At 72.9% G+C, this 57,671-nt stretch carries 51 protein-coding genes and 1 other RNA gene (2 of these 52 cut by a window edge); 36 read left to right on the plus strand and 16 right to left on the minus strand.

Annotated elements, in window-relative coordinates; genetic code table 11:
- From O7546_RS03320 to O7546_RS03335, 4 genes are all read left to right on the plus strand, one after another.
- Nucleotides 1–654: the 3' portion of a pyridoxal-phosphate dependent enzyme gene (locus O7546_RS03320; RefSeq protein WP_281600434.1), read on the plus strand. 1,446 nt of this gene lie to the left of the window's left edge; only the last 654 of its 2,100 coding nucleotides appear in the window; its start codon lies off the left edge, out of view; its stop codon occupies nucleotides 652–654.
- Nucleotides 651–1,784 (plus strand): D-alanine--D-alanine ligase family protein, encoded by a 1,134-nt coding sequence (locus O7546_RS03325; RefSeq protein ID WP_194798486.1) that lies wholly within the window; start codon nucleotides 651–653, stop codon nucleotides 1,782–1,784. The genes O7546_RS03320 and O7546_RS03325 overlap by 4 nt, the downstream gene beginning before the upstream one ends.
- Nucleotides 1,781–2,416 (plus strand): M15 family metallopeptidase, encoded by a 636-nt coding sequence (locus O7546_RS03330; RefSeq protein WP_194798485.1) that lies wholly within the window; start codon nucleotides 1,781–1,783, stop codon nucleotides 2,414–2,416. Before O7546_RS03325 ends, O7546_RS03330 begins: the two co-directional genes overlap by 4 nt.
- Before the next feature lie 75 nt (nucleotides 2,417–2,491).
- The gene (locus O7546_RS03335) at nucleotides 2,492–3,151 is read left to right on the plus strand and encodes a hypothetical protein (protein WP_269696165.1); all 660 of its coding nucleotides are present in this window, start codon (nucleotides 2,492–2,494) and stop codon (nucleotides 3,149–3,151) included.
- 67 nt (nucleotides 3,152–3,218) lie between these two features.
- On the opposite strand, the gene gabT is transcribed toward O7546_RS03335, so the two are convergent.
- Complete coding sequence (gene gabT, locus O7546_RS03340) at nucleotides 3,219–4,490, minus strand: 4-aminobutyrate--2-oxoglutarate transaminase (protein ID WP_281600435.1); 1,272 nt, start codon at nucleotides 4,488–4,490, stop codon at nucleotides 3,219–3,221.
- Nucleotides 4,491–4,495: 5 nt separating this feature from the next.
- Nucleotides 4,496–5,932 (minus strand): gamma-aminobutyraldehyde dehydrogenase, encoded by a 1,437-nt coding sequence (locus tag O7546_RS03345; protein WP_194798482.1) that lies wholly within the window; start codon nucleotides 5,930–5,932, stop codon nucleotides 4,496–4,498.
- Nucleotides 5,933–6,074: 142 nt separating this feature from the next.
- On the opposite strand from O7546_RS03345, the gene O7546_RS03350 reads away from it, so the two are divergent.
- A complete protein-coding gene (locus tag O7546_RS03350; protein ID WP_194798481.1) occupies nucleotides 6,075–7,514 on the plus strand; it encodes an aldehyde dehydrogenase family protein in 1,440 nt (479 codons plus the stop codon).
- A 12-nt stretch (nucleotides 7,515–7,526) separates the two neighbouring features.
- Here the strand turns inward: O7546_RS03350 and O7546_RS03355 are convergent, their stop codons facing one another.
- Complete coding sequence (locus O7546_RS03355; RefSeq protein ID WP_281600436.1) at nucleotides 7,527–8,759, minus strand: YwqJ-related putative deaminase; 1,233 nt, start codon at nucleotides 8,757–8,759, stop codon at nucleotides 7,527–7,529.
- A gap of 159 nt (nucleotides 8,760–8,918) precedes the next feature.
- Between O7546_RS03355 and O7546_RS03360 the strand changes: the two genes are divergently transcribed.
- The 14 genes from O7546_RS03360 (at nucleotide 8,919) to efeB (ending at nucleotide 25,295) form a co-directional block, all read left to right on the plus strand.
- Entirely contained in the window at nucleotides 8,919–9,254 is a 336-nt protein-coding gene (locus O7546_RS03360) for a YbaB/EbfC family nucleoid-associated protein (RefSeq protein ID WP_269696168.1), read from the plus strand.
- Nucleotides 9,255–9,257: 3 nt separating this feature from the next.
- A complete protein-coding gene (locus O7546_RS03365; RefSeq protein ID WP_135243437.1) occupies nucleotides 9,258–9,614 on the plus strand; it encodes a hypothetical protein in 357 nt (118 codons plus the stop codon).
- A 24-nt stretch (nucleotides 9,615–9,638) separates the two neighbouring features.
- Entirely contained in the window at nucleotides 9,639–13,868 is a 4,230-nt protein-coding gene (locus O7546_RS03370) for a toxin glutamine deamidase domain-containing protein (RefSeq protein ID WP_281601136.1), read from the plus strand.
- The gene (locus O7546_RS03375; protein ID WP_281600437.1) at nucleotides 13,865–14,308 is read left to right on the plus strand and encodes a hypothetical protein; all 444 of its coding nucleotides are present in this window, start codon (nucleotides 13,865–13,867) and stop codon (nucleotides 14,306–14,308) included. The genes O7546_RS03370 and O7546_RS03375 overlap by 4 nt, the downstream gene beginning before the upstream one ends.
- 17 nt (nucleotides 14,309–14,325) lie before the next feature.
- A complete protein-coding gene (nfi, locus tag O7546_RS03380; RefSeq protein ID WP_194798475.1) occupies nucleotides 14,326–15,045 on the plus strand; it encodes a deoxyribonuclease V in 720 nt (239 codons plus the stop codon).
- Between the two features lie 105 nt (nucleotides 15,046–15,150).
- A complete protein-coding gene (locus O7546_RS03385) occupies nucleotides 15,151–16,098 on the plus strand; it encodes a hypothetical protein (RefSeq protein WP_194798474.1) in 948 nt (315 codons plus the stop codon).
- Between the two features lie 199 nt (nucleotides 16,099–16,297).
- The gene (locus O7546_RS03390; protein WP_013284195.1) at nucleotides 16,298–16,504 is read left to right on the plus strand and encodes a Trm112 family protein; all 207 of its coding nucleotides are present in this window, start codon (nucleotides 16,298–16,300) and stop codon (nucleotides 16,502–16,504) included.
- The gene (locus tag O7546_RS03395; protein WP_194798473.1) at nucleotides 16,501–17,697 is read left to right on the plus strand and encodes an SIS domain-containing protein; all 1,197 of its coding nucleotides are present in this window, start codon (nucleotides 16,501–16,503) and stop codon (nucleotides 17,695–17,697) included. Before O7546_RS03390 ends, O7546_RS03395 begins: the two co-directional genes overlap by 4 nt.
- 28 nt (nucleotides 17,698–17,725) lie before the next feature.
- The gene (locus O7546_RS03400) at nucleotides 17,726–18,748 is read left to right on the plus strand and encodes a cation diffusion facilitator family transporter (protein WP_194798472.1); all 1,023 of its coding nucleotides are present in this window, start codon (nucleotides 17,726–17,728) and stop codon (nucleotides 18,746–18,748) included.
- 3 nt (nucleotides 18,749–18,751) lie between these two features.
- On the plus strand, nucleotides 18,752–19,912 hold the full coding sequence (gene manA / locus O7546_RS03405) for a mannose-6-phosphate isomerase, class I (protein ID WP_194798471.1): 1,161 nt from the start codon (nucleotides 18,752–18,754) through the stop codon (nucleotides 19,910–19,912).
- Nucleotides 19,913–20,202: 290 nt separating this feature from the next.
- The gene (gene ahcY, locus O7546_RS03410; RefSeq protein ID WP_194798470.1) at nucleotides 20,203–21,702 is read left to right on the plus strand and encodes an adenosylhomocysteinase; all 1,500 of its coding nucleotides are present in this window, start codon (nucleotides 20,203–20,205) and stop codon (nucleotides 21,700–21,702) included.
- 175 nt (nucleotides 21,703–21,877) lie between these two features.
- Nucleotides 21,878–22,816, plus strand: coding sequence for an iron uptake transporter permease EfeU (gene efeU / locus O7546_RS03415; protein WP_281600438.1), 939 nt, complete (start codon nucleotides 21,878–21,880; stop codon nucleotides 22,814–22,816).
- 29 nt (nucleotides 22,817–22,845) lie between these two features.
- A complete protein-coding gene (gene efeO / locus O7546_RS03420) occupies nucleotides 22,846–23,976 on the plus strand; it encodes an iron uptake system protein EfeO (RefSeq protein WP_194798468.1) in 1,131 nt (376 codons plus the stop codon).
- On the plus strand, nucleotides 23,973–25,295 hold the full coding sequence (gene efeB, locus O7546_RS03425; RefSeq protein ID WP_194798467.1) for an iron uptake transporter deferrochelatase/peroxidase subunit: 1,323 nt from the start codon (nucleotides 23,973–23,975) through the stop codon (nucleotides 25,293–25,295). The genes efeO and efeB overlap by 4 nt, the downstream gene beginning before the upstream one ends.
- 7 nt (nucleotides 25,296–25,302) lie before the next feature.
- Here efeB and O7546_RS03430 read toward each other — a convergent pair whose 3' ends face one another.
- A complete protein-coding gene (locus O7546_RS03430) occupies nucleotides 25,303–26,271 on the minus strand; it encodes an RDD family protein (protein WP_269696170.1) in 969 nt (322 codons plus the stop codon).
- Between the two features lie 41 nt (nucleotides 26,272–26,312).
- Between O7546_RS03430 and O7546_RS03435 the strand changes: the two genes are divergently transcribed.
- Nucleotides 26,313–27,266, plus strand: coding sequence for a stage II sporulation protein M (locus O7546_RS03435; protein ID WP_194798465.1), 954 nt, complete (start codon nucleotides 26,313–26,315; stop codon nucleotides 27,264–27,266).
- Here the strand turns inward: O7546_RS03435 and O7546_RS03440 are convergent.
- Genes O7546_RS03440 through O7546_RS03460 form a run of 5 tightly spaced genes read right to left on the minus strand, consistent with a single transcriptional unit; the run spans nucleotide 27,244 to nucleotide 32,261 of the window.
- Nucleotides 27,244–28,554, minus strand: a complete 1,311-nt coding sequence (locus O7546_RS03440; protein ID WP_194798464.1) for a DUF58 domain-containing protein — start codon at nucleotides 28,552–28,554, stop codon at nucleotides 27,244–27,246. The two genes, O7546_RS03435 and O7546_RS03440, sit on opposite strands and share 23 nt — an antisense overlap.
- Nucleotides 28,551–29,528, minus strand: coding sequence for a MoxR family ATPase (locus tag O7546_RS03445; RefSeq protein WP_194798463.1), 978 nt, complete (start codon nucleotides 29,526–29,528; stop codon nucleotides 28,551–28,553). Before O7546_RS03445 ends, O7546_RS03440 begins: the two co-directional genes overlap by 4 nt.
- A complete protein-coding gene (locus O7546_RS03450) occupies nucleotides 29,525–30,823 on the minus strand; it encodes a DUF4350 domain-containing protein (RefSeq protein ID WP_194798462.1) in 1,299 nt (432 codons plus the stop codon). The genes O7546_RS03445 and O7546_RS03450 overlap by 4 nt, the downstream gene beginning before the upstream one ends.
- Nucleotides 30,820–31,419, minus strand: coding sequence for a DUF4129 domain-containing protein (locus O7546_RS03455; protein ID WP_194798461.1), 600 nt, complete (start codon nucleotides 31,417–31,419; stop codon nucleotides 30,820–30,822). Before O7546_RS03455 ends, O7546_RS03450 begins: the two co-directional genes overlap by 4 nt.
- Nucleotides 31,416–32,261: a hypothetical protein gene (locus tag O7546_RS03460; protein WP_194798460.1), complete on the minus strand. Its 846-nt coding sequence runs from the start codon at nucleotides 32,259–32,261 to the stop codon at nucleotides 31,416–31,418. The genes O7546_RS03455 and O7546_RS03460 overlap by 4 nt, the downstream gene beginning before the upstream one ends.
- Before the next feature lie 216 nt (nucleotides 32,262–32,477).
- Here O7546_RS03460 and mtrA point away from each other — a divergent pair, with 216 nt between their 5' ends.
- The 5 genes from mtrA (at nucleotide 32,478) to raiA (ending at nucleotide 38,335) form a co-directional block, all read left to right on the plus strand.
- Nucleotides 32,478–33,167: an MtrAB system response regulator MtrA gene (mtrA, locus tag O7546_RS03465; protein ID WP_088969953.1), complete on the plus strand. Its 690-nt coding sequence runs from the start codon at nucleotides 32,478–32,480 to the stop codon at nucleotides 33,165–33,167.
- A gap of 13 nt (nucleotides 33,168–33,180) precedes the next feature.
- Nucleotides 33,181–34,932, plus strand: a complete 1,752-nt coding sequence (mtrB, locus tag O7546_RS03470) for an MtrAB system histidine kinase MtrB (protein ID WP_194798459.1) — start codon at nucleotides 33,181–33,183, stop codon at nucleotides 34,930–34,932.
- Nucleotides 34,929–36,728 carry an LpqB family beta-propeller domain-containing protein gene (locus tag O7546_RS03475; RefSeq protein WP_194798458.1) on the plus strand — a complete coding sequence of 600 codons (1,800 nt, stop codon included), beginning with the start codon at nucleotides 34,929–34,931 and terminating at the stop codon, nucleotides 36,726–36,728. Before mtrB ends, O7546_RS03475 begins: the two co-directional genes overlap by 4 nt.
- A 7-nt stretch (nucleotides 36,729–36,735) precedes the next feature.
- Complete coding sequence (locus O7546_RS03480) at nucleotides 36,736–37,440, plus strand: phosphoribosyltransferase family protein (RefSeq protein WP_194798457.1); 705 nt, start codon at nucleotides 36,736–36,738, stop codon at nucleotides 37,438–37,440.
- A gap of 250 nt (nucleotides 37,441–37,690) precedes the next feature.
- Entirely contained in the window at nucleotides 37,691–38,335 is a 645-nt protein-coding gene (gene raiA / locus O7546_RS03485) for a ribosome-associated translation inhibitor RaiA (protein WP_091418726.1), read from the plus strand.
- A gap of 41 nt (nucleotides 38,336–38,376) precedes the next feature.
- On the opposite strand, the gene O7546_RS03490 is transcribed toward raiA, so the two are convergent.
- Nucleotides 38,377–39,483 (minus strand): GNAT family N-acetyltransferase, encoded by a 1,107-nt coding sequence (locus O7546_RS03490; RefSeq protein ID WP_194798455.1) that lies wholly within the window; start codon nucleotides 39,481–39,483, stop codon nucleotides 38,377–38,379.
- The gene (locus tag O7546_RS03495; RefSeq protein WP_194798454.1) at nucleotides 39,480–40,637 is read right to left on the minus strand and encodes a GNAT family N-acetyltransferase; all 1,158 of its coding nucleotides are present in this window, start codon (nucleotides 40,635–40,637) and stop codon (nucleotides 39,480–39,482) included. The genes O7546_RS03490 and O7546_RS03495 overlap by 4 nt, the downstream gene beginning before the upstream one ends.
- Nucleotides 40,638–40,806: 169 nt before the next feature.
- On the opposite strand from O7546_RS03495, the gene secA reads away from it, so the two are divergent.
- Nucleotides 40,807–43,707 carry a preprotein translocase subunit SecA gene (gene secA, locus O7546_RS03500; protein ID WP_194798453.1) on the plus strand — a complete coding sequence of 967 codons (2,901 nt, stop codon included), beginning with the start codon at nucleotides 40,807–40,809 and terminating at the stop codon, nucleotides 43,705–43,707.
- A gap of 467 nt (nucleotides 43,708–44,174) precedes the next feature.
- Here the strand turns inward: secA and O7546_RS03505 are convergent, their stop codons facing one another.
- The gene (locus O7546_RS03505; RefSeq protein ID WP_281600439.1) at nucleotides 44,175–44,753 is read right to left on the minus strand and encodes an Rv3235 family protein; all 579 of its coding nucleotides are present in this window, start codon (nucleotides 44,751–44,753) and stop codon (nucleotides 44,175–44,177) included.
- Between the two features lie 95 nt (nucleotides 44,754–44,848).
- Nucleotides 44,849–45,076 carry a helix-turn-helix domain-containing protein gene (locus O7546_RS03510; RefSeq protein ID WP_013474124.1) on the minus strand — a complete coding sequence of 76 codons (228 nt, stop codon included), beginning with the start codon at nucleotides 45,074–45,076 and terminating at the stop codon, nucleotides 44,849–44,851.
- Between the two features lie 197 nt (nucleotides 45,077–45,273).
- Here O7546_RS03510 and O7546_RS03515 point away from each other — a divergent pair, with 197 nt between their 5' ends.
- On the plus strand, nucleotides 45,274–45,783 hold the full coding sequence (locus tag O7546_RS03515) for a hypothetical protein (RefSeq protein WP_281600440.1): 510 nt from the start codon (nucleotides 45,274–45,276) through the stop codon (nucleotides 45,781–45,783).
- Nucleotides 45,784–45,793: 10 nt separating this feature from the next.
- Here O7546_RS03515 and O7546_RS03520 read toward each other — a convergent pair whose 3' ends face one another.
- On the minus strand, nucleotides 45,794–46,939 hold the full coding sequence (locus tag O7546_RS03520; RefSeq protein WP_269698042.1) for a hypothetical protein: 1,146 nt from the start codon (nucleotides 46,937–46,939) through the stop codon (nucleotides 45,794–45,796).
- A gap of 926 nt (nucleotides 46,940–47,865) precedes the next feature.
- Between O7546_RS03520 and pruA the strand changes: the two genes are divergently transcribed.
- The 9 genes from pruA (at nucleotide 47,866) to O7546_RS03565 (ending at nucleotide 55,738) form a co-directional block, all read left to right on the plus strand.
- Entirely contained in the window at nucleotides 47,866–49,494 is a 1,629-nt protein-coding gene (pruA, locus tag O7546_RS03525) for an L-glutamate gamma-semialdehyde dehydrogenase (protein ID WP_281600441.1), read from the plus strand.
- 135 nt (nucleotides 49,495–49,629) lie between these two features.
- Nucleotides 49,630–50,145: a PadR family transcriptional regulator gene (locus tag O7546_RS03530; protein ID WP_013284223.1), complete on the plus strand. Its 516-nt coding sequence runs from the start codon at nucleotides 49,630–49,632 to the stop codon at nucleotides 50,143–50,145.
- 45 nt (nucleotides 50,146–50,190) lie between these two features.
- Nucleotides 50,191–51,312, plus strand: a complete 1,122-nt coding sequence (gene prfB, locus O7546_RS03535; protein ID WP_194798449.1) for a peptide chain release factor 2 — start codon at nucleotides 50,191–50,193, stop codon at nucleotides 51,310–51,312.
- Between the two features lie 118 nt (nucleotides 51,313–51,430).
- Nucleotides 51,431–52,111, plus strand: coding sequence for a cell division ATP-binding protein FtsE (ftsE, locus tag O7546_RS03540; RefSeq protein ID WP_013284225.1), 681 nt, complete (start codon nucleotides 51,431–51,433; stop codon nucleotides 52,109–52,111).
- A 65-nt stretch (nucleotides 52,112–52,176) separates the two neighbouring features.
- Nucleotides 52,177–53,052 (plus strand): permease-like cell division protein FtsX, encoded by an 876-nt coding sequence (gene ftsX / locus O7546_RS03545; protein ID WP_194798448.1) that lies wholly within the window; start codon nucleotides 52,177–52,179, stop codon nucleotides 53,050–53,052.
- 133 nt (nucleotides 53,053–53,185) lie between these two features.
- A complete protein-coding gene (gene smpB, locus O7546_RS03550; RefSeq protein WP_116511188.1) occupies nucleotides 53,186–53,665 on the plus strand; it encodes an SsrA-binding protein SmpB in 480 nt (159 codons plus the stop codon).
- A 103-nt stretch (nucleotides 53,666–53,768) separates the two neighbouring features.
- Nucleotides 53,769–54,144, plus strand: a transfer-messenger RNA (tmRNA) gene (ssrA, locus tag O7546_RS03555).
- A 179-nt stretch (nucleotides 54,145–54,323) separates the two neighbouring features.
- A complete protein-coding gene (locus O7546_RS03560) occupies nucleotides 54,324–54,752 on the plus strand; it encodes a hypothetical protein (RefSeq protein WP_194798447.1) in 429 nt (142 codons plus the stop codon).
- Between the two features lie 41 nt (nucleotides 54,753–54,793).
- The gene (locus tag O7546_RS03565) at nucleotides 54,794–55,738 is read left to right on the plus strand and encodes a hypothetical protein (protein WP_194798446.1); all 945 of its coding nucleotides are present in this window, start codon (nucleotides 54,794–54,796) and stop codon (nucleotides 55,736–55,738) included.
- Between the two features lie 3 nt (nucleotides 55,739–55,741).
- Here O7546_RS03565 and mdlC read toward each other — a convergent pair whose 3' ends face one another.
- Both mdlC and O7546_RS03575 read right to left on the minus strand, forming a co-directional pair.
- The gene (gene mdlC, locus O7546_RS03570; protein ID WP_269696176.1) at nucleotides 55,742–57,334 is read right to left on the minus strand and encodes a benzoylformate decarboxylase; all 1,593 of its coding nucleotides are present in this window, start codon (nucleotides 57,332–57,334) and stop codon (nucleotides 55,742–55,744) included.
- A 109-nt stretch (nucleotides 57,335–57,443) separates the two neighbouring features.
- Nucleotides 57,444–57,671 carry the 3' end of an S-methyl-5'-thioadenosine phosphorylase gene (locus O7546_RS03575; RefSeq protein WP_194798444.1) on the minus strand. The gene runs 573 nt beyond the window's last position, so 228 of the gene's 801 nt are visible here — the last part of the coding sequence; its start codon lies beyond the right edge, outside the window; the stop codon is at nucleotides 57,444–57,446.

The following is a 57,671-nucleotide window of genomic DNA, read 5'->3' on the forward strand; positions in this document are numbered from 1 at the left end:
GTGCGGGCCGGCACCACTGTGGAGGAGCGTCTGGCCGTCGCCCGGCGGATCGCCGAGGTGGACGGCCATCCGCTCGTCGACGCGTACGACCACCCGGACGTGGTGGCCGGGCAGGGCAGCGCGAGCCTGGAACTGATCGAGGAGGCGGCGCGGCGCGGCACTCCGCTGGACGCGCTCGTGGTGCCGGTGGGCGGGGGTGGCGGCATCGCCGGGGCCTGCCTGGCCGCGGCCGGAACGCCGATCCAGGTGTACGGCGTGGAGCCGGTCGGGTGCGACTCGCTCGCGCGCAGCCTGGCCGCCGGACGGCCCACACCCGTCGCCCCGGCGCCGAGCCTGGCCGACGGACTCCGTCCCGGCTGCGTCGGTGACCTGCCGTTCGCGGTGGCCCGCAACCGCGTACGCGGGGTGGTCCGGGTCGACGACGACGCGATCGCCGAGGCGTTCCGGCTGCTCCTGCTGGACCTGAAGGTGCTCGTCGAGCCGTCCGGCGCGGCCGCGCTGGCCGGCGCGTTGCGGCTGGGCGAGATGGCGCCCCGGCCGTCGGACGGCGGGCGGCGACCGACGGTCGGCGTGGTGCTGACCGGCGGAAACGTGGAAGCGGAAGTGGTGGCCCGGCTGGCGGGCGCCCGGATGACTGTGGGAGTTGCGGCATGAGGTCGACAGTGCGGATCGGTGTCCTGTTCGGAGGCCCGTCGGCGGAACACGAGGTCTCCTGCGCCTCGGCGCTCGGCGTGGCCCGCGCCCTGGCGCAGCAGGGGCACCGGGTGGTGGCGCTCGGTATCACCCGTACCGGCGGGATCCGGCTGCTGCCCGAGCCGGTGCTCGCGCAGCACCTCGGCACCGTGGCGGCCGGCCGGGCGATCGACGACCGGCTGCCGGTCACCGGCGAGGCGGTGGAGCTGCGGCGCGGGGCAGCCGCCGGCACCGTCGCGGTCGGCGCGGCCGACGCCCCGGCCACTGTGCACGCCGAGCTGGACGTGGTGTTCCCGGTGCTGCACGGCCCGTACGGCGAGGACGGCGTCGTGCAGGGGCTGCTGGAGTCGCTGGGCGTGCCGTACGTCGGGTGCGGCATCCTCGCCTCCGCAGTCGGCATGGACAAGGTGGCGATGAAGCGGGCGCTGCGGGCCGAGGACGTGCCGACCACGCCGTACGTCTGGTTCGACGAGCCGACCTGGCGGGCTGCGGCGGACCCGGAGAAGCTGGTGGTCGGGCTGCGCGGGCCGCTGTTCGTCAAGCCGGCCCGGATGGGCTCCTCGATCGGCATCTCCCGGGTCGCCGACGGCGACGACCTGGTCGCGGCCGTGGAGGAGGCGTTCCGGCACGACCACGTGGTGCTCGTCGAGCAGGGCGTGACCGGCCGGGAACTGGAGTGCGGCGTGCTCGGCGGCTGGCAGCCGGAGGCGTCGGCGGTCGGCGAGGTCCGGGTCGCGGGTGGCTGGTTCGACTACCGGCAGAAGTACTTCGGCGACGCCGACCCGATGATCGTCCCGGCGCTGCTACCCGGCGAGGTCACCGAGCGGATCCGCGAGCTGTCGGTGCGGGCGTTCACCGCGATCGGCGGCTGGGGCCTGGCCCGGGTCGACTTCCTCTACGACGAGGCCACCGGCGACCTGCTCGTCAACGAGCTGAACACGCTGCCCGGCTTCACCGCGCACTCGATGTACCCGAAGGTGTGGGCCGAGTCCGGTGTCGCGTACCCCGAGGTGGTGGACCGGCTCGTCGCGCTCGCCTTCACCCGGCACGCGGCCCGGCCGTCGCGCGAACACCCCGGGGGTACGCCGTGATCCTGCTCTCCGACCCCCGGGTCGCCGCGGTGTCCAGCCGGGACGACGGCGAGCCCCTGGTGGACCTGCGCGACGTGCCCGGGCTGCGGGTGGACGGGCGGGCCGCCGACCCCGCCGGGGCGTACGCCCGGGTGCGGCGCGGGGTCGCGGACCGGTTGCTGGCCGCGCAGCGCGCGCTGCCGGCCGGGCTGTGCCTGCTCGTGGTCGAGGGGTACCGGCCGTACCGGGCGCAGCTGGACATCTTCACCGGCTACCGGGACGAACTGCGCCGGCGTCACCCGGACTGGCCGGCGGACCGGCTGCACCGGGAGACCACCAAGTTCGTCTCGCCGGTCGCTGTGGCCCCGCACAGCACCGGCGGAGCAGTCGACCTCACCCTGTGTGACGCCGACGGGGTGGAGCTGGACATGGGCACCGCGCTCGACGCCACCCCGGAGGAGAGCGCCGACGCCTGCTTCACCGCCGCACGGCACATCCCGGTCAGCGCGTGGCGCAACCGGAACCTGCTGGTGGCGGCGCTGAGTGGCGCGGGACTGGTGAACTACCCGACGGAGTGGTGGCACTGGTCCTACGGCGACAGGTACTGGGCATTGATGACCGGAGCGCCACATACCCGTTACGGTCCGTTGTAGTCAACGTATTCGGGTGAACGGTCCGGCCCTCCCGTCCGTACCACGCGTCGAACGACAGCGACGACGGGAGAGAACGTGAGGGTGCAGCGCAAGCACGTGCTGGCGGCGACTGTGGCGGTGACCGCCACGGTGGCGGTCTCGGTGGGCACCGGACTCGGTTTCGCGGACACCGCGCCGGCCGCGCGATCGGTCTGCGCCGGGTCGGTGACCTTCTCGGCCGAGGGCGGGCCGCCGGCCGCGACCAGCGACAGGTTCCCGGTGGGCACCCGGCTGCGGGTGACGAACTTGGACAACCGCAAGGTGGCCACGGTGACGGTGACCGGGCCGTCCGGGAGCTGCGTGCTGCTGAACGCCGCTGCTATGGACCTGGTACGCGAGCCGGGCAAGAACGTCATCCGCCGCAACGTGGTGGAACGCCTCGACGGCGGCGGCGCCCCGGCACCGGGTGCGCAACCGGGTGAGACCCGCCCGGGCGCGGCGCAGCCGATCGGCGGCAGCGTCTGCTCCGGCGCGCTCACGTTCTTCGCCGAGGGCGGGGCACCCGCCGCCACCAGCGGCCAGTTCCCGCTCGGCACCCGGCTGCGGGTGACGAACCTGGACAACAACAAGGCGGTGACAGTGACCGTCACCGGGCCGTCGGGCAGTTGCGTGCTGCTGAACACGGCGGCCATGGACGCCATCCGGGAACCCGGCAAGAACCTGGTCCGGCGCAACACCGTCGAGCTGATCCGCTGAGTTCCCGGATGGAACACCATGAGCCGGTCCTGGGGGAGATCGGGCTCATGGTGTTCCACGTCCGGGGTCAGCCGAAGGCGGCCGCCAGAATGTCCAGTCCCCGGCTCAGCTCGTCGTCGGAGATGACCAGCGGAGGCAGGAACCGCAGCACGTTGCCGTAGGTGCCGCAGGTCAGCGTGAGCAGCCCGGCCGCGTGGCAGGCGGCCGAGATCGCCGCCGTGGCGGCCGGATCAGGGGTCAGCGTGCCCGGCTGGACGATCTCCACGGCGAGCATCGCGCCGCGGCCGCGTACCTCTGCCACGCGCGGGTCACCGGCGGCGATCGCGCGCAGCCGCTCACCCATCACGGCGCCGATCCGGCGCGCGGCGGCGGCCAGGTCCAGCTCCCGCATCGTCTCGATCGACGCGAGCGCGGCGGCGCAGGCGATCGGGTTGCCGCCGTACGTGCCGCCGAGACCGCCGACGTGCACCGCGTCCATCAGCTCCGCCCGGCCGGTCACCGCCGCCAGCGGCAGGCCGCCCGCGATGCCCTTGGCCAGCGTGACCAGGTCCGGCTCGACGCCCTCGTGCTCGCAGGCGAACCAGTCGCCGGTGCGGCAGAAACCGGTCTGGATCTCGTCGGCGACGAACACCACCCCGGCCGCCGTCGCCCACTCGCGCAACGCCGGCAGGAAACCCTCAGCGGGTACGACGAAGCCGCCCTCGCCCTGGATCGGCTCGATCAGCAGCGCGGCCACGTTCTCCGCGCCCACCTGCTTCTCGATCATCTCGATCGACCGGGCCGCAGCGGTGGCGCCGTCGAGCCCGCCGTCGCGCAGCGGGTACGACATCGGCACCCGGTAGACCTCACCGGCGAACGGCCCGAACCGGTGCTTGTACGGCATGTTCTTCGCGGTCAGCGCCATGGTCAGGTTGGTCCGGCCGTGGTACGCGTGGTCGAACACCACCACCGCCGGTCGCCCGGTGGCGTGCCGGGCGATCTTCACCGCGTTCTCCACCGCCTCGGCGCCGGAGTTGAACAACGCCGAGCGCTTCTCGAAGCCGCCCGGGGTGAGCGCGTTGAGCTGCTCGCAGACCGCCACGTACGACTCGTACGGCGCGACCATGAAGCAGGTGTGGGTGAACCGCTCGACCTGCGCGCGCACCGCCTCGACCACCCGCGGGGCGGAGTTGCCCACGTTGGTGACGGCGATGCCGGCGGCGAAGTCGATCCACTCCCGCCCGTCCACGTCGGTGATCGTGCCGCCGCCCGCCCGGTCCACGTACGCGGGAATGGTGCTGCCCACGCCCCGCGCCACCGCCTCGACCCGGCGCTTGTGCAGCTCATCGCTGGTTGCCATCGCGATCAGCCCTCGATGTTGTGCATGACGTGCTTGACCCGGGTGTAGTCCTCCAGGCTGTAGACCGACAGGTCCTTGCCGTGGCCGGAGTGCTTGAAGCCGCCGTGCGGCATTTCCGAGACGAACGGGATGTGCGTGTTCACCCAGACGCAGCCGAAGTCCAGCCGCCGCGTCATCCGCATGGCCCGGCCGTGGTCGCGCGTCCACACCGAGGCGGACAGGCCGTAGTCCACGCCGTTCGCCCAGCGCACCGCCTCGTCCTCGTCGGAGAAGCGCTGCACGGTGATGACCGGCCCGAACACCTCGTCCTGGATGATCTCGTCGGTCTGGCGTACGCCGGAGACCACTGTCGGGGCGTAGAAGAAGCCGCGCTCACCGACCCGTGACCCGCCGGTGGTGACGTTCGCGTGGTCCGGCAGCCGGTCCACGAAGCCGCTCACCCGGGCGAGCTGGTTGGCGTTGTTCAGCGGACCGTAGAGCACGTCGGCGTCGTCGGGCGCCCCGGTGCGGGTGTTGCGGGCCTGCTCGGTCAGCGCGGCCACGAAGTCCTCGTGGATGCCCGGCCCGGTGAGCACGCGGGTCGCCGCCGTGCAGTCCTGACCGGCGTTGAAGTAGCCGCCCATCGCGATCGCCTCGGCCGCCGCCGCCACGTCCGCGTCGTCGAAGATCACCACCGGGGCCTTGCCGCCCAGCTCCAGGTGCGTCCGCTTCAGGTCCGGCGCCGCCGCGGCGGCGACCTCCATGCCCGCGCGGGTCGAGCCGGTGATCGACACGAGCTGCGGGGTCGGGTGGGACACCAGGGTACGGCCGGTGTCGCGGTCGCCGCAGACCACGTTGAACACGCCCGGGGGCAGGTGCTCGGCGGCGATCTCGGCCAGCAGCAGCGTCGACACCGGCGTGGTGTCCGACGGCTTCAGCACCACCGCGTTACCGGCCGCCAGCGCCGGGGCGATCTTCCAGACCGCCATCATCAGCGGGTAGTTCCAGGGCGTCACCTGGGCGCAGACGCCGATCGGCTCGCGCCGCACGTACGAGGTGTGCCCGGCCATGTACTCACCGGCCGAGCGCCCCTCCAGCAGGCGGGCCGCCCCGGCGAAGAAGCGCAGCTCGTCCACCGCGGGCGGCAGCTCCTCGTCGGCGGTGAGCTGCCGGGGCTTGCCGGTGTTGCGGACCTCCGCGTCGACCAGCTCCGCGGCCCGCGACTCCACCGCGTCGGCGAACTTCAGCAGCGCCCGCTGCCGCTCGGCCGGCGTGGCGTCCCGCCAGGTCTCGAACGCGGCGGAGGCGGCCTTCATCGCCGCGTCCACGTCCGCCGCGCCGGAGACCGGGGCCTGGGCGAAGACCTCGCCGGTGCACGGGTCGATCAGGTCGGCGTAGCCGCCGTCCACCGGGTCGACGTACTCGCCGTTGACGAAGTTGCGCAGCTGCTGCTGGTCGCTCATCAGAAGTCTCCGAGAAGGTGGCCGGGAGGAGGGTCAGCGGAGGTTATCGCAATCTGACTGCCATCTTGGCTACTAAATCCGAGGCAGACAAGGGTTTGAGCAACTGTTTCCGCGTGGGCACCTGTGGTCTAGGCTGCCGGTCGTGGAGCCGAGAGCCTTCTACGTCGCCGGTCGCCCCGTCCACGGCGAGGACGAGCTGACAGTCACCCACCCGTACGACGGACAGCCGGTGGGGCGTACCACGCTCGCCACGGCCGACCAGGTCGAAGCCGCAGTCGCGGGCGCCGCCCGAGTGGCCGCGGAGGCCGCGGCCCTGCCCGCGCACGCCCGCGCGGCCGCCCTGGACCACGTCTCCCGCCGGCTCGCCGAGCGGTCCGACGAGGTCGCCGCGCTGATCACCGCCGAGAACGGCAAGCCGGTCAAATGGGCGAAGGCCGAGGTCGGGCGTGCGGTCTCCACGTTCCGCTGGGCCGCCGAGGAGGCCCGCCGCTTCTCCGGGGAGCTGCAACGACTCGACACCGACCCGGCCGCCACCGGGCGGATCGCCCTGGTCCGGCGCGTGCCGCGCGGCCCGGTGCTCGGCATCACCCCGTTCAACTTCCCGCTCAACCTGGTCGCCCACAAGGTCGCCCCGGCGCTCGCCGTCGGCACCCCGATCGTGGTCAAGCCCGCCCCGGCGACACCGCTCACCGCGCTGCTGCTCGGCGAGATCCTGGCCGAGACCGACCTGCCCGAGGGCATGTTCTCGGTGCTGCCGCTGCCGAACGAGCGCGCCGCCGAACTGGTCACCGACCCGCGGCTGCCGGTGGTGTCGTTCACCGGTTCCGGCCCGGTCGGCGCGGCCATCCGGCGGGCCGCGCCGGACAAGCACGTCACGCTGGAACTCGGTGGCAACGCCGCGGCGGTCATCTGCGAAGACTGGGCGGCGGACGAGGACCTGACCTTCGCCGCGCACCGCATCGCCACGTTCTCCAACTACCAGGCCGGGCAGTCGTGCATCGCGGTGCAGCGGGTCTACGTGCACGAATGGCTCTACGACGGCTTCCTGCCCCGGCTCGTCGCGGCGGTGCAGGCGCTGCGCACCGGCGACCCGCGATCCGAGCTGACCGACGTCGGCCCGCTCGTGTCGGTCGAGGCGGCGCAGCGCGTCGAGACCTGGGTGGACGAGGCGGTCGCCGCCGGTGCGGTCATCGAGACCGGTGGTCGGCGCGAGGGCGCCACCTACCCGCCCACAGTGCTCAGCGGCGTGCCGGCCGACGCGAAGGTGTGCGCCGAAGAGGTGTTCGGACCGGTGCTGGTGGTCGCCCCGGTCGCGAACGACCGGGCCGCGTTCGCCGCCGTCAACGACTCCGCGTACGGGCTCCAGGCCGGCGTCTTCACCCACCGGCTCGACGTGGCGTTCGACGCGGCCCGCACGCTCGAGGTCGGCGGCGTGATCGTCGGGGACGTGCCGTCGTACCGGGCCGACCAGATGCCGTACGGCGGGATGAAGGGCTCCGGCGTCGGGCGGGAGGGGCTGCGCAGCGCGATGGACGACTACACCGAGCCGCGCGTCACGGTGCTGACCGGCGTGGCCCTCTGATCGCCCGCCCGCTCACCAGGTGCCGTCGTCGCGGACCCGGGCGGGGGCGCGGCCGAGCAGCAGGGTGGTGAGAGCGGCGTCGATGTCGGCGCCGAGGAACCACTCGCCGGCCTGGTCGAGGGCGAAGACGCGGCCGTGCTCGTCGACCGCGAGGATGCTCTCCTGGCGTTCGCTGCCGAGCGGGAAGAGACGGGCGTCGATGAGCGCGCCGAAGTCGGCGAGAGAGTCGGCGGTGTGCGCGGCGCGCAGTGGGTTGGTGGTGAACCGGCTGATCCAGACCTCTGCCCCCGGGCCACGGCGTCGGCTCAAGACGGCCGGGAACGCGGTGAGTGCCGCCTCGGCGGCAGGAAAGGGCTCGTGCCGGTGATGCTGGCCCGCGATCTCCTTCGTCTCGGTCATCGCGCCCATCGCAAGTGCCTCGTTGAACATGCTGATCTGCCAGCCGCCGTCGATGAGGGCGTGGGCGACCTCGTCGGGGAACCGCCCGGGCTCGATGACCTCGCGCGGCTCCGGCCGCCACTCCTCCACGAAGGCGAGGTCGGGCCACGGCAGCACCGCGAACCGCACCAGGAACCTGACGCACGAGTCGCAGGGAAGATCCGCCTGTCCGCCCAACGGGTCGCCCGCCTCGCGGATGCGGAAGCTCTCGATCCGGCTGGTGCCGAGCAGGTCGCGGGCATCCTCGATGGACAAAGGGGGTAGGCCCTCGGTGGCGCGGCGGTGGTCGTGCTCGTACAGCGCGTCGGAGACGACGATCATCTCGGCGTGCCGCTCCCCACCGCGCACCAGATGCCCTGCGGGTAGGTCGTCCAGGTAGGACTGGACGAGCGGATGGTGGCGTACCTCGACGTCGCCCTTCGCGCCCTGCGCGACGTGTTGCCGGCCGTCGAGCGTGAGGTGCGCCGCCGCGCCGGGCGTGGGCAGGCGGGTCAGCTCACGCAGCAGTTGGGCGGCCGGATCGACGGTACGCGGCGGGCGCGGTTCGGCCGGACGTCGCTGCCGGTACATCCGCTCGACCGCCGTGGCCGGCACCCGCGGCCACGTGGACACCTCGCCGGTCTCCTTGTCGATCACGGTGGTCGGCAGGTCGCCGGGGAGCGCCCGCGCCTCGGTGGACACGACGGAGCTCACCACGTAGCCCAGGTCGAACTCCTCGACCTCCGGCGTGCAGGGAAAACCGAGGCGGTCGGAGTCCCGCCGGGCCCACACCGAGGCGATCTGCTCGGCCTGCTGTCGCTCGATCACCACCTGAAATTACCGGACCCCACGGATTTCGTGGCACCCGGTATGGTCGGCCCTACCCACGGTGACGGAAGGGGAGCGACGGTGGCCGAGAGTGCGGACCGGGATGCGAACCGTGCACTACGAGCGCGATTCGACGAGGTGTACGGCCAATACCAGCGCTTGCGGTCCGGTCTGGACGAACTCCAGACCAAGCTGGCCGGCCTGCGGGTCACCGAACGTTCTGACGACGGTCAGGTGACCGCGATCGTCGGCGCGCGAGGCGAGCTGATCAGCGTCGAGGTGAGCCCGGCGGCGTTCCACGACCGGGACGCCCGGGCGCTGAGCCGGAAGATCACCGAAACCGTGCTGCGCGCCTCCACCGCGGCGACCACCGCCACCCGTGAACTTGTGGCCGGCTACCTGCCGCCGGGCTCGCCGTCGGTCGAGTTCCTGCGTACCCATGACTTCGGCGCGCTGCTCGGCCGGGCCGACTCCGTGCTGGCCCGCGGCGAGTGAGAGGTGGCCGGGGGAGAGATCTGGCTGGACCCGGACCGGGCCCGCCGCGGCGGCGCCGACCTGGCGCTGTCGGGGCGGGCGGTGAGCGCGGCCCGGCGGGAGACCGGCGAGCCGATCGCCGCCGCGAGCGCCCAGCGGCCCTGGGGCCGCGACGACATCGGCGCCGCGTTCGACAAGCACTACCAGGGCTACGCCGAGACGCTGCTGCGCGCGTGGGAGCTTCTCGGCCGGTCACTGGAGGTGCTCGGGTCGGACGTCGTCCGCTCGGTCACGGCCACCGTGGAGACGGACCTGAGCAACGCCCGTGACCTCGGGACGATCCCGCAGCAAGGGCACAACCCCCATCGGCCCCGGCGCTGACCACCGGAGGACCCGCGCGTGAGCATGCTGCCCAGCCCGATCCCGCACCCGCTCGACTTCTCTCCGTGGGACCTGCCCGGCTGGATCTACGAGGCGCTCGACTGGGTGGTCGGCGTCGAATGGCCGGAGGGCGACGAGCGCGCCGTCTGGGACCTGGCCGACCAGTGGTACGGCGTGGCAGGCGTCCTGACCCGTCCGCGCGACGACGCGATCACCGCCGCCGGCGAGGTCAGGAGCGGGTACGGGGGAGTCGGCCTGGTCGCCGGCGCGTTCGACACGGCGTGGCACAAGCTCGCCGAAGGTGAGGACGCGCCGCTGCACGTCCTGGTCGCGGCGACCGACGAACTGGCGCGTCTGGTCGACTCCTGCGGCTGCGACATCGAGGGCGCGAAGCTGGAAGCCTGGATCGAGCTGGGCATCCTGGTCATCGAGTTGCTGTCCCTGGCCGTCGCCACAGTGCTCACCCTCGGCGCCGCCTCACCGGCGGCGGCCGCCGCGATCACCGCCACGCGGGTCGTGGTGCAGCAGATCTTCAAGCGGCTGGTGGCTCAGCTCGCCCGCAAGGCGGTCAAGCAGGGCCTCAAGGAGGCGGGCGAACGGGCCGCGAAGGAGGCAGCCAGGTCCGGTGCCCGCAAGCTGGCCCGGCGGGCCGCGATCGGCGGCGTGCTGGAGGCCGGTCAGGAAGCGGCCACCAGCCTCGGCACGCAGGCGTACCAGAACTCCACCGGCCGGCGGGACGGCCTCGACCTGACCGATGTGAGCACGTCGGCTCTCGGCGGATTCGCCGGCGGTGCGGTCGCGCCGCTGGCCGGGCTGGGCCGGCACGCCAACGGGCCGTTCGCGGAGATCGCCGAGCGGTTCGGGCGGGAGATGGGCGGGGAGACGCTCGCCGAGACCGCTGCGGGCCTGGCGACCGGCCAGGGGCCGTCGCTCGAGGATCTGGCGCGCGCCGCTGCCTCCGGCGCCAGCGGGTCCGCCACGAACCAGGCGGACTCGGCACTGCAACGACGCCTCGACGGGCAGCTGAGCGGGTTGACGGTGTCCCCGGTCGGCCTGGACGTGCCGGTCACCGCCGACCCCGTCGGGCTGATCCCGGCCCAGCGGGCCGCCGAGCCGATCGTCCACAGCGGCGGCGACACGATGGCGGGGGCCGTTCCCGCGACACCCTCACACGTCACGCCCCAAGCCGCCGGTCCGCACCCGCTCGCCGTGGACCTGCCCCGCCCGGCGCCGGATCCCACGACGACGCCGCCGCTCGACGATGTCGTCCCGCACGACGTGGCACGTCCGACCGCCACCACGAGCCCCACGTTGTCCTCGGTGATCACGGACGCGCCCGTCGCCACGCCCCCGTCGACCGCCCCTGGAGTTCACAACGGTGTCGGTCCGGTGACGTCGCCGATCGACCACCCCACGCCGTCCTCGACCAACCCGATCCAGGCGGCAGCCTCACCGACGACACTCCCTACACCACCTGCCGACCACGCGCGGGTCGCGGCGCCACCAACGGCGGACCGCGCCGCTCCCTTCAGCAACGGAGTTCAGGCAGGACCGCCTCCGGTCTCGCCGGTCCATCCGCAGGCGGGGCCGCATCCGGGAGCGCCGGCCGTCGGGCCCGAGCCCCGACCGGGGCCGAACACCCGTTTTCCGCTGCTGGAATCCTTGGCTCCGCATCGCCCTCCTACCGACTCCCCGGGGCCCCACCCGGGCCCGCCCCATGTCCAGGCGTGGCCCCGTGAGACCGCCGAGCAGCGCGCCGCGCGGCTGAAGGCCGATCGGGAAGGTCTGGACCGGCGGCGCTACCAGGGCTATCTGCAGTCCCAGCGTGCCTTGCACGAGGAGAACAGACGAGAGGCGCAGATCAAGGAGCTGCGTGATCTCGCCGAACAGCATTACGAGGCGGCGCGTTGGCTCCTCATGCAGGCCCACGAACTGCGCCAAGCCGGGCGGCACGAGCTCGCCGACAGGCACGTGTGGGAGGGCCGGCGGCGAGAACGCCTGCATTACCGAGCCGTCGATGAGGTGGAGGCCGTCCGTGCCGGCCAGCGTCTGCCGCAGGAGGTGATGATCGAGGACGACCTCGACTTCTACCGCATCAACGACGACGTGGCGGACCTGGCCGTCGGCGCGGTGGAGACGGCCGACCACTCCGCGCTCACCGGTCACGGGCACCCCGAGCCGATCGACAGGTCCCGGCCCTACGGCCGCCGGGGAGGGCTCCGGCCTCCGCTGGCGCTGCACCAGACCGACCTCGAACGGCAGATGCCCCGCAACCCCGACGGCAGCGTGACCCGTACCGCCGATCCCCGGCGCGGCAGATGGTTCCGCCTCGCGAACGACGGCGGACCGGCGGCCGACGCGACCCGGGGGATCAACTGCCTCGACTGCACGCTGTCGCTGTTCGAGACCTGGGTTCACGGACGGCCGCGCGTCGCGGCGCCGCGTACGTTCGACGGCTACCTGAACGGCGACGTGAACCGGCCGGTGGGCGGGGAGGCGGACGGGCCGCTGCGCGTCGAGCAGACGACCGGCGGCCGGTTCCAGAACCTCTGTCCGCCGGACCGGCCCGGTGTCACCGGCCGGGAGCGCCAGCTGTTGGTGGACGGCGGTTACCGGGACCTGTACGCGCAGCTCGCGTCGGGCGGCCACGGCAGTTACGCGTTCCTCATCACCCGCTTCGAGGGCGGCGGATCGCACGCGTGGGTGGCGTTGAACCAGAACGGCACGATCCTCTTCCTCGACCCGCAGACGGGCGAGGTGGCGGACCGGCCGATCTACCACCACAGCGGCCGTCCGGCCCGCGGCAACGTGGTCGGCGTCGACGCTCTGGTGCTCGGCCCCGGCGGCCGGCCGATGCCGCTCGCCGACCGCCCACCCGGCACCTACAACGTCCTGCCCGAGCCGCTGCCCCGCCCGGCGCCGCCACGGCCGCCGGCCCCGCCGCCGATCGCCGACGGTCCCGTCCCGGACTTCAACCACGTCCACCTGCTCGGCGAGTCCACGACCATCCACCGCCGCGCCGACGGACCGATGCCGGGCGGTGCGCCGCCCGTCGAGCCGGAACCCGACCGGGTACGCGAGGACCACCGGCAGGCACACGCCAACCGGATCGCGGCCGGGCTCTACGTGCGCGACGCGCTGGCGGAGAGCGGGAACCTCGACGCCGCCTTCGCCGCCGGCGTGACGCCCGTCGAGTTGGCGCAACACGTCGACGTGCCGACGTTGCGGCGGCTCGTACCGGGGCTGAACGAGAGCGGTGCGGCCGACCTCACCCGGTTGTTCGCCGACCCGCGCGTGCAGCGGATGCTCGACCAGAGCTGGGAGGCGCCGCCGCGACGCGAGGAGTTGCTGGCCGAGAGGTTGGTGCGGCAGCTCGCGGAGCGGCCCGAGCTGGTCCGGATGATCCTGTCGACCCCGGAACTCGCCAACTCGCTCACCGCCCGGCCGCTGACCCTGCACCACCTGGCCGGCCACCAGCAGGCCATCGACGTACTCGGCGAAGTCATCGACGACATCGCGGTCCGCGGGGTCGATGCGGTCATGTCGCATGAACCATTGACGCCTCAACCGACGCCCATCACTCACGAGCAGCGTCGACTTGTCGATTCGGTCGCATCCCGCCGTCAGTCGAGACTGCAACCTGGGTTTGATGAAAGTCGACGTCATGATGAGGTCTACCGCCTTGCATACGTGGACCGGCTGTATGCGGATGCGGTGGTCGCCCAGCAGGAGCTGAACAGGCTTGCCATCAAACTGGCTGCACACGGCGGCACACCCGGCTGGCGGACCGAGCCCAAGAGCCGAGAGCGTGTCCTCGACAAGCTGGAAGGCGAGTACGAAAATGACGCGTCCCAGCTCAAGGACTTGGCCGGCGCCAAAGTGCAGTTCGGCAGCATCGATGCGGTTTACCAGGCGCTCGGCCGTCTGGCAGCCGACCCGGAGGTCGTGATTCTGCACATCAAGGATCGTTTCCTCAATCCGCAGGGGAGTGGTTATCGGGACCTACTGCTGAACCTCCGGACGTCCAACGGCCACGTGGGAGAGCTTCGGCTGCACCTGGTGTCGCTCGATGACATCGCAGAGTGGGAGCATTCGTTGTACGAGGTTCGGCGCGACCTCAGCGCGGCGGCAGAGATCGAGGGCAGGTCGTTGACACCGGGCGAACGTGCGATTCGGGACGGACTCCTCCGGCGAGTGCAGAACGCTTACTGGGGCAAGGTGCAAGAGAGTCTTGGAGAGGAGCCACCGCGGTGAGTCAGGTAGAGGGCTTGCGGCTGCCGAAGTTCTTTGATTACTTCGGGTCCCCTCTGAAGCTCGTAGCCACCGCCGACGGCGGCATGGCGGGCTGGCGGCTCTCCAAGGACACGGGGGGCTGGCGGGAGGCCAACAATCTCGTCGACAAGGTGCTTTTCGTCGGCGGCGACGAGATCAATCAGATCTCACCGGATGAGTTCGTACAACTCACTGAGCACGAGCGAGGTCGCTATCTGAGTGGCGACGGGCCGATCTTCGCGCTCTACGAAACCGTCCGGGCGATAGAGGACACGCTCCAGCAGGAACGCCGGTACCCGACGCCGCAGGAGCAGGCACTGATCCGGGGCGTCCGGCGGCGGACCTTTGTGATGTTCGAGGAGCAGCTCCAGCAGGCCGGTGACCCCGCCGCCGACCCCACCATCGCCTCCGCCGCCTCCTGAAAGCGGCCCGGAACGCCATGCCCTCCACCGACGGCACACCCGTGCCCTACGTGCCGCCCGCCGACGTGGCGGAGGCGCGACGCGTACAGGAGGAGTTGCGGTCCCGGGTGGACCTGGTCGGGCCCGGTCCTGCCGCGCCCACGACGGTGGCCGGCTTGGACGTGGCGTACGCGCAGGACGGTGATCTGCTCGCGGCGGCCGTCACGGTCCTCGACGCGGCCACCCTCGATGTGGTGGACGAGGCGGTGTGTGTGGGGCGGCCCGCCTTCCCGTACGTGCCGGGGCTGTTCGCGTTCCGCGAGATGCCGGCGTTGCTCGCCGCGCTGGACCGGCTCACGGTCCGTCCCGAGCTGCTGGTCTGTGACGGGCACGGGCTGGCGCACCCGCGCCGGTTCGGGCTGGCCTGCCATCTGGGCCTGGTGACCGGGCTGCCGACGATCGGGGTGGGCAAGACGCCGCTCGTCGGCTCGTGGACGGGGCCCGGTCCCGCGCGTGGTGACAGTGCCGACCTGTGCGACGGCGGCGAGGTGGTCGGGCGGGTACTGCGGACTCAGGACGGTGTCCGGCCGGTCTTCGTGAGCGTCGGGCACCGGATGGGGTTGGACGACGCGGTGGAGCGGGTACTGGCTCTGACGCCCCGGTACCGGCTGCCGGAGACCACCCGTACGGCCGACCGGCTGTGCCGGCGGGCGCTCGCCGATGCAGGCGCGTCGGGCGGTGACCTGGGCGGGCGGTGATCGCGTGGCGCTGCACACATGTGGCGTGCTCGATGCGCGGGCGCCCGGAGGGGCCGGTAGTAACCTGACCGGCGGATCCGGTCCGGACGCAACGGTGAGGTGGAGATGTCGGCAGGGCGGCACGCGGCGCGGTGGGCCATTGTCGGCGCGCTGCTGGGTGGCCTGATCGCCGTCCCGGCGTCACCGGCGTCGGCCCGGGACGACCGGGTGGGACTGCGCGCGGCGAAGAGCTTCACCGCCGGTGGGCCGCCCGGGACGGTGGCGGTCGAGGTGCGCAAGCGGACGGACGGCTGCGTGCAGTTGCGTACCGCGGTCGGGCTCCGGCTGGAGGGCCTGCGGGCCGACCAGGTCCGGGTGCAGGTGGCGTCCGGCGGCCGATGGGTGCCGGTGCAGGTCTCCGGGGACGGCGGCGCCGTCGCCACCGCCGCGGTGGCGCCTGTCGACCGGCCGTTGTGCAAGGGCAAGGGCGTCACCGTGCGTTACCGGGTGTCCTTCCTTGCCGGGGCCGTCGGCGGCCGGCTGGAGCTGGCCGCCGAGGCGAGCGCCGCGAACGGCGACGTGCTCGGCCGGGCCGGCGGGTCGGCCCGGCTGGTGGGCGCGGCGACGCCGAGCCCCACCCCGTCCCGTAAGCCCTCGCCGACGCCCAGCGCGAGCGAGACCACGGCGGCCGAGGCGACCGACACGTCGCCGGTCGCCGCCGCCGTCGCCCCGGCCACCGCCGCGGCCGACGACTCGTCGTTCGGAGGTTCCATGATCATGTGGTTCGGTATCGGGCTGGTGCTGGTCGGCGCCGCCCTCATCGTCCTGCTGCTGCGCCGCAACCGCGCCGACCGCAGCGGTGGTGGCGCGGACACCGGCCTCCCGCCGGTCCCGCTGCCGCGCAGCACCACCACCTACCGCTCCGGCACGCCCGGGCCGGCCCCCACGGTGTACGGGGGCACGACGCCGCCCCGCCCGGCCGGCAACGTGTACGGCGCGCCCGCGTCCGCCCCGGCGCCACCGGCCCCGCCCGCCGGGGACGCGACGAGCGTCTTGCCCCGCTTGCCGGACTGAGCCGGAACCCGACCCGCTCCCGGGGTTACGGTGACGGTGGGTGGTCATGCCGTGACCCGGCAGCCGCCACCTGCCCGACCGGAGGACGGAACACCGGGGCCGAACGGGGCCCGGTGCCGGGGCCGCTCGGCCGATAAGATCGCGTGCGCCGATCGGCACCGCCGACCGGTGAGACCGCATACGTGGAAGGAGCCGCGCCGTGGCCCTGGACCCGCAGTTGCTCGACATCCTCGCCTGCCCGGACACGCACCACGCCCCGCTCGACTACGACGCGCAGGCGCAGACGCTCACCTGCACCGAGTGCGGTCGCATCTTCGAGGTCCGGGACGACGTCCCGGTGCTCCTGCTGGACGAGGCGCGTGGTGGACCCGCCGCCGACGACGCGCGGGGCGGGTCGTCGCGGTGATGGAGGGTACGGCCGGGGTCAGCGGCCACCGGCACGCGGACGAGACCCTGCTGGACGACGCGGCGCAGCTCTCCGAGCGGGATCCGGGCGGGATGCTCCGGTTCACCGCGTCCGCCGGCGCGCAGGTGCGCGAGTCGGCGGCGCTGGCCGCCGAGGCGAATTTGACGGTGCTCGCCGACGACGGACGACCCCGCGCGGTGGTCATCGCGGGCATCGGCACCGCCGGGCGTACCGGTGACGTGCTGGCCACCGTCGCCGGGCCGCGCTGCCCGGTGCCGGTCATCCCGCACCGCAGCGCCGGCGTGCCGGGCTGGGTGGGCGCGGCGGACGTGGTCATCGCGGTGAGCGCGTCCGGTCGCAGCCCGGAGGCGCTGGGCGCGGCCGAGGCGGCGCACCGGCGCGGCGCCCGGCTGGTCGCCGTCGGCGCGCCCGACTCGCAGCTCCAGTCCGTGGCGGAGCGGGCCCGGGCGCCGTTCATCCCGGTGCCCCGGCGCGCGCCGGCCCGGGCGAGCCTCTGGGCGCTCACCGTGCCGGTTCTGCTGGCCGCCCGTACCCTCGGGCTCGTGAAGGTCAACGAGGCGGATCTGGCCGAGACAGCGGCCCGGTTGGACGCCGACGCCGATCGATGCCGGCCGACCGCCGAGTCCTTCGTCAACCCGGCGAAGTCGCTGGCGCTGGGCCTGTCCGGTTCGATCCCGATCGTGTGGGGTTCGTCCCCGCTGGCCACCGTGGCCGCCCGGCGGTTCGGTGACACGTTGTCCGCGAACGCCCGCTACCCGGTGGTCGCCGGTGCGCTGGGCGAGGCGGGCCGGGGCCGCGTCGGCCTGCTCGACGGGGTGTTCGGCGGCCTGGCCGAGGGCGAGCGGGACATCTTCGCCGACCCGGGCGACGACGAGCCCGACGGCACGCGGCTGCGGCTGGTGCTGCTGCGCGACGGCGGGCTCAACGCCGACGACGACACCGACGAGCCGCTGGCGGTCGAGGAGCGCCGCGCGGACGCGGTGCAGACGCTCGCCGAGCGGCGCGGGGTGCGCTGCGACGTGGTGACCGCCGAGGGCGGCTCCGCGCTGGAGCGGCTCGCGTCGCTGGTGGCGGTGCCCGACTTCGCCTCGATCTACCTCGCCTTGGCACATGGGCTGGACCCGATGGCGGTACCGGCCATCACGGAGATGAAGGAGCTGGCTAACCAGTGACCACACGGGGCATCGGGCGAGGCGGGGAATGAGCGCAAACGGGGGCACCAAGGCGATCGTCGCCGCCCTGGCGGCGAACCTCGGCATCGCCGTCACCAAGTTCATCGCGTTCGCCCTCACCGGCTCGTCGTCGATGCTGGCCGAGTCGATCCACTCGGTGGCCGACTCGGGTAACCAGGGCCTGCTGCTGATCGGCGGCCGGCGGGCCAAGCGGCAGGCCACGCCGCAGCACCCGTTCGGGTACGGCCGGGAGCGCTACATCTACGCCTTCATCGTGGCGATCGTGCTGTTCAGCATCGGTGGCCTGTTCGCGCTCTACGAGGCGTACCACAAGGCGTCCGACCCGCACCCGATCGAGAACTGGCAGTGGGTGCCGGTGGCGGTGCTCGTGGCGGCGATCGTGATGGAGAGCTTCTCCTTCCGTACCGCCATCAAGGAGTCGAACCTGGTCCGGGGCAACCAGACCTGGGTCCGGTTCATCCGTCGCGCCAAGGCGCCGGAGCTGCCTGTGGTCCTGCTGGAGGACTTCGGCGCCCTGGTCGGTCTGGTGTTCGCGCTGTTCGGTGTCGGCATGACGCTGATCACCGGCAACGGCATGTGGGACGCCGCGGGCACCGCGATGATCGGCGTGCTGCTGGTGATCATCGCGATCACGCTGGCGATCGAGACCAAGAGCCTGCTGCTCGGCGAGGGCGCCGAGCAGAGCGAGCTGGACAAGATCGAGCAGGCCGTGACGAACGGTCCCGAGGTCGAGCGGATCATCCACATGAAGACGCTCTACCTCGGCCCGGAGGAGCTGATGGTGGCCGCGAAGATCGCGGTGCCGGCCTGGGAGACCGCCCACGACCTGGCCCGCGACATCAACGCCGTCGAGGCGCGGATCCGGCGTGAGGTGCCGACCGCGCGGGTGATCTACCTGGAGCCGGACATCTACTCGCCCGCCGCCGAGCAGGCCGGCACCGGGCAGGCGGCGGACACCGCCGTCCCGGAGGCCGTGACCACCGGTGGGACGCACGCGGCCGACGAGGTCGCCGGGCGGCCCGGGAGCTGACCGATGGAGTTGTTGCAGGGCCGGATCCGTGACTACGCCTGGGGCTCGCGCACCGCGATCGCCGAGTTGCAGGGGCGGCCGGTGCCGAGCAACGGGCCGGAGGCGGAGCTGTGGCTGGGCGCCCACCCGGGCGCCCCGGCCACTGTGCAGCGCGACGGCCGGCCGGTCAGCCTCACCGATCTGCTGGTGGCCGAGCCGGGCCACTGGCTGGGTGAGCGGCTGGTCGGCCGGTTCGGCACCCGGCTGCCGTTCCTGCTGAAGGTGCTCGCCGCCGACTCGCCGCTGAGTCTCCAGGCGCATCCGGACGCCGAGCAGGCCCGAGCCGGGCACGCCGCCGACGTGGGGCGGGTCAACTACGTGGACCCGTACCACAAGCCGGAGCTGCTGGTGGCGCTCTCCGAGTTCGATGCGCTGTGCGGCTTCCGCGACCCCGGGGAGTCGGCGGAGGCGATCGCCGCGTTCGGCGTACCCGCGCTGGAACCTGTGGTGGCGGCGTTGCGGGACGGGCCGGCGGGGCTGCGGGAGGCGGTCCGCCTGCTGTTGAGCTGGCCGCAGGCGGAGCGCGCCGGGCTGGTGGCGGCCGTGCTGGCGGCGGCGCAGGCCGGGCCGGCCTCGGCGGACGCCGAACTGGTCCGCACGCTGGCGGCCGGCTATCCGGCCGACCCGGGCGTGGTGGTGGCGTTGCTGCTGCACCATGTCCGGCTGGCGCCCGGCGAGGGCATCTGGATGCCGGCCGGGAACCTGCACGCCTACCTGCGCGGCACCGGCGTGGAGATCATGGCGGCCAGCGACAACGTGCTGCGCGGCGGGTTCACCGCGAAGCGGGTCGACGTGGACGAGTTGCTGCGGGTGCTCCGGTTCGAGGTGCTGACCCGGCCGGTACTGCGGCCGGAGCAGGTGGAGCCGGGCGTGCTGACCTGGCCGGTGCCGGTGGAGGACTTCGCGCTGCACCGGGTCGAAGTGGCCGCCGGGGCGGCTGGTGTGCGGCTGACGCTGCCCGGGCCGCGGGTGGTGCTCTGCCGGGCCGGGAAGCTGACCGTCGACGACGGCGTGGGGTCGGTGACGCTGGACGCGGGTCAGGCCGCTGTGGGTACGGCGGCCGGTGGCCCGCTGGCGCTGAGCGGGGCGGGCGAGGCGTTCGTCGCCACTTGCGGCATGCACTGACCCCGGACAAGTCCGACTTTCCCGAAATGGCTTGACGGCCACCTTGCGTGGTGTGACTCTATGGGTACGCAGCGTTGTCGCGACGAAGGTCCGGTGACGTGCGGGGGAACCAAACCGGGGGGATGCGCGGGGCGGCCGGACCGTGAGTGGGAGAGTCCGCTCACGACCGACCGCCCCGTGCGCTGTCCGCCGACCGGCCGATTGCGCGGTCGGCCAACCGGGCACGGGTCGAGTGGCCCGCGAGCGTAAGGTGGAAGGCTGCGCACCACCATCGTTCGACAGGAGCTTCCATGACCAGCACCCTCCCGGCGGCCTCCAGCGGCGCGTCGTCGCAGGCCCGGCCGAGCACCCTCGCCGAGGGCGACTACAAGGTGGCGGATCTGTCGCTCGCCGCGTTCGGGCGCAAGGAGATCCGGCTCGCCGAGCACGAGATGCCCGGCCTGATGGCGATCCGGCGCGAGTTCGCCGAGGCCCAGCCGCTGGCCGGCGCCCGCATCACCGGTTCGCTGCACATGACCGTCCAGACCGCCGTCCTGATCGAGACCCTGGTCGCGCTCGGCGCGCAGGTCCGCTGGGCGTCCTGCAACATCTTCTCCACCCAGGACCACGCCGCCGCGGCGATCGTGGTCGGCCCCGAGGGCACCCCGGAGGCCCCTGCGGGCGTGCCGGTCTACGCCTGGAAGGGCGAGACGCTGCCGGAATACTGGTGGTGCACCGAGCAGGTGCTGGCGTGGCCGGACGGGCAGGGCCCGAACATGATCCTCGACGACGGCGGCGACGCCACCCTGCTCGTCCACAAGGGCGCCGAGTTCGAGAAGGCCGGCGTCGTGCCGCCGGTCGAGTCCGCCGACTCCGAGGAGTACGCGGTCATCCTCGAACTGCTGCACCGCTCGCTGGCCGAGGACGGCCGGCGCTGGACCCGGATCGCCGCCGGCATCAAGGGCGTCACCGAGGAGACCACCACCGGCGTGCACCGGCTCTACGAGATGCACCGCGCCGGCACGCTGCTCTTCCCGGCCATCAACGTCAACGACTCGGTGACCAAGAGCAAGTTCGACAACAAGTACGGCTGCCGCCACTCGCTCATCGACGGCATCAACCGCGCCACCGACGTGCTGATCGGCGGCAAGATGGCCGTCGTCATGGGCTACGGCGACGTGGGCAAGGGCTGCGCCGAGTCGCTGCGCGGTCAGGGCGCCCGGGTCGTGGTGACCGAGGTCGACCCGATCTGCGCGCTGCAGGCGGCGATGGACGGCTACCAGGTCGCCACGCTCGACGACGTGGTGGAGCAGGCCGATATCTTCATCACCGCGACCGGCTGCTTCGACGTCATCACCAACGAGCACATGGCCCGGATGAAGCACCAGGCCATCGTGGGCAACATCGGCCACTTCGACAACGAGATCGACATGGCCGGCCTGGCCAAGCGCAGCGACGTGACCCGGGAGAACATCAAGCCGCAGGTCGACGTGTGGCGCTTCGACGACGGCCACGCCATCATCGTGCTGTCCGAGGGCCGCCTGCTGAACCTGGGCAACGCCACCGGCCACCCGAGCTTCGTGATGTCGAACTCGTTCGCCAACCAGACGATCGCCCAGATCGAGCTGTTCACCAAGACCGACGAATACCCGATCGGCGTCTACGTGCTGCCCAAGCACCTGGACGAGAAGGTCGCCCGGCTGCACCTGGACGCGCTCGGCGCGAAGCTGACCACGCTCACCAAGGAGCAGGCCGCCTACCTGGGCGTCTCCCCGGAGGGCCCGTTCAAGCCGGACCACTACCGCTACTGAGTTCCACGCTCCCTGAGGGACCGGGGTCTGCCGCGCGGCCGACCCCGGTCCCTTTTCGCGTACGGGGGAAGGCCGTCAGGTGACGAACCGGGTGACGTTACCCGGATCAGCTTGACGTTTGCTGTGAACAGGAGCAAGGTATGCCTGCCCTAACTCAGCGACGACGGAGTGCCTGATGTTCGCCACGTACCTGATCGGCCTGCGCGAGGGCCTGGAAGCGACGCTCGTGGTCAGCATCCTCGTCGCCTTCCTGGTCAAGTCGCAGCGCCGGGACCGGCTGCCGCAGGTGTGGGCCGGCGTCGGCCTGGCCGTGGCGCTCTCCGTCGGCTTCGGCTCGCTGATCCAGTACACCTCCACCTCGCTGCTGCGCACCTCCGAGTCGCGCGAGCTGTTCGAGGCGGTCACGTCGGTCGCCGCCGTGGTGTTCGTGACCTGGATGATCTTCTGGATGCGCCGGGCCGCCCGCACCATCGCCGGTGAACTGCGCGGCAAGCTCACCGACGCGCTCGCCGTCGGCTCCCTGGCCGTGGCCGGCATGGCGTTCCTCGCCGTGATCCGCGAGGGCCTGGAGACGGCGCTCATCTTCTACGCCGCCGCCGAGAGCGCGGCCGGCGGCACCGGGCCCGGCTCGCTGCTCGCCCTGGCCGGCGGCATCGCCACCGCCGTCGTGATCGGCTTCCTGCTCTACCGCAGTGCGGTACGGATCAACCTCAGCCGGTTCTTCACCTGGACCGGCGCGCTGCTCATCCTGGTCGCCGCCGGCATCCTCAAGTACGGCGTGCACGACTTCCAGGAGGCGGGCGTGCTGCCCGGCCTGAACGACCTGGCCTTCGACATCTCGAACACGCTCGACCCGGGCTCCTGGTACGGCGCGCTGCTCGCCGGCATGTTCAACGTCACCGCCGCGCCGACGGTGCTGGAACTGGTCGCCTGGGTCGCGTACGCGGTGCCGGTGCTCGTGCTCTTCCTGCGCAAGCCGGCCAAGCCCGCTCAGCCCGCTCAGCCCGCTCAGCCGTCCCGGTCCGCCGAGCCGGTCCCCCCGGCCGCCGCGCCCGCAGCCGACACGTCCGACGCGCCGGCCGACGTCGCCGCCGTTCCGTCCCCCCGCGCCTGAACCACCCGCTCCCGAGGAGACCCCGCACGATGCGTACCACTCGACTCGTCGCGCCCGCCGCCGCCGGGCTGCTCGCCGTCGCCGGACTGACCGGCTGCGGGGGCGGTGACGACGCCGACGCCACGAACGGCGGGCCGATCGCCGTCAAGGCCACCGACACCGTCTGCGAGGTCGGCGACACCGAGATCGACGCCGGTCAGGTCACGTTCAAGGTGACGAACAACGGCTCCAAGGTCAACGAGTTCTACGTCTACGCGGCAGGTGACCGGGTGATGGGCGAGGTGGAGAACATCGCCCCCGGGCTCAGCCGCGAGCTGCGGGTCGAGCTGACCGCCGGCACGTACGAGACGGCCTGCAAGCCGGGGATGAGCGGCCGGGGCATCCGGGGCGCGCTGAAGGTCTCCGGCACCGCCGCGACCGTCGCCCCCGACGCCGCGCTGACCCAGGCCACCGAGAGCTACCAGCGGTACGTGCGCAGCCAGACCGCCGCGCTGCTGACCAAGACCGAGGAGTTCGTGGCCGCGGTCAAGGCGAACGACGTGGCGAAGGCCAAGGCGCTGTACCCGGTGGCCCGCACCTACTGGGAGCGGATCGAGCCGGTCGCGGAGAGCTTCGGCGACCTCGACCCGAAGATCGACGGCCGCGAGGAGGTGGTCGAGGAGGGCATGGAGTTCACCGGCTTCCACCGGATCGAAAAGGACCTCTGGACCACCGGGGACGTGAGCAAGGACGGCGCGATCGCCGACCGGCTGCTGGTCGACGTGAAGGCGATCGTCGCCAAGGCGGACGCCGAGAAGCTCACCCCGCTCCAGCTCGCCAACGGCGCCAAGGCGCTGCTCGACGAGGTCGCCAGCGGCAAGATCACCGGCGAGGAGGAGCGCTACTCGCACACCGACCTCTGGGACTTCAACGCCAACCTGGAGGGCTCCAAGGCGGCCATCGCCGCGCTGCGACCGGCCCTGGAGCAGCGCGCGCCCGACCTGGTCAAGCAGCTCGACAGCGAGTTCGCGAACGTGGAGACCACACTCGGCAGGCACCGGGCCGGCGACGGCTGGAAGCTGCACACCCAGCTCGGCAAGGACGAGCTGAAGGAGTTGTCGGACGCGGTCAACGCGCTGGCCGAGCCGGTCAGCAAGGTCGCGGCGGCAGTCGCGCGATGACCGGTCCGGCCGGCGGTGACGCGACGAGCGAGCCGAACCGCGAGCGGACCGGCCGCGGCCTGTCCCGGCGCCGGGCGATGACCCTGGCCGGCGTCGGCGTGGCAGGCGTCGCCGGGGTGGCGGGTGGCGCGGGCGCGCTGCTCGCCGGCGGGAACGAGGCATCAGCCACCGGATCCGCCGCCGGGTCGGTGCCGTTCCTCGGCGAGCACCAGGCCGGCATCACCACCCCGGCCCAGGACCGGGTGCACTTCGTCGCGTTCGACGTGGTCACCAAGGACCGGGACCGCCTCGTCGCCATGCTCCAGGAGTGGACCGCCGCCGCGGCCCGGATGACCGCCGGCAAGGACGCCGGGGTGATCGGCGCGGTCGGCGGCATGCCCGAGGCCCCGCCGGACGACACCGGCGAGGCGCTCGGACTGCCCCCGTCGCAGCTCACCCTCACCGTGGGCTTCGGGCCGACGCTGTTCCGCGACGCGCAGGGCCGGGACCGTTTCGGCATCGCCGCGCGCCGCCCGGCCGCGCTCGCCGACCTGCCGCACTTCGCCGGGGACGCGCTCAAGCCGGAGCTGTCCGGCGGCGACCTCTGCGTCCAGGCCTGCGCCAACGACCCGCAGGTGGCGGTGCACGCCATCCGCAACCTGGCCCGAATCGGCATGGGCGTGGTGAGCGTCCGCTGGTCGCAGCTCGGCTTCGGGCGTACCTCGTCGACGTCCCGGGACCAGGCCACCCCGCGCAACCTGTTCGGCTTCAAGGACGGCACCGCCAACCTCAAGGCCGAGGACGCCGGCCTGCTCCGCGACCAGCTCTGGGTGCAGCCCGGCGACGGTCCGGACTGGATGACCGGCGGCTCCTACCTGGTCACCCGGAAGATCCGGATGCTGATCGAGACGTGGGACCGCAGCCCGCTCGCCGAGCAGGAGATGATCGTCGGCCGGACCAAGGGCAGCGGCGCGCCGCTGGGCCGCCGGGACGAGTTCGACGAGCCGGACTTCGCCGCGAAGGGCGACGACGGGGCGCCGCTCATCGCCGACACCGCGCACGTACGACTTGCTCACCCGGACGCGAACGGCGGGGCCCGGCTGCTGCGCCGCGGCTACAACTTCGTGGACGGCTCGGACGGGCTGGGCCGGCTCGACGCCGGTCTGTTCTTCATCGCCTACCAGCGGGATCCGCGCCGGCAGTTCGTGCCGATCCAGACCCGGTTGGCGCGCAACGACGCGATGAACGAATACCTGCGGCACGTCTCCAGCGGCCTGTTCGCCTGCCCGCCCGGCGTAAGCGACGCCGCCGACTGGTGGGGGCGGGCGCTGTTCGCCTGAGCCCGGCTCAGCGGCGTACCGGATCGGGGCCGGCGTCCGGCACGGCGGACCGCAACCGGCCGTCAACCGGCGCGGCCGGACGCAGGGCGGCCGGCGCGACGGCGTGCGGTACGGCGGCCGACGCCGGGACCAGCTCCGGCCAGAGCGTGGCGGCGACCGCCCGGGCCCGGCCCAGCCGCAGCGCCGCCCGGCGCCCCCGCTCGGCCAGGACGGCGGACAGGTAGACCCAGTCCGGCGCGGCCCACGGCGGAGGCGGCGAGGTGACCGCGGCGACCTCCGCCCACAGCGCCCGGCCCAGCCGGAAACGGTCCGGCTCGGCCAGCTGGGGGAGCCGGTCCAGGTACTGCCGGACGGCCAGCGCCAGCCCGTCGTCGAACCGGGTCAGGTCGAGGGTGGCCGCCCAGGCCAGCAGCGGCGGCGGGGCCGGTGGCAGCGGCCGCCACAGCGTGGCGCCCCGGCTGTGCACCACGAGCGTGCCGGCGACCAGGTCACCCAGCCGGCGACCGCGCGGGTCGGTGAGCATCACCGTGACGCTCGCGACCCAGCTCAGCAGCGGCAGCACCAGCCCGGGCCACTCCACCGCCACGCCCACGAGCGCTCGGGTCAGCGACTGGCCCACACCCACCGGGCCGCCGTCGGCGCGTACCACCCGCAGCCCCACTGCCAGCTTGCCCACGGTCCGGCCACCGGCGAAGCGTTCCATCGTCACCGGATAACCGAGCAGGACCAGCACCATCAGCACGACCTGGAGCGCGCCGGCCAGCGCCAGGTCGAGGGAGTCACCGAGCAGCGCGAGCGCCGCCATCGCCAGCACCGCGCCGAGCACCAGGAACAGCGCGACCTGGATCACGGCGTCGATCAGCAGGGCGAGCACGCGGGAGCCCAGCCGGGCCACCCGGACGTCCAGCTCCACCGCCTCGCCGCTGACCAGACCGGCGTCGCCCCAACGGGGCGGTGGGGGAGGTTGCGCGCGCACCCCGACAGTGAACACCATGGACGCCGAACGGGGGAGGGTGAGTGGATCTCGACGCGTACGTGGCCGAGCACGGCGCCGAATGGCGGCGGCTGGAACACCTGACCGGGCGGCGTCGGCTCGACGCGGCAGAGGTCGACGAGCTGGTGGCGCTCTACCAGCGCAGCGCCACGCACCTCTCCGCGCTGCGTGCCCGGGCGCCCGAACCGGCGCTGGTGAACCGGCTGTCCCACCTGGTCCTCGCGGCCCGCGCCCGGGTCACCGGCCGGCCCCGGCCGTCGTGGGCGGCGGTGGGCCGGTTCCTGGCCGCCGACCTGCCCGCCGCGCTCTACCGGGCGTGGCCGTGGTGGTGCGGCGTGGCCACCGCGTTCAGCGTGCTGAGCGTCTTCCTCATCTGGTTCGTCGCCGGCAACCCCGACACCGCCGCCGCGTTCGTCGGCGACGAGGAGGCCCGGCAGCTCGTCGACTCCGGTTTCGCCGGCTACTACTCCGAGTTCTCCGCGCCCACGTTCGCGTTCCGCCTGTGGACGCACAACGCCTGGTTGGCCGCCCAGTGCCTGGCCGCCGGTGTGCTCGTGGTGCCGGTGTTCTGGCTGCTGTGGCAGAACGCGCTGAACATCGGCGTGGTCGGCGGCGTGATGATCGCCTACGGGCGGGCCGACGTCTTCTTCGGCATGATCACCCCGCACGGGCTGCTGGAGCTGACCGGCATCTTCGTCGCCGCCGGGGTCGGCCTGCGGACCGCGTGGGCCTGGATCGCCCCGCCCGCGCACCTCGGACGCGGCCGGGCTCTCGCCGAGGCGGGACGGCTCGCCGCCGTGGTCGCGGCCGGCCTGGTCGGCGTCTTCGCCGTCTCCGCGGTGATCGAGGCGTTCGTGACCCCGGCGCCGGTGCCGATCCCGCTGCGGGTGGCAGCGGGCGCCGCGGTGTGGCTGGCCTTCCTGGCGTACGCGCTGGTGCTCGGCCGGCGCGCGGTCAGAGCCGGCCGAGGGACTTGAGCCGCAGATAGGTGTCGGCGACGGCCGGGGCGAGCCGGTGCCCCGGCACGTCCACCACCGTCACGCCGTAGCGCGACAGGGCGGCGCGTACCCGGTCCCGCTCGGCCAGCGCCCGCCACGCCGACGCGGCCGCGTACGGGTCGTCCGGGCCGGTCGGGGTGGCGGTGGCGAGCCCGGTCAGCACCGGGTCGCCGGCCGCGGCGAGCACCACCCGGTGCCGGGTGGCCAGCCGGGGCAGCACCGGCAGCAGCCCGTCGCCGATCGCGCCCGCCTCCAGCGCGGTGAACAGCACCACCAGGCTGCGCTGCCGCTCCCGGCGCAGCACCTCGGCGGCGATCAGCTCGAAGTCGGTCTCGACCAGCGCGGGCTGCAACGGCGCCACCGCGTCGACCAGCCGGGCGAGCAGTGCCGCGCGGCCGCTGCCGGTCACCCGGGCCCGGATCTCGGTGTCCGCCGCCAGCAGGTCCACCCGGTCACCGGCGCGGGCGGCCAGCGCGGTGAGCAGCAGCGCCGCGTCGATGGCGGTGTCCAGCCGGGGCTCGTCACCGAGGCGTACCGCCGACGTGCGGCCGGTGTCCAGGACGCAGACCAGGCGCCGGTCCCGTTCCGGGCGCCAGGTGCGCACCAGCACGTCGGCGCGGCGGGCGCTGCCCCGCCAGTCGATCGAGCGGACGTCGTCGCCCACCGCGTACTCGCGCAACGTGTCGAACTCGGTGCCGTGGCCGCGCCCCCGGGTCACCTGCACGCCGTCGATGACCCGCAGCCGGGACAGCTTCTCCGGCAGGTGCCGGCGGGAGTCGAAGCGGGGCAGCACCCGCAGCGTCCACTGCGGCGTCGCGGGCTGCTCGGCGTGCTGCCTCGCGCCCAGGCGCATCGGCCCGAGCGACCGTACGGTCAGCGCCACCGCCGGGCGGTCGCCGCGCCGGGTCGGGGTGAGCCGGACCGGCAGCGTGGCGGCGCCACCGGGCGGCACGGTGAGCAGGCGGTCCGGCGGCACGTCCGGGCGCGCCCCGGCCGACGGCACCCACGCGTCGCGTACCTGGGCGTAGAGCGTGCGTGCGGTCGGGTTGGCCAGGTGCAGCGTGACGGTCGCGGTGCCACCGAGGCGGACCGTCCGCTCCCCGGAGCGGGTCACCGTGAGCGCGTCCGGCGGCACCGCCATCGCCCGGTCGAGCAGCACCAGCAGCAGCACCGCCGCGGTCAGTACGGCGACGCCGAGGAACGGCGCCGGCCAGGCCGGCAGGGTCAGCGCGCCCACGCCGAGCAGCAGACCCGCCCGCCAGGTCATCGCGGGGTCGGCACGGTGGCCAGCACCGAGTCCAGCACGGCGTCCGCTGTGACGCCCTCCAGTTCCACCTCCGGGCGCGGGCGCAGCCGGTGCCGCAGCGTCGGGCGGGCGACCGCCTTGACGTCGTCCGGGGTGACGTGGTCGCGGCCGGCCAGCCAGGACCACGCCTTGGCCGCGTTCAGCAGCGCGGTGGCACCACGCGGGGACGCGCCCAGCTCCAGCGCCGGGGCGGCCCGGGTGCCCCGGCACAGGTCCACGATGTAGCCGAGCACCGGCTCGGCCACGTGCACCCCCCGCACCTCCGCGCGGGCGGCGGCCAGGTCCGCGGAACCCGCGACCGGGCGTACGCCGGCGGCACGCAGGTCGCGCGGGTCGAAACCGGCGTGGTGTGCGCGCAGCACGCCCAGTTCCTCCTCGCGCTCCGGCAGCGGCACCGTCAGCTTGAGCAGGAAGCGGTCGAGCTGCGCCTCGGGCAGCGGGTAGGTGCCCTCGTACTCGACCGGGTTCTGGGTGGCCACGACGATGAACGGGTCGGGCAGCGGACGGCGCTCGCCCTCGACGGACACCTGTCGCTCCTCCATCACCTCCAGCAGCGCCGACTGCGTCTTCGGCGGGGTCCGGTTGATCTCGTCGGCGAGCAGCAGGTTGGTGAAGACCGGCCCCTCCCGGAACGTGAACGCGGCGGTGCGCTGGTCGAAGATCAGCGAGCCGGTGACGTCGCCGGGCATCAGGTCGGGGGTGAACTGCACCCGCTTGGCGTCCAGGTCGAGCGCGGCGGCAAGCGTCCGGACCAGCAGCGTCTTGGCCACCCCCGGTACGCCCTCCAGCAGCACGTGCCCCCGGCAGAGCAACGCGATCACCAGGCCGGTGACCACGGCGTCCTGCCCGACGACGGCCTTCGCCACCTCGGCACGCAGCCGGTGCAGGGCGGCGCGGGCGCCGGACGGTGCGGTGGTCGTGACGGGTCCGGTCACCGGGTGTCTCCTTCGCTCGGATGCGGGGCCAGGGTACGGGTCAGGGCGTCCAGGTCGCGGGCCAGCTCCAGCAGCTCGCGGTCCTTCTCCGGGGCGGGGCCGTAGAGCAGGTCGGCCATCCGTTCCGGGTCGGCGCCGACGCGCTCGGCGACCCGGGCGGCCACCTCGTCGTCGGGCGTGTCCGGGGGCAGGTTGAGCCGGGTCACGAGCCGGTCCAGGGCGGCGGCGCGCAGCGTCGCGGCGACGGTGTCCCGGGCGCCCGCCCGGCGGTAGAGCCGCGCCCGGCCGCGTACCGTCTCGGCGGACCGGACGGTGACCGGCAGCGGCTCCGACACCGGCGGCCCGAGCCGGCGGGCCCGCCACAGCACCACGAGCAGGCCGGCCAGGGCGAGCTGCACCAGGAGGGCCCAGAACCAGAGCGGGAAGGCACCCCAGAGCGGGTTCTCCCGCGGCGGGTCGGCGCGGTCGGGCGGATCGGGCCGCTCCGACCGGCCGCTGCCGGCCGGTGCGGGCCGGTCGGTGACCGGATCCGGGGACCAGCTCGGGCCGGTCGGGGCCGGCACCGGCTCGGGCAGGTCGAGCCAGACCAGCGGGCGTCCGCCGCCGAGCAGGCCGGTGGCGAGGGCCTCGTTGCCCCACTCGCCGATCCGGTCGTTGCGGAACGGGTCGCTCGCGCCGGCCAGCACCACCTCGACCCGGCCGGGGACGCGCAGCAGCGCGCCGCCGTAGCAGTGGTCGACCTCGGCCGGCCCGTCATAGCGCTGCAGGTCGATCGCGGCGGTGCCGGCCCGTACCGCCTCGGGCAGCCGGCACGGCGTGCCGTCGGCGTCCGGCGGCACCGCCCGGGCGGCCCAGCGCCCGCCGGCCGGCACGACCGGAGTGTCCAGTTCGGCGAGCACCCGCCGGGACGGCTCGACCAGCACCAGCCGGCTACCCGGCGGCAGGGTGGTCAGCTCGTCGAGCCGGTCGGGGTGCACCAGAGCGGGCGCGGGCACGAACAGCGTGCTCGGCTCGGCCCCGGCGGTACGCAGCGCCGCCGTCAGGTCCGTCTCCCGGCGCACCGGCACGCCCTGGGCGCGCAGCGCCTCCGCGAGCCTGCTGGCGCCGTCGTCGTCGGTGGCGACCGGGGACAGGAAGCCCGGCTCGTCGGCGTCGGGCCGGTCGATCGCGTGCAGCACGAGCGTGGTCACGATCAGCAGCACGGCGAGCCCGAGCGGGACGAGCAACCGGTACGGCCGCCGACGCGACGCAACGGCGGCCGCCGTCGCGGTCTCCGGTACGGCTGTGGCGGTCACCGCGGCTCCTCCCCGGTCAGCTCGCGACTCAGGTCGGTGGCGAGTTCACGCATCCGCCGGTCGTGCGCGGCGGTGGCGGGACGCTGGGCGTACCAGAGGTCGGAGAAGATCGCTCCGGCCGCGTGCAGCGTCGGCCCGACCTGCGGCCGGGTGCGGGCCGCCGCCTCGGTCAGCTCCACGACGGTGAGCCCGGGGCGGGGTTCCACCACCTGCCGGACGACCAGGAGCCGGACCATCTCGCGCAGCCGTTCCCGGACCGCCTCGGCGTACCGGCCCTCGGCCGCCAGCCGGTCGGCCGGCCCGGGACCGGCCGCCGCCGGTTCCGGCAGCCGGGGCGCGGGCAGGCGGACGGCCGGCGGATCGGTGCGCGGCCGGCGGACACGCCGCCGCCGGAACCGGGGCAGCCGCAGCCGGGGCAGGCGGGGGCGCCGCAGCCGGGGCAGCGTGAACCGGGGCAGCCGGCGTGGCACCCAGGCCGGGAAGAAGTGCCAGGCCAGCGCCACCAGCAGCGCGACCGCCAGCAGGATCAGCGCGGCCAGTGGCAGCGGCACCACGTCACCGAGGGCCGCCACCGTCTCGGTCCACCACCGGCTCACCGGTGTGCCGCCAGCAGGACGGGCTCGGGCACGCCGGCCGGCGCGCGGGACAGCCGGATGTCCAGCCCTTCGGTGCGGACCCGGGTCTCCAGGTGCAGCACCGCGTCCAGGCAGGCGAGCGCCGGGTACGCGAGCGCGTTGACAGCGGTGAAGGCGGCGACCGTCAACGGCAGCGCCCAGACCGACACGTCGAACAGGCCCAGCATGCCGAGACCCTGGTATACGCCCAGCCCGATGCCGAGCCGGATCAGCCACCAGCCGAGGTAGCCCAGCAGCCGGATCGCGGCGCCCCGGGCGCTGACCCGGCCGGCCAGGCGTACCGCCCGCCAGGGCGCCAGGTGCGCCGGCACCCCGTCCAGCACCAGCACCGGCACCACCAGGCCGAGCAGCGCGTACGCCGGGAACCAGCCCGGCCCGGTCAGAGCGGCGGCCGTGACGGTCAGCCCGACCAGGACGGCGGCCGGCAGCGCCACGCCGAGCCGGGCGCCGCGCAGCAACTCGGCCGGCCGCGGACGGCGCCCCAGCAGCGCTGCCCCGGCGCCGCGCGCCGCCGGGGCGCCGAGCAGCGCGACGATCGCCGCCTCGGTGCCCGCGCCGGCCGCCAGCAGCAGCCAGTACTCCGGGAGGGTGTCGCCGAACTCCACCGGCCACCAGTACGGCGGTTCGGTCTCGGCGAGCATGCGCAGCGGGTGGAGCACCGCCTGTTCGGCGAGGGCGAGCAGCAGGGCGAGCGGCACGAGCACCCGGGCCTGGTCGCGCAGCAGCAGCACTGCTGCGTCGAGCAGCTCGCCGACGGTCAGCGGACGGCGCGGCAGCACCGCGGTCGGGCCGGCGTCGGGCACGCGTACTCCTGGGCGGGGGCGAGCGGAGGTGGCGGGCGGGGCGACGCCCGGGGGATCATGGTTGCACGGCGGGTCCGCATCCGGTGGACCCGTCCGCTCCGGCGCGCCACGCTGGGCGGCCACGCCGACTTGCTGTGGTGCGCGGGGCCGCCCGGCGCTACGGTGCCGTGGAGACGCCGAACACTCCAGACGAACGGGGATGGAACGATAAACCCCATGAGAGCCCGGGTACTCGTGGTCGACGACGACCCCGCCCTCGCCGAGATGCTCGGCATCGTGCTGCGCAGCGAGGGCTTCGTGCCGTCCTTCGTCGCGGACGGCGAACGGGCGTTGGCCGCCTTCCGCGACAGCCGACCCGACATCGTCCTGCTCGACCTGATGCTGCCGGGCATGAGCGGCATCGACGTGGCCCGCGCCATCCGGGGCGAGTCCGGCGTGCCGATCGTGATGCTGACCGCCAAGAGCGACACCGTCGACGTGGTGCTCGGGCTGGAGTCCGGCGCCGACGACTACGTGGTGAAGCCGTTCAAGCCCAAGGAGCTGGTGGCCCGGATGCGGGCCCGGCTGCGCCGGGGCGAGGACGTGGCGCCGGAGATGCTGACCATCGGCCCGCCCGGCAACCAGATCACCATCGACGTGCCGGCCCACACGGTCAGCCGTGACGGCGAGGAGGTGAAGCTGACGCCGCTGGAGTTCGATCTGCTGGTCGCGCTCGCCCGCAAGCCGCGTCAGGTGTTCACCCGCGAGGTGCTGCTGGAGCAGGTCTGGGGTTACCGCCACGCGGCGGACACCCGCCTGGTCAACGTGCACGTGCAGCGGCTGCGCGCCAAGATCGAGCCGGATCCGGAGCGACCCGAAATCATCCTGACCGTGCGGGGCGTGGGCTACAAGGCGGGTACCGGATAGCCTGGTCAGCACTGTGCTGACCTCGCTGCCCGAGTCGCCGACCCCCGCGCCCCGCCGGCTCTCCGCCGTGCGGGCGCTCTGGCTCGCCCTGACCGGCCGCGTCGCCCGGCTGGTGGCAGCCGTGCACCAGGCGTGGCGGCGGTCGCTCCAGGTCCGTGTGGTCACCATCACGCTTGTGGCGTCGAGTCTGCTTGTGGGCGGTTTCGCCTATCTGATCGCCGACAAGATCACCAGCATCCTGCTGGAGAACGCCGAGACCGACGTGCGGCTGCGGTTGAGCAACGGCAGCGAGTACGCGGCCAAGCAGTTCAACCTCTACAGCCAGCCGCAGGAGGCGCAGCTCCAGAACACCATCGACGGCACCGTCAACTACCTGGCCGGTGGCGACCCCACCCAGACCAGCGGCGTGGTGGTGGCGATCACCGCCGACAACTTCGCCGAGTTCATCGAGCCGCGGACCACGCCCGACGTGCCGGTGGACACGGTGATCGGCGACGAGTTGCGGGCCACTGTCGCCTCGGGCAAGGTCGCGCACCAGATCCGTACCGGCTCGCTCGGCGGCGAGCGGACGAAATACCTGGTCTACGGCTCCCCGGTGCCGACCAAGTTCGGGCAGGTCGAGCTCTACTACCTCGTACCGCTGGCCCGGCAGGACGCGACGGCGGCCGACGCCCGCGCCACGGTGGTCGCCACCGGCGTGGCGCTGGTGCTGCTGCTCGGCCTGCTGGCCGCCCTTGTCACCCGCCTGGTGGTGACGCCGGTACGGGTGGCAGCGCGCACCGCGCAGCGGCTCTCCGCCGGCCTGCTGGACCAGCGCATGGTGGTCTCCGGCGAGGACGACCTCGCGCTGCTGGCGGCCTCGTTCAACCAGATGGCGACGAACCTGCAACGGCAGATCCTCCGGCTGGAGGAGATGTCCCGGCTGCAACGCCGGTTCACCTCCGACGTCTCGCACGAACTGCGGACGCCGCTGACCACGGTCCGGATGGCCGCCGACCTGATCTTCGCCGAGCGCGACGAGTTCGACCCGGCGGTGGCCCGCAGCGCCGAGCTGCTCCAGGCCGAGCTGGACCGGTTCGAGGAACTGCTCACCGACCTGCTGGAGATCAGCCGGTTCGACGCCGGTTTCGCGGTGCTGGACAGCGAGCCGACCGACCTGGTGCCGGTGGTGCACCGGGTCACCGAGCGGCTGGCCGGGCTGGCCGAGCGGGTCGGGGTGACCATCGAGCTGGACCTGCCGGACACTCCGGTGATCGCCGAGGTCGACCCGCGCCGCGTCGAGCGGGTGCTGCGCAACCTGGTCGGCAACGCGGTCGAGCACGGCGAGGCCAAGCCGGTACGGATCACCCTGGGTCAGGACCGGAGCGCGGTGGCGATCACCGTGCGGGACCACGGAGTCGGCCTCAAGCCGGGGGAGGAGAAGCTGGTGTTCAACCGCTTCTGGCGGGCCGATCCGTCGCGCGCCCGGCAGACCGGCGGCACCGGGCTGGGCCTGTCGATCAGCCTGGAGGACGCCCGCCTGCACGGCGGCTGGCTGGAGGCGTGGGGCGCGCCCGGGCAGGGCGCGCAGTTCCGGCTCACCTTGCCGGCCCGGGCCGGGGACCGGCTCACCACCAGCCCGCTGCGGCTGGTGCCGGCCGACGCCACGGTGCCGTTCGGCGGCCCCCGCGACGGCGAGCTGTCCGCCATCGGGCCAGGCGGCGGCGTCGCCGCGCTCACCGCCGGACCGGCCGCCGGTGGCGACCACGCGGAGGCGCGGCCGTGAGGCGCCGCGTCCTGACCCTGCTGCTGACCGGCGCGCTGCTGCCGGCCGCGCTCGCCGGATGCGGCATCCCGGACGAGACCGACGTGCAGGTGGACGGCTCGGCGCCGGCCGCCGAGTCCGGGGTGCTCAACGGCAGCCCGGCCCGGCCGCCCGAACCGGCGGACAGCAGCGAGCCGGTGCCGTTCGTGGAGAACTACCTGCGGGCCGCCGCGGCCGGGGAACGCGACCAGGCGTACGCCCGGGCCCGCAAGTTCCTCGCCGCGGAGGCCCGCGACCTGCTTTCCGGCAAGCCGCAGACCAGCGAGATCGAGCTGACGGTGGTGCGGCTGCGGGAGAAGCCGGAGAGCACGCCGCCGAACAACCAGGGCACCAGCACCGTGACGCTCAAGGTGCAGCAGGTGGGCGTGCTGCGCGCCGACGGCACGCTCGGCCCGCCGGTGGCCAGCGAGACGCAGTACGTCTTCGAGCTGCGCCGGGCCGAGCCGGCCGGCACCGGCCTGCTGATCACCGAGCTGCCGAACATGCTGCTGGTCAGCGACTCTGCGGTGCGCGAGTACTACCGCCCCCGCACCGTCTACTTCTGGAACCCCGACCTGACCCGGCTGGTGCCGGACCAGCGCTACCTGCCCTCGTCGGCGCCGACCGAGCGCCGGATCACCGAGGTGATGAAGTGGCTGGCCGACCGCCCGTCGGACTGGCTGTCCCCCGCCGTGACCGGGCTGCCCGACGGCACCCAGCTGATCAACAACGCGACCGGCACGGACGGCCACTGGGAGATCAACCTCAACATGCCGGGCGCCAACGAGCAGCGGCTGACCCGGCTCGGCACCCAGCTGGCGTGGTCGCTGTCGGACCTGGACGGCCAGGTCGACCTGAAGATCCAGAACCAGAAGCGGCTCACCGTCGACCTGCGGCGGGAGCGGGTCTCGACCGCCGCCTATCCCCGGGGCGGCGACCCGATGCGGTACGCCGTCTACGACGGCGCCGTCCGTCCCCTGGCGTTCGGCACCGAGTCGCGGGCCGCCGCGCCGCTGCCGCCCGCAGAGAACCGCAACGTGGTGTCCGCGTCACTCGCCCGCGCCGACGACCAGGTGCTCGCCGCACTCGTGGTGACCGGGGCGGACAACCGCAGGCGGCTCAAGGTGGGCACCGGCCCGGAACCGGTCGCGACACTCAGCCCCAGCGACCGGACGTTCCGGGCGATGAGCCGTCCCACCTGGCTGCGCTCGCTGAACAAGACCCGCCCGGCGGGTCTGGTGGCGGCCGACGGGCGGCTCTACCGGTTCGACGGCACGGGCCGGATGAGCGAGATCCCGCTGTCCGTCCCCGGGCCGGTGACGGCGGTCGCCGGTTCCCTCGACGGGCACCGGATCGCGCTGGTCTCCGGCGGCGCGGTCTTCGTCGCCGCGGTGAGCGCCGACGGTGGCGGGGCCAGCCTCGGACAGCTCCGCCGGGTCACCACGCTGCTCACCGGCGTGACGGTGGTGGACTGGGTGGCGGAGAACGAGCTGGCGCTGGCCGGCAACGAGGCGGACCGGCGCTCGGCGATCCACCAGGTCAGCGTGGACGGCGCCTGGGAGACCCCGCTGACGGTGGAGATCGGCGCCCCGGTGACCCAGCTCGCCGGATATCCGGGCGGCGGCGACCGCGGCCTGGCCGCGTTCTCGTTCATGTTCGAGACGGACGGCGCGGCCTGGCGGAACAACCCGTTCGACTACGTCAAGCGGGAGCAGGTGCTCGACGTTCCGGCCGGCAGCCGGGCGACCAACCCGACCGCGCCGTTCTTCCTCTACTGAGCCGCGCGTGCGTGACCTGGGCGGGCTCTGGTCGGACCTGACCGACCTGGTGCTGCCCGCCGGGTGCGCCGGCTGCGGCGCGGGCTCGGTACGGCTGCGGCACGGCTTCTGCGGCGGCTGCGTACGGGAGCTGGAGTCGCTGCGTCCCGCCCCGACGAGGCCCGATCCGGCCCCGCCCGGCCTGCCGCCCTGCGTCGCGCTCGGCCCGTACGGCGGCGCGCTGCGCGAAGGGCTGCTGGCGTACAAGGAACGCGGCCGGCACGGGCTGGCCCGGCCGCTTGGCGCGCTGCTGGCCGAGGTGGTCGCGGCGGCCGCGGGGCCGCCCGGCCCGGTGACGCTGGTGGCGGTGCCCGACACCGCCCGCGCGGCCCGGGCCCGCTACGGCGACCACCTGGACCGGCTGGTCCGCCCGGCCGCGGCCCGCCTGCGCGCGGCCGGCTGGCCGGTACGCGTGCTGCGCCCGCTGCGGGCACTGCCCCGGACCGACTCGGTGGCACTGGACAGCGCCGGACGGGCCGCCGCCGCCGAGGCGGCGTTCCGGTTGCGCCGCCCGCCGGCCGGACAGCGGCCGGGGGAGACCGTCGTGCTGCTCGACGACATCGTCACCACCGGCGCCACGCTCGCGGCGGTGAGCCGGATGTTGCACCGCGCGGGAATGACGCCAAAGGCCGCGGCCGTGCTCGCCGCAACGCAAAAGCGGCACCGTCGGTGACGCTTCGTGTATCCGTTTCACCCCTTGGTGTATGAGCTGTTAAATTTCGCGACCGCCTTCGGCAACCAGGGGTGACGGGTGGCCGTACAGGAGTTAGCGTTTCGGTGTCGGGGGTAGTGAGGGTCAAACCTTCCCCCGGCACTGGAAGGAGGCGTAGCCGAACAACACCGGTCGACGCCGAGCGGGGCCCTCCCGGCGCGTCGACCGGATCTGATCCGGACCGAACGACCGTCCGAACAAGGGAGGTCACGTGGACATCGTGGTCAAGGGCCGTAACGTCGAAGTGCCGGACCATTACCGGGTGCACGTAGCCGAGAAGCTCGCGAAGATCGAACGCTACGACCAGAAGCTCATTCGCGTGGACGTCGAGTTGTTCCACGAGCGCAATCCACGCCAGGCGGACACCTGCCAGCGGGTGGAGATCACGTGCGTGACGCGCGGCCCGGTGATCCGGGCCGAGGCCTGCACGAACGACTTCTACAGCGCGCTCGACGCCGCCATCGCCAAGCTGGACACGCGATTCCGCCGCGCGGCGGACCGTCGCCGGGTACACCGCGGGCGGCACGCGCCGATCTCCGTGGCCGCCGCGACCGCCGGCCTGCCAGTGGCCGACCTCGACGGTCCCGGCCTGGCGGCGCTCGACGGCCACGGCACCGCCACCGCGGTCGCCGAGCGCCCCGACGAGAGCGGCTACACCGAACCCGACGACCAGCCGTGGCACATCGCCCGGGCGAAGGTCCACCCCGCCGAACCGATGACCGTCGACGACGCGCTGTTCCAGATGGAACTGGTCGGTCACGACTTCTACCTGTTCCAGGACAAGGAGTCCGGCCGCCCGAGCGTGGTCTACCGGCGGCACGCGTACGACTACGGGATCATCCAGCTCGACACGTGACCCCTTGACCGGTCAGGACGGGCCCCGCGCGGGGCCCGTCCTCAGTTCTCGTCGGTGGCGAGCCGGCCGTAGACCACCGAGTCGACACGGACGCCGTCCGGGCCGGGCAGCCGGCCCCGCAACAGCCCCTCCCGCCGGAAGCCGGCCCGTTCCAGCACCCGCTGCGAGGCGATGTTGTCCGGCCGGGTGCCGGCCCACAGCCGGGCCACCCCGACGCCGAACGCCCACCCGGCGACCAGCCGTACCGTCCGGGCCGCCAGCCCGCGCCCGCGCGCCTCGGGCAGCAGGCTGTAGCCGAGCATGGCCTGCCCGGTGGCCGGCTCGTCGTAGAACAGCGCGCACCCACCGACGACGGCGCCGGTGGCCGCGTCGAGGATCGCCAGGTCGGCGGCCTCGCCCGCGAGCCAGCGGCTCGCCGCCAGCCGGCAGCGGCGCGCGAGCGCCGCCCGCTCCGGCGCCACCGGCGGCACCCGGTTCGCCACCACCTCCGGCAGCGAGTGCAGCCGGTACAGCGCGTCAGTGTCCGCCGGCTCCACCGGGCGCAGCGTCACCACGCCGTCGGTGAGCCGGCCGTCCGGCAGGTCCGGCAGGAGGCGGGCGACCGGCCCGGGCGGGTCGTCGGCCAGCCGCACCCAGGCGATCAGATCCTGACGTACGCCGTCGCCGTCCGCGCCGGCCGCCCGGCGTACGCCCTCGTGCCGGTAACCACAGGCCAGGGCGATGCGCTGGCTCGCCACGTTCTCCGTCCGGGTGAGCAGCTCCAGCCGGGCCGCGCCGGCGGCGAACGCCCGCCCGGTCAGCAGCCGGGTGGCGGCGGTGGCCACGCCCCGGCCGCGCGCCGCCGCTCCCACCCAGTAACCGATCTCGTACGTCGACCGCTCCGCGCTGAGCCGGGTCAGCCCGATGCTGCCGAGCAGCCGGTCGGTGGCCGGGTCGGCGATCGTGTACGCGGCCCCGCCGGCTGCCCACGCCGCGGGCGCGCCCTCGTCGATCCACCAGCGGGCGGCGTCTTCGTCGTAGGGGTCGGGCAGCAGGGGCATGAACCGGCGGATCTCCGGGTCGGTGCACCCGGCCACCATGTCCGGTACGTCCGCGAGGTGGCACGGCCGCAGCCGTACGCCGTGCCCCTCGATCGTCTCCGGGGTCACGCCAGGTCGCCCGGCAGCAGGCCGCCGATCCAGACGTCCTGCCGCTCGCCGCGGTGCTGGACGCCGCCGCGCAGCGTGCCCTCGACGGTGAAGCCGGCCTTCTCGGCGGCCCGCCGCGAGGCGGTGTTGCCCACGTTCGCCCGCCACTCGATCCGGGCCAGGCCGAGCGTGGTGAAGCCCCAGGTGCACACCGCGGCGAGCGCGGCCGGCAGGTAGCCCCGGCCGCGCGCGTGCGGCGCTGTCATGTAGCCCACGTCGGCCACCAGCGGGTCGTTCGGCAGCAGGCGCAGGTCGATCGAGGCGACGTACTCGTCGTCCGGGTCGGCCACGGCGAACGTCACCGCTGTGCCCCGCGCCCAGGCCGGGCGCACCAGGTCGCGCAGGAAGCCCTCGGCGTGCTCCGGCCGGTACGGGTGCGGCACCGTGGTCCAGCGGATCGTCTGCTCGTCCTGACAGGTGCGGGTCACCGCGGCCAGGTCGCGTTCCTCCAGCGCGCGCAGCCGCAGCTCGGTGTCGCCGGCGGTGGCGAACAGGACCGGCTGCGGCCGGCCGAAGACCGCCGCGCGGCGGGCCTGGAGCGTGTCCGGGCCGTAGGGGACCGGGTCGCCGGCGGCGGCGACCTCGCCGGGGAGCAGCGAGCCGATCCAGCCCTCGGTCCGGCCGCCGGGGCTGGGGTCGGCCAGTCGCAGCTCACCCTCGATCCGGAAGCCGGCGCGCAACGCGACCAGCCGGGAGGCGTGGTTGCCGATCTCGGCCTGCCAGGTGAGCCGGCGCAGCTTGAGCGCGTCGAACGCCCAGCGGGCGAGCGCGCGGGTGGCGCGGACCGCGACGCCCCGGCCCCGGGCCCACGGCGCGGTCCAGTAGCCCACCTCGGCCGAGTCCCGCGCGCGGTCGACGGAGACCAGGCCGAACGAGGCGAGCAGCTCACCGGTGCCGGCGTCGCAGACCGCGAAGAGCGCAGCGGTGCCCCCGGCCCAGGCGGTGGCGCTGATCGTGGTGACGTACTCCGTCGCGTGCTCCGGCAGGTACGGGCGAGGTACGGTGGTCCAGCGCTGGATGTCCGGATCCTGGCAGGCACGGTGCACCGCGTCGGCGTCCTCCGCGCGCCACGGGCGCAGCAGCAGGCCGTCCTCGATGATCTCCACAGGCTCCATTCGAGCCATCGTGCCGGATCGTTCGCGCACGGCGTAACCCGATTAGCGGCCGGTGGCGCACGGTCGCGGCGTTATGTCGGGTTCCGGAGCCCGGACCGCCGCCACCAGTGACCATCGTCGCCTCGGAGCGCCTACGATGGTTCGAGACCGTCTAGGGGAGCGTTGATCCGTGTCGATTCTGGAAAAGTTCCTTCGCGCCGGCGAGGGCCGCATGGTGCGTCGGCTGAAGGCCATCGCTGCCGCCGTAAACTCGATCGAGGACGACTACGTCAACCTCAGCGACGACGAGCTGAGCGGCATGACCGAGCAGTTCAAGGAGCGGCTCGAGGATGGCGAGACCCTCGACGACCTGCTGCCCGAGGCGTTCGCGGTGTGCCGCGAGGCCGCCTCGCGGGTCCTCGGCCAGCGCCCCTACGACGTCCAGGTGATGGGTGGCGCGGCGCTGCACTTCGGCAACATCGCCGAGATGAAGACCGGTGAGGGAAAGACGCTCACCTCGGTCATGCCGGTCTACCTGAACGCGCTCGCCGGCAAGGGCGTGCACGTGATCACGGTGAACGACTACCTGGCCGAGCGCGACGCCGCCTGGATGGGCCGCGTCCACGAGTTCCTCGGCCTGCGCGTCGGCGTGGTGCTGCCGAACCGGCCCGCCAGCGAGCACCGCGCGGCCTACGAGTGCGACGTCACCTACGGCACCAACAACGAGTTCGGCTTCGACTACCTGCGCGACAACATGGCCTGGTCGAAGGACGAACTGGTCCAGCGCGGCCACTTCTTCGCCGTGGTCGACGAGGTCGACTCGATCCTGATCGACGAGGCGCGTACCCCGCTGATCATCTCCGGTCCGGCCGAGCACTCCGCCCGGTGGTACCAGGAGTTCGCCACGGTGGTGGCCCGGCTCCAGCCCGGCACCGACGGCGAGGGCGACTACGAGGTCGACTACGCCAAGCGCACCATCGCCATCACCGAGCGCGGCGTGGCCAAGGTGGAGGACCGCCTGGGCATCGACAACCTCTACGAGTCGGTGAACACCCCGCTGGTCGGCTACCTGAACAACGCGATCAAGGCCAAGGAGCTCTACAAGCGCGACAAGGACTACATCGTCAACGACGGTGAGGTCCTGATCGTCGACGAGTTCACCGGCCGCATCCTGCACGGCCGCCGCTACAACGAGGGCATGCACCAGGCGATCGAGGCCAAGGAGGGGGTGGAGATCAAGCAGGAGAACCAGACCCTGGCCACCATCACCCTCCAGAACTACTTCCGCCTCTACGAGAAGCTCTCCGGCATGACCGGTACCGCCCAGACCGAGGCGGGCGAGTTCAACAAGGTCTACAAGGTCGGTGTCGTGACCATCCCGACGCACCGGCCGATGGTCCGGCTCGACCGGCCCGACGTCATCTACAAGACCGAGAAGGCCAAGTTCAACGCCGTCGTCGAGGACATCGCCGAGCGGCACGAGCAGGGCCAGCCGGTGCTGGTCGGCACCGTCTCGGTGGAGAACTCCGAGATCCTGTCGCACATGCTGCGCCGCCGCGGCATCCCGCACTCGGTGCTGAACGCGAAGTTCCACGCCAAGGAAGCGGAGATCGTCGCGCAGGCCGGGCGCAAGGGCGCGGTCACCGTCGCGACGAACATGGCCGGCCGCGGTACGGACATCCTGCTCGGCGGCAACCCCGAGTTCCTCGCCGCGAACGAGCTGCGCCAGCGCGGGCTCGACCCGGTCGAGCAGCCGGAGGAGTACGCCAAGGCGATGGAGGAGATCCTCCCGACCTGGAAGCAGGCGTGCGACGTCGAGGCGGAGGAGGTGGCCGCCGCCGGTGGGCTCTACGTGCTGGGCACCGAGCGGCACGAGTCCCGCCGGATCGACAACCAGCTCCGCGGTCGCGCCGGCCGGCAGGGTGACCCGGGCGAGTCCCGCTTCTACCTGTCGCTCCAGGACGAGCTGATGAAGCGCTTCCGGGCCGGCGCGGTCGAGGCGGTGATGGACCGCTTCAACATCCCGGAGGACGTGCCCATCGAGTCGAAGATGGTCACCCGCCAGATCAGGAGCGCCCAGGCCCAGATCGAGGGCCAGAACGCCGAGATCCGCAAGAACGTCCTCAAGTACGACGAGGTGCTGAACAAGCAGCGCCAGGTGATCTACGCCGAGCGCCTCCGGGTGCTCAACGGCGAGGACCTGTCCGACCAGGTTCGCAACATGATCGACGACGTGGTGACCGCGTACGTGGTCGGCGCGACGAGCGACGGCTACGCCGAGGACTGGGACCTCGACCAGCTCTGGTCGAGCCTGAAGCAGCTCTACCCGGTGGGGATCACCATCGAGGAGCTGGAGGAGGAGGTCGGTTCCCGCTCCGGCATCGACCAGGACTTCCTGCTCGCCCGCCTCAAGGAGGACGCGCACGCCGCGTACGACAGGCGCGAGGAGAACCTCGGCGAGGAGGCGGTCCGCCAGCTCGAGCGCATGGTCCTGCTTCAGGTGATCGACCGTAAGTGGCGCGAGCACCTCTACGAGATGGACTACCTCCAGGAGGGCATCAGCCTGCGGGCGTACGCCCAGCGCGACCCGGTCATCGAGTACCAGCGCGAGGGCTTCGACATGTTCGCCTCCATGATGGACGGCATCAAGGAGGAGACGGTCGGCTTCCTCTACAACCTGGACGTCCAGGTCGAGGAGGCGGAGCCGGAGGCCGAGGAGGTGCAGCTGCTGGACAAGCCGGTGGAGATCCGGGCCAAGGGTCTCAACCGCGCGCCGCAGCAGCAGGGCCTGCAATACTCGGCGCCCGCCGTGGACGGCGAGGCCGGCCGGGGCGCTCCGGTGATCGAGCGGCCCGAGCAGCAGGCGCCGGCGCTCGGCATCGGCCAGCAGTCCTCGGAGCGCCCGGCCGCCACCACGCCGCGCCGTGCTCCGGCCGGTGCGAGCGGCCAGGCTGTGGCCGCCAGCACCGCCCGGCGGGCCGCTCCCGGTCAGGTCGACGGCGGCGAGGGCCCGTCCCGGAACGCGCCCTGCCCGTGTGGCTCCGGCCGCAAGTACAAGCGCTGCCACGGCTCGCCCAACGGCGGCAACTGACCCCGAACACGCGCCCCGACGGGCCCCGGCCACCAAGGCCGGGGCCCGTCCCCGTCCCCGTCCCCGCCCGCCCTACCCGCCCCGCGCCCGCCCTACCCGCCCCGCGATCTTGCAGTTTCGGCCCTCGTTGTGCCCGATTCATGCCGGTATCGGGGGGCGGAAAGTGCAAGATCGGCGTCGGTGGAGGCGCGGGCGTGGGCCGGAGAGCCTCGTTCGCCGGGTTGCTGCGGCGAGCCTCCCGTTAGGCGAGATTGGCGTTCCGGCTGGTGGGAGCGGTGGAGATCTTGGTAGGAAAGGGCCCCTATGAGGGCCGTTTGGTACCAAGATCTCCGCTGGGAGCTGGGAGCTGGGAGCTGGGAGCTGGGAGCTGGGAGCTGGGAGCTGGGAGCTGGTTGGCTGCGCCCGCTCGCAGATCGGCGCGGATGGCCGCGGCGCGGCGAACCGGGTCGGGGAGGCGATGGCCCCGCTCAGAGGACGTCGAGGACGAGGCACAACCAGGTGCCTCGGCGGCGTTCCAGGCGTATCGCGACGGCCCAGCTCGCGCCGCCGGCGCCGGCGAACACGGCGGTGGCCTCGACCGCACCCGCGCGGGGCTCGCAGACCCGCAGGCGCCGCAGGAGCAGGGCCGGCCGGGCGGTACGGCGGCGGGCCGGTGTCACCCGGCGGGCCGCACGGGTCAGCTCGGCGGCCACCGGGCCGGCCGACTCGGGCACGCAGAGCGGCCGGAGCTGGCCGGGCGGCCGGAAGCCGTTGACGATCTCCAGGAAGGTGCGCACGAACAGGTGCGCGGCCCGCGCTCCCTCGGGTGTGGCGGAGGTGAGGGCTGACGCCTGCGCACCGGACCAGCGGGGCCAGGCGGGTGCCGGGTCGGGGGCGCGGCCGGCGGGGCGTGCGGCGGAACGGCGGCGCAGGTCGGCCAGGTCGAGCGTGAGCTGACCGACGGGACTCCAGAGCGGTTCCTCGTCGGTGCACGGCGGGTCGAGCGGCGGGGCGGGCCGGAGACGGACCGGCGGGCGGGGTGCGCTGGGACGGCGGGTGTCGACCATCTCGAATCCTTGCGTTTGCCTTCGTTTGCCTCCGACAGGCTCTTATCTTCCCGGACGCGGACGACCGCCGTCAATGGCAGGCGGTCCCCGGGCGGTCACTCCTCGTCGCGCTCGCCGAGCGGGTTGCCGCGTACCCATTCGGCCGTCTCGGCGTACTTGCGCTCGATGTATTCCTCCAGCCGGGCGCGCTCGACCCGCCACTGACCCCGGCCACCGATCTTGATCGCGGGCAGTTCGCCGCTGCGGACCATGTGGTAGACCTGCGAGTCCGACACGTTCAGCTCGGCGGCGACGTCGGACAGCAGCAGGAACCTCGACTCCACGGTGTGACTCCCGGGGTTGGTTGCGTTTGCTTCAGTTTGCCATCACCAGGTGACATCGCCGCGCTCCCGTTCGGGAGACACACCGGCGGGAGACTTCACCCGCGCCGGTGCCGGGTGTATGACGGTCTCGGCGTACGGCATGATCGGCGCCCGGAGTCGGCGTCCGCCGACGATCGGCCTGAGTGTGGGAGTGACCGGTGACCGACGAGCTTGTCCGGGTGTACCTGCCGGCGACCGTTCCCATGCTCGCCCGGCTGCGGGAGGAGGGGCTGAGCGCCGAGGCGGCGCACGCCGTGACCCCGGAGCTGCGTGAGTGGTACGCCGAGGGCGACGAGGAGGAGCTGGAGTACGTGGCCTTCACCCGGGCCGCTCAGGACGCGCTGCTCCTGCTCCGGCACGACCCCGCCGCGCCCCGGCGACGGGTGGTGGTCTCGGCCGACCTGCCGGCCCGTGCGGTCGACCGGGTCGGCGGTGAGCTGGGGTCGAGCGTGGTCCGGCCGGCCGGGCCGGTGCCGGTGAAGTCGGTCGCCGCGCTGCACGTGGACGGCGCGGACGCGGTCGAGGACGTGGCAGCCGCCGTCGACGTGGTGGTGGAGGCCCAAGCCGGCGACCCGGACGCCCAGTTCACCGTCGACGGCACCGAGGACCACGAACTGGAGTGGTACGACGTGACCGAGCTGGACCTGCTCCTGCGCGAGGCGGGCTGACCGGGCCGGTTCAGGCCGCGGGCTCGTCCTCGTCGTCGTCCACCGGGCGCGGCCCGAGCGTGCGCCCGAAGACGATGAGCGTGGTCAGCGCGCCGACGAAGAGCACCCAGATCCCGTTGTCGACCCGCGAGGTGCCCAGCGCGGTCTGCGCCACCTCGTCGGCCTCGCTGAGCGCGGCGGCCAGGTCGAGCAGCCCACGGCCGCCGACCCGGATGATCACCTCGGTGAGCAGCAGGAGCAGGCCCGCGCCCGCCCCGGCCACCAGGTAGGCCGGCCAGCGCAGCGGCGACGCCGCGCCGTCGCGGCGTTCCGCCCGGCGCCGGGACCAGGTCAGATAGAGGTACGCGGCCAGGCCGGCCAGCAGCCCGGCGAGCAGCGATTCGGTACGCGAGACCCACTTCGCGGCGTCGAGCACCGACTGCTGGGTCTCCCCGGCGCCGAACAGGTCGGAGAGCGGATCGCGGACGCGGCTGAACAGCACCACGAAGATCTGCGCGGTGAGCGTGGCGAGCGTGATCGCCCCCACCACCCGGGCCTGGCGCGCGCCGGCCGTCGCCCCGCCGATGATCGCTGCCGCCGCCGCGGTGCCGGCGATGGTGTTCGTGGTGGCGTTGTCCGCGTACGTCAGGTTGATCGCCACCGCGGTGACGAGCCCGACCAGGAGGCCGGTGCCGACGGCGGTCAGGAAGCGCAGCGTGGCGCGGCCCAGCCGGTTCGTCGCGAGCAGGGCCATTGTGGCGCCGGTGACCAGCGCGGCGGTGATGACGCCTGGCAGCGCGTACGCGGAGAGGCTGATCGCGGTGACGCCGGCCGCCGTGGAGTGGATCGCCTCGCGGGTGGACCAGAGCATGGCGGCCAGCCACCCGACCGAGAGCAGGGCGAGCACGACCGCGCCCGGCGCGAACTCCGGCCGTCCGCCGGTGACAGTGCCCTCGTCCCCATGCGCGGGTCCGACTGCGTCCTCGCCCGTCGGAGCCTCGCTCGCCGGTGTCTCTCCCGCCGGTGCCTCGGCCAACGGTGTCTCTCCGGAGGACGCCTTGACGGGGGACGCCTTGACGGAGGACGTCTCGACGGTGGCCCCGTCGCCCGTGGTCGGCCCGACGGCCTCGGGCTGATCCGTCTCCGCGGCCGTGGAGCTGCCGGGCTGGTTGCTCATCGTCTTCCCTTCGACGGTCGCCGGATGTCCCCGCGCCGGGCCGGGCAGGTCACCGGTCATCCAGCGTACGCGGCGCATCACCACTCCTCGGGCGGGCCGTGTGCCGTCTGCGCCTTGATCGACTGCAGTACGCCGATGTGGTGGCATCCGAAGGGCTCGGATACCGCCGTTTCCCCGAGGTGGAGTGGATCAGTGTCCGATAACCGCGAGGCGCGGTGCCCGGGAACCTGAGGCGGGGCCGGGTGGAAGGTCAGGCGGCGCGGCCTGCGGATGGTTGCCTTCCTGCTCCATCGGCGGCACGGTGTCGTGTGGCGGGCACTGCTCGCGCGGTCGTATTGCGGGTGCCGCTCGCACGGCTGTTCCTGCCGATCTTCGGGGCGGTTCATTGTGCGGCCGCTGTTCGGGTGGGCTGGCGCTGACCGATCCTCGGGCTGGTCCTGTGCCGCCGCTGTTCGAACGGGCAGGTGTCGGCCGATCCTTGGACGGTCCTGTGCAGGCGCGCTTACCCTCGTCCGCCAACCGCGCACAGATGGCCGCCTCGGCAGCCTGCTGGGCGGTGATCGCGTTCCCGACGTGTCGCCCGAGCGTTGATCGGCTGCAGTACGCCGATGTGGTGGTATCCCGTGGGCTCGGATACCGCCGCTTCCCCGAGATGGAGTGGATCAACGGTTGAGTAAGCGCCAATGAATCGTCGATCAAATGGGTTGTGATCCGATGTTTCGTCGGATGTGGGTGGGCGGCGGCCGAAGGTCCGGAGACGGCCGGGCCGTCCGGTGTACCGGGGAGGCGCGGCCTGCGGGGGCGTCTCGTGACAGAATCGGGCCAGGTCCCGCCGCCGCTGACCCCGCGGTGTCCGGCGTCCGGCCGCCGGCCGGCGCCAGCGGGTCCGGTTTCGCCGTCGCCGTCGAGATCGCCAGGAGCCTGTGATGGACGCCGTGTTCTCCGTACCCGAGCCGCTCAACGAGCCGGTACACAACTACGAGCCCGGCAGCGCCGACCGGGAACGGCTCCAGCGGCGGCTGGCCGAACTGGCCGCCGAGCGGATCGAGCTGCCGATGACGATCGCCGGCGAGCGCCGGATGGCCGGCGGCGCGTCGATCGACGTGGTGCAGCCGCACAAGCACGCGCACGTCCTCGGCGTCACCGGGCACTCCACCCACGACGACGCCCGCGCCGCGGTGAAGGCTGCCAAGGACGCCGCTCCGATGTGGCGTGCGCTGCCGTTCGAGGAGCGGGCCGCCATCTTCCTGCGCGCCGCCGACCTGCTCGCCGGCCCCTGGCGGGACACGCTCAACGCGGCCACCATGCTCGGCCAGTCCAAGACCGCCGTCCAGGCCGAGATCGACTCGGCGTGCGAGCTGATCGACTTCCTCCGGTTCAACGTGCACTTCGCCCGGCGGCTCCTGGCCGAGCAGCCGCTGTCCTCGCCCGGGGTCTGGAACCGCCTCGACCACCGGCCGCTGGAGGGGTTCGTCTACGCGATCACCCCGTTCAACTTCACCGCGATCGCCGGCAACCTGCCGTCCGCGCCGGCCATGCTCGGCAACACGGTGGTCTGGAAGCCGTCCCCGACGCAGCAGTTCGCGGCGCACTTCACCATGCGCCTGTTTGAGGCCGCCGGCCTGCCGCCCGGTGTGATCAACATGGTCACCGGGCGCGGCGAGGAGGTCTCCGAGGTGGCGCTGGCCGACCCGGACCTCGCCGGCATCCACTTCACCGGCTCGACAAAGGTGTTCCAGCACCTGTGGAAGACCGTCGGCGACAACATCGCCCGCTACCGGGGCTACCCCCGGCTGGTCGGCGAGACCGGCGGCAAGGACTTCGTGGTCGCGCACTCCAGCGCCGACGTGGACGCGCTGCACACCGCGCTGATCCGGGGCGCCTACGAGTACCAGGGCCAGAAGTGCTCGGCCGCCTCCCGGGCGTACGTCCCGCGGTCGATCTGGGAGGGTGGGCTGCGCGACCGGCTCGCCGCCACCGCCGACTCGCTGACCTACGGCGACGTGACCGATTTCAGCAACTTCGGCGGCGCGGTGATCGACGACAAGGCGTTCGGCCGGCACACCGCCGCGCTGGAACTGATCAAGGGTGACGACTCCTGCCGCATCCTGGCCGGCGGCACCGCCGACGACTCGGTCGGCTACTTCGTCCGGCCGACGCTGTTCGAGTGCTCCGACGCCGCACACGAGACGTTCACCACCGAGTACTTCGGGCCGATCCTCGGCGTACACGTCTTCGACGACGCCCGCTTCGACGAGGTGGTCACCCAGGCCGAGTCGATCGCGCCGTACGCGCTGACCGGGTCGATCTTCGCGACCGACCGCCGGGTGGTCGACCAGGTGGCGGAGAAGATGCGGTACGCCGCCGGCAACTTCTACATCAACGACAAGCCGACCGGCGCGGTGGTCGGGCAGCAGCCGTTCGGCGGCGCCCGGGCCAGCGGCACCAACGACAAGGCGGGCTCCTGGCACAACCTGGTCCGCTGGATGTCGCCGCGGACGATCAAGGAGACCTTCGTCCCGCCGACCGATCACGCCTACCCGCACATGGGCTGAGACCCTCGCCGGAGGGCCCGTCCCGGCCGGGGCGGGCCCTCTTCCTCATCCGACAGTGCACATCGGACCCGTCATCGGGTGCCGAAATGAGCAAATCCTGGACGCCAGAGCCGACAAAGTGGCAGCTTAGAGGGCATGGCGGAATCCGGAGTCAACCCGACGGCAGCAGCTCTGCTCGGTCTGCTGCACGACGGCCCGATGACTGGCGGCCAGTTGATGGCCGCCGCTGAGCGCCGGCTGGCGCCGTACTGGTCGATGACCCGCAGTCAGGTCTACCGGGAGCTGCCGGTCCTGGCCGAGAAGGGTCTGGTGCGTCTCGGCAAGCCCGGGCCGCGGATGAGCCAGCCGTACGCGCTGACGGCGGCCGGGAAACGGACATTCTCCCGCTGGCTGGCGGAGAATCCCGGCAAGGACACCATCCGTAACCCGATAGCGCTACGGATCGCGTTCGGTGACCTGCACTCGTCGAGCCAGCTCAAGAACCTGTACGCGACGGCGAACGAGTACCACACCGAGGCGCTGGCGGCGGTGCGGGAGCAGGTCAAGAACGCAAAGAAGGAAGGCGACAGCTACGACGCCAGCGCGCTGGAGTTCGCCGTCGCCTACCACAAGGCGGCGCTGTCCTGGCTGAAGACCGCGCCGGTCGGCTGACCACCTGCGGCGGCCGGGCCAGGATAGGCAGTAGTCTTGTCTGTCGTGACCGCTGCCGATTACGCCGAACAGCTCAAGGAACTCGACGCCACGCTGCGCAACATCGAGGCTGTGCTCGACCTCGACAAGCTGCGCGAGCAGAAGGCCCGGCTGGAGCAGGAGGCATCCGCCCCCGACCTCTGGGACGACCAGGCCAAGGCGCAGCAGGTGACGTCGCAGCTGTCGTACGTCAACGGCGAGATCACCAAGCTCGGTGACCTGCGCTCCCGGCTCGACGACGCCGGGGTGCTGCTGGAGCTGGCCCAGGCGGAGGACGACCCGGGCGCGCTGACCGAGGTCGAGTCGGAGATCACCGGGCTCACAAAGGCCATCCAGGAGATGGAGGTCCGCACGCTGCTCTCCGGCGAGTACGACTCGCGGGAGGCGCTCGTCGCGATCCGGGCCGGCGCCGGTGGCGTGGACGCCGCCGACTTCGCCGAGATGCTGCTGCGGATGTACCTGCGCTGGGCCGAGCGGCACGGCTACCCGACCGAGGTCTACGAGACCTCGTACGCCGAGGAGGCGGGCCTGAAGTCGGCCACCTTCACGGTGAAGGTGCCCTACGCCTACGGCACGCTCAGCGTCGAGTCCGGCACGCACCGGCTGGTGCGGATCAGCCCGTTCGACAACCAGGGCCGCCGGCAGACCAGCTTCGCCGGGGTCGAGGTGCTGCCGGTCACCGAGCAGACCGACCACATCGACATCCCGGAGAACGAGGTCCGGGTGGACGTCTACCGGTCGTCCGGCCCGGGCGGGCAGAGCGTCAACACCACCGACTCGGCGGTGCGGCTGACCCACATCCCCACCGGCATCGTGGTGACCTGCCAGAACGAGAAGTCCCAGCTGCAGAACAAGGCCTCCGCGATGCGGGTGCTCCAGGCCCGGCTGCTGGAGCGCAAGCGGCAGGAGGAGGAGGAGAAGCTGGCCGGCCTGAAGACCGGCAGCACCAGCTCCTGGGGCGACCAGATGCGCTCGTACGTCCTGCACCCGTATCAGATGGTGAAGGATCTGCGTACCGAACAGGAGACGGGCAATCCGTCCTCGGTCTTCGACGGTGACCTGGACAGCTTCATCGAGGCGGGAATCCGCTGGCGGAAGCAGCAGCAGCTCAGCGCTGACAGTGCGTGATCACGGTTGGACGCAGCGCGTCATCGATCTCGGGCTGACCGGGTAAATCGATGACGCGCACCGCTTCTGCGGGGCGTGGGGCTTGGCTCTGCGGTTACACCGCGTAGACTACCGACCCGTGATTCAGCTTGAGCAAGTGACGAAGACGTACCCGAAGGCGTCCCGGCCTTCGCTCGACAACGTGTCCGTCTCGATCGAGAAGGGCGAGTTCGTCTTCTTCATCGGTCCATCCGGCTCCGGCAAGTCCACCATCATCAAGTTGCTGCTGCACGAGGTCACGCCCAACAAGGGCCGGGTCGTCGTCAACGGCAAGGACGTCACGTCGATGCGTTCCTGGAAGCGACCTCACTTCCGGCGTTCCATCGGCTGCGTCTTCCAGGACTTCCGGTTGCTGCCGAACCGCACCGCGTACGAGAACGTGGCGTTCGCGCTGGAGGTGATCGGTAAGACGAAGGCGGTCGCCCGCCGGGTCGTGCCGGAGGTGCTGGAGCTGGTCGGTCTCGGCGGCAAGGAGCACCGCTACCCGCATGAGCTCTCCGGTGGTGAGCAGCAGCGTGTCGCGGTGGCCCGGGCGTTCGTCAACCGGCCGCTGATCCTGCTGGCCGACGAGCCGACCGGAAACCTGGACCCGGACACCTCGATCGAGATCATGCGCCTGCTGGACCGGATCAACCGCACCGGTACGACCGTCGTGATGGTCACGCACGACTCCAACATCGTGAACCAGATGCGGCGCCGGGTCATCGAGATCGAGAGCGGCCGCATCGTGCGCGACCAGGCCCGCGGCGTCTACGGCTGAGCCGGACGACGTTCCGTAGACCCTGACGACGAAACCTCACGCCGGAGAGCCGGAGGAATATCCCGATGCGGATGAAGTACGTCCTGTCCGAAGTACTGGTCGGGCTGTGGCGCAACGTCACGATGACCATCGCCATGATCATCACAATGGCGGTGTCGCTGTTCATGCTGGGCGGCAGCGGCCTTCTCTACCAGAAGGTCGGCGACATGAAGGACCTCTACTACGAGAACGTCGAGGTCTCGATCTTCCTGAAGACCGATGCCACCAAGGAACAGGTCGACGCGCTGGGTCAGCAGCTCGATCAGGACCCGCTGGTCAAGGACTCGACGTACGTCAACAAGGAGCAGGCGTACGAGCGCTTCCAGCAGATGTACGCCGACGCCCCGGACCTGGTCAGCGCCGTCAAGCCGGACCAGCTTCCCGAGTCGTACCGGGTGAAGCTGAACGACCCGGAGCAGTACAAGGCGATCTACGACAAGTACAAGACCGCCGAGGGCATCGACACGATCGTCGACCAGAGCAAGCTGCTCGACAAGGTCTTCGGCGTGCTCAGCGGGTTCCAGAACGGCGCCCTCGCGATCGCCATCGTGATGGCCGTCGCCGCCCTGCTGCTCGTCGCGAACACCATCCAGGTCGCCGCGTACAGCAAGCGCCGTGAGGTGGCGGTCATGAAGCTCGTCGGCGCGTCGAACTGGTTCATCCAGGCGCCGTTCGTGCTGGAGGCGGTGGTGGCCGGTCTGTTCGGCTCCATCCTGGGCCTGCTCGCGTTGGTCGCGGTGAAGCTGCTGTCGGCCGGCAGTTCGATGGCGGCCCTGGAGGGCCTCATCACCCCGATCTCCTGGTCCGAGATCTTCCTGACCTTCCCGCTGATGGCCGCCGTCGGTGGCGTGGTCAGCGCGGTCACCGCCTGGGTCACGCTCCGCTTCTACCTGCGGGTCTAGTCACCTCGTACGGCTCACCGAGGGCCCTTCCGTGCCGGAATAAACGGCGCGGGAGGGCCCTTGTGGTTCCGGTAGCATGATCTCCGCTCGCCGGCCGGTGGCCGGTGAGTCGATCAGGAAGGGGGTGGCGCCGATGCCACGGGAAAAGGGTCGCAAGGTGGTCGCCTCCAACAAGAAGGCACGCCACGACTACGCCATCCTCGACACGTACGAGGCGGGCATGGCGCTGACCGGCACCGAGGTCAAGTCGCTGCGGGCCGGGCGGGCGTCGCTCGTGGACGCGTTCGCCCAGGAGCGTGACGGCGAGATCTACCTGCACGCCATGCACATCCCGGAGTACGCCCAGGGCACCTGGACGAACCACGAGCCCCGGCGTACCCGCAAGCTGCTGCTCAACCGGCTGGAGATCGACCGGCTGCTGGGCAAGCTCAAGGAGAGCGGCCTGACGCTGGTGCCGTTGCAGGTCTACTTCTCCGACGGCTGGGCCAAGGTGGAGATCGGCCTGGCCCGGGGTAAGAAGTCGTACGACAAGCGCCAGGACCTCGCCAAGCGGGACGCCGCCAAGGAGATCGCCCGGGCGGTCGGCCGGCGCGGCAAGGGTATGGCTGAGTGATTCGTCCGGTTCGTCCGGTTGCCTGCGTCGGGCGGGCCTCGGGATGAAACCGGTTGCGCCAGGCGTTAGGCTTGGTGTGCTGCCGACAGGGGCAGCGCTTCGAGGGGGTGACTGGTTTCGACTTCGTACGCAGCGACAGGGGAAGCGAGCCGAGGAAGCCGACGTCGTCTCGAGAATCGGTCGTCGGAAACCAATAAGCGCCAAGAACAATCGCGCTGACTTCGCTCTCGCCGCCTGAGGCGAGTAGCAAGTCTGTCGGCCTGGGAGCGCCTTCGACCCAGTTAGCCGGCATCAGCTAGAAGGCTGGCCAATCGGACCCGGTCGCGGGGTCCGTGCGGCGAGATCAATCAGCGACTGGGCCCGTCACACCAACTTGCTCGCGTGAGCGGTGGGGCCGAGTAGAGGCACAGCGAGCTGCGCTCGGAGAAGCCCTGACAAACCGGCGAAGGACCCGGGTTCGATTCCCGGCACCTCCACCACACAGACTGTGCGCCCCGTCCACCCGGACCGGGGCGCACAGTCGTCTCCGAGGCCGGTGACACCTCGCGGGGCTGCTGATGCCGATGGGGCAGATGAGGCGGCACCGACCGCTGGACAGCGCCCGGAACCGGGTCCACCATCGCCATACGGGTTCGCACCCAGCAGCGGGAGGTGTCCCATGGTCACCAGTCCGATCCAGCAACCGACCGCCGTGCTCCCGAGCGCCTCCGGTGACCTGCGCGCCCTCGGGCGGGCGCTGGCCACCGCCGGGCCGCGCTGGCGGGAGCGACTCCTCACCGATCTGGACCCCGTCCGGCGGGGGTTCACCGAACACGTCCGCGTCACCGAGGGAGCCGGCGGCCACTACGCCGACCTGGTGCGCGCCGCGCCACGCCTGGACCGGGGCGTACGCCTGCTGGTCGGTGAGCACGCCGCGATCAGCGCTGCGCTCGCCGCGCTCCAGCACGCCGTACGCCTGCCAGGGGTGTCCGCCGCGGAGGTACGGGCCCGCACCCACGGTCTGCTGCGCGCGCTCGACCGGCACCGGCGGCACGGCGCCGACCTGCTCTGGGAGGCGTACCAGGCCGACCTCGGCGGCGAGGACTGAGCCCGGGGAACCGGCCGGGACGGGCACGCGTCCAACCCCGTATGCGTCGCGTGCTCGCCCTGCTCGGGATCCCGTTGCTGGCCCTCTCCGCCTGCGCCACGCCCGGTGCCGATCCGGGGGTGGCCACGCCCGCCGGCCCGGACCAGCGGCCCGCGTTCACCGAGCGGGCGCGGGAGGTGGCGGCCGGCTGGCGGCCCGTACCGGGCTGGCACGACGGGTACGTCCCGCTCCAGGACGCCACGGTGCTCACCGGCGACCCGGGCACCACCGCGGAGACGAAGACGGCGTTCAACGCCGGCTGGTACCGGGACCAGATCCCGATCCCGGCCGACGTGCCGAAGGACGGCACGATCCGGTTCCCCGACGGCACGCTGCGGGTGCCGCTGGTGAGCGCCGCCGACGCGTACGCCCAACTCCACCAGGGTGATCCGCCGCCCTGCGACGGGCGTCCGGCCGCACCGGATCCGGCACCGACCGGGCGACCCGGCCCGAACGACCCGGTGTCGACCTCGGCGCCCGGCGCGTGCGTGGCGCTCACCGTGACCGGGGTGCGGCTGGGCAGCGCGCCGGTGTGGACCAGCCGAGGGCGTGCCGAGGTGCCCGCCTGGCTGTTCACCGTGGAGGAACTGGCCGTACCCGTGGCCCGGGTCGCTGTCGCGCCGCGCGTGACCGGCCGGGTTCCCGGCGGCGCGGTGCCCGGCACGCCGCTCCCGGCGGGCCTGGTGTCCGCGCAGCAACTACGGGCGGTGGAGGGCAACCGCATCGACTACCTGCTCGGCGTCGGCGCCTGCGACAGTCCGCCCACACCGCTGGTGCTGGAACGGCCGGACGTGGTGGTGATCGGCGGCGCCGTGGTCTCGCCCACCGGCCCCTGCACCCAGCAGCTCGTGCTGAAGCCGGTCAGCGTCACGCTCACCGCGCCGGTGGGCGGGCGCGTGGTGCTCGACGCCGGCAGCGGCGCCCCGCTGATCGTCCAGCCCGGCTGAGGCTCACAGGATCCGTGGCACGTCGGTGCTGATCGGCACCGGCAGCACCGTCGGTCGGTCCGAGGCGAGCGCCGCCTCGAGCGCCGCGCCGAGCCCGTCCGGCGTGGTCACCTCACCGGCGCACCCGTAGCCGTGCGCCACCGCCGTCACGTCCAGCCCGGGCAGGTCCAGCGCCGGCACGCCAGGGGTGTGCTTCAGCTCGGCGAACGCCTTCAGGATCGCGTACTGCTGATTCACCGGGACCACGACGGCGAGCGGCAGACGCAGCCGCGCCGCCGTCCACAACGCCTGGACCGAGTAGTGGAACGAGCCGTCGCCGACCACCGCGACGACCGGGCGGCCACGCCCGCTGTCGCGCTCGGCGAGCGCCATGCCGACCGCCGCCGGCAGCCCGAAGCCGAGGCCGCCGCTGGCCATCGTCAGGTACGAGCGCGGCCGCTCGATCGGCAGCCGGCGGCGCAGCGCGGCCAGGTTGGACGGCGACTCCTGTACCAGCACCCCGTCCGCCGGCCACGCGTCCGCCAGCGCGGCGAACAGCGCGTCGGCGCTCGGCGGGTCGGCCGGCTCGGGCGGGGCCGGCTGCGGGCGCGGTGACGGCGCCGCCCGATCGGTCGGCGGCAGCAGCTCACACAGCGCGGCCAAGGTCAGCCCGGCGTCGCCGAGCAGGCTCTCCCCGACCGGGGCGCGGGCCGCCTCGTCCGGATCGTCGGTGACGTGCAGCAGCCGCGCGTCGCCGGGCAGGTAGTCACCGGGCACGTGCGGGTAGTAGCGGAACACCGGCGCGCCCACCACCAGCACCACGTCGTGGCCGCGCAGCGCCTCCGACAGCGGCCCGATCGCGTACGGCAGCACGCCCCGGAAGTGCGGATGCCGTTCGGGGAACACGGCGCGCTCCGGTGCCGGGGCGGCCCAGACCGGGGCGGCCAGGCGCTCGGCCAGCGCCACCGCGTCCGGCCAGGCGTCCGACCGGTCCACCGCCGCGCCGAGCACCAGTGCCGGGGCGCGGGCGGCGGCCAGCGCGCCGGCGAAGCCGCGCAGCCGGTCCGGGTCCGGCGCGATCCGGGTGGCGACGGTACGCACCTGCGGCGGCGGGTCGGCCGGACGGTCCCAGTCGTCCATCGGCAGGGAGAGGAAGACCGGTCCGGCGGGGGGCTGCACCGCCGAGGCGTACGCCCGCATGAAGGCCGCCGGGATGTCCTGCGCGCGGGCCGGCTCGTGGGCCCACTTGACGTACGGCTGGGCCAGCTCGACCGCCCGGGGGCTGGCCAGGCGCGGCTCGATCAGCAGCATCTCGCGGGTCTGCTGGCCGGCGCTGACGATCAGCGGGGTCCGGTTGTGCCAGGCGGTGACCAGGTTGCCCATGCCGTTGCCGGTGCCGGGCGCGGTGTGCAGGTTGACGTGCGCGGGCCGGCCGGTGCCCTGGGCGTAGCCGTCGGCCATCGCGACCGCCGACGCCTCCTGAAGCGCGTGCACGTAGTGGAAGTCGTCCGGGAAGTGCTGGAGGAACGGCTCCTCGGTCGAGCCGGGGTTGCCGAAGACGGTGGTCAGGCCGAGCGCGCGCAGCAGGTCGTAGGTCGCCTCCCGCACCGTCGCCATCGCCGGCTGCCTCCGTTCCGCACGCGGATGCCGGAGCCGGCCCGGTGCCCAGTCTCCCGACCAGCCGAATCTATCGGGCCGAAGACGACTTTTCGGGCGCTTCCCGCGCTCAGGGCAGCGGGAACGGCAGCTTGATCCCGTCCAGGGCGCTCCCGCACTCGCACTCCCGCTCGGCGGGCAGCGCCGCCACGGCGTCCAGCAGCAGCCCGCGCAGCCGGTCGGTGTTCTCCGCGAAGACCCGGAACACCTCCTCGTGGGTGACCGACTCGCCCGCCTCCACGCCCGCGTCCAGATCCGTCACCAGCGCGATCGACGTGTAGCAGAGGGCAAGCTCACG

The sequence above is a fragment of the Micromonospora sp. WMMA1976 genome, assembly GCF_027497335.1.
In the GTDB taxonomy this organism is placed as follows: Bacteria; Actinomycetota; Actinomycetes; order Mycobacteriales; family Micromonosporaceae; genus Micromonospora; species Micromonospora aurantiaca.

Coding starts and splice junctions, on each gene's coding strand:
- O7546_RS03325 (WP_194798486.1), top strand. CDS start 651: ATGAGGTCGACAGTGCGGATCGGTGTCCTGTTCGGAGGCCCGTCGGCG.
- gabT (WP_281600435.1), bottom strand. CDS start 4,490: ATGGCAACCAGCGATGAGCTGCACAAGCGCCGGGTCGAGGCGGTGGCG.
- O7546_RS03345 (WP_194798482.1), bottom strand. CDS start 5,932: ATGAGCGACCAGCAGCAGCTGCGCAACTTCGTCAACGGCGAGTACGTC.
- O7546_RS03370 (WP_281601136.1), top strand. CDS start 9,639: ATGCTGCCCAGCCCGATCCCGCACCCGCTCGACTTCTCTCCGTGGGAC.
- nfi (WP_194798475.1), top strand. CDS start 14,326: ATGCCCTCCACCGACGGCACACCCGTGCCCTACGTGCCGCCCGCCGAC.
- O7546_RS03385 (WP_194798474.1), top strand. CDS start 15,151: ATGTCGGCAGGGCGGCACGCGGCGCGGTGGGCCATTGTCGGCGCGCTG.
- O7546_RS03400 (WP_194798472.1), top strand. CDS start 17,726: ATGAGCGCAAACGGGGGCACCAAGGCGATCGTCGCCGCCCTGGCGGCG.
- manA (WP_194798471.1), top strand. CDS start 18,752: ATGGAGTTGTTGCAGGGCCGGATCCGTGACTACGCCTGGGGCTCGCGC.
- ahcY (WP_194798470.1), top strand. CDS start 20,203: ATGACCAGCACCCTCCCGGCGGCCTCCAGCGGCGCGTCGTCGCAGGCC.
- efeU (WP_281600438.1), top strand. CDS start 21,878: ATGTTCGCCACGTACCTGATCGGCCTGCGCGAGGGCCTGGAAGCGACG.
- efeO (WP_194798468.1), top strand. CDS start 22,846: ATGCGTACCACTCGACTCGTCGCGCCCGCCGCCGCCGGGCTGCTCGCC.
- efeB (WP_194798467.1), top strand. CDS start 23,973: ATGACCGGTCCGGCCGGCGGTGACGCGACGAGCGAGCCGAACCGCGAG.
- O7546_RS03440 (WP_194798464.1), bottom strand. CDS start 28,554: ATGACCTGGCGGGCGGGTCTGCTGCTCGGCGTGGGCGCGCTGACCCTG.
- mtrA (WP_088969953.1), top strand. CDS start 32,478: ATGAGAGCCCGGGTACTCGTGGTCGACGACGACCCCGCCCTCGCCGAG.
- O7546_RS03495 (WP_194798454.1), bottom strand. CDS start 40,637: ATGGAGCCTGTGGAGATCATCGAGGACGGCCTGCTGCTGCGCCCGTGG.
- O7546_RS03505 (WP_281600439.1), bottom strand. CDS start 44,753: ATGGTCGACACCCGCCGTCCCAGCGCACCCCGCCCGCCGGTCCGTCTC.
- O7546_RS03520 (WP_269698042.1), bottom strand. CDS start 46,939: ATGAGCAACCAGCCCGGCAGCTCCACGGCCGCGGAGACGGATCAGCCC.
- pruA (WP_281600441.1), top strand. CDS start 47,866: ATGGACGCCGTGTTCTCCGTACCCGAGCCGCTCAACGAGCCGGTACAC.
- O7546_RS03530 (WP_013284223.1), top strand. CDS start 49,630: ATGGCGGAATCCGGAGTCAACCCGACGGCAGCAGCTCTGCTCGGTCTG.
- ftsX (WP_194798448.1), top strand. CDS start 52,177: ATGCGGATGAAGTACGTCCTGTCCGAAGTACTGGTCGGGCTGTGGCGC.
- smpB (WP_116511188.1), top strand. CDS start 53,186: ATGCCACGGGAAAAGGGTCGCAAGGTGGTCGCCTCCAACAAGAAGGCA.
- O7546_RS03560 (WP_194798447.1), top strand. CDS start 54,324: ATGGTCACCAGTCCGATCCAGCAACCGACCGCCGTGCTCCCGAGCGCC.
- O7546_RS03565 (WP_194798446.1), top strand. CDS start 54,794: ATGCGTCGCGTGCTCGCCCTGCTCGGGATCCCGTTGCTGGCCCTCTCC.
- mdlC (WP_269696176.1), bottom strand. CDS start 57,334: ATGGCGACGGTGCGGGAGGCGACCTACGACCTGCTGCGCGCGCTCGGC.